The 57,671-nt window shown below is 50.8% G+C and carries 50 protein-coding genes (1 of these 50 running past the window's edge); 20 read left to right on the plus strand and 30 right to left on the minus strand.

Translation table 11 applies throughout. The features are described 5' to 3' along the window. The 3 genes from Q8K39_RS06820 to Q8K39_RS06830 all read left to right on the plus strand — a co-directional run. Positions 1-1,825: hypothetical protein (locus Q8K39_RS06820; RefSeq protein ID WP_305258924.1), on the plus strand; the 1,825-nt coding region annotated here is incomplete at its 5' end. 238 nt (positions 1,826-2,063) lie between these two features. After that, positions 2,064-2,690 carry a LuxR C-terminal-related transcriptional regulator gene (locus Q8K39_RS06825; protein ID WP_305258926.1) on the plus strand — a complete coding sequence of 209 codons (627 nt, stop codon included), beginning with the start codon at positions 2,064-2,066 and terminating at the stop codon, positions 2,688-2,690. Beyond that, positions 2,687-4,438 carry a hybrid sensor histidine kinase/response regulator gene (locus Q8K39_RS06830; RefSeq protein WP_305258928.1) on the plus strand — a complete coding sequence of 584 codons (1,752 nt, stop codon included), beginning with the start codon at positions 2,687-2,689 and terminating at the stop codon, positions 4,436-4,438. The genes Q8K39_RS06825 and Q8K39_RS06830 overlap by 4 nt, the downstream gene beginning before the upstream one ends. 181 nt (positions 4,439-4,619) lie before the next feature. Here Q8K39_RS06830 and Q8K39_RS06835 read toward each other — a convergent pair whose 3' ends face one another. The 6 genes from Q8K39_RS06835 to Q8K39_RS06860 all read right to left on the minus strand — a co-directional run bounded on the left by Q8K39_RS06835 (position 4,620) and on the right by Q8K39_RS06860 (position 9,760). After that, entirely contained in the window at positions 4,620-4,964 is a 345-nt protein-coding gene (locus Q8K39_RS06835) for a hypothetical protein (RefSeq protein ID WP_305258930.1), read from the minus strand. Positions 4,965-4,992: 28 nt separating this feature from the next. Beyond that, positions 4,993-5,781 carry a prohibitin family protein gene (locus Q8K39_RS06840; protein WP_186952209.1) on the minus strand — a complete coding sequence of 263 codons (789 nt, stop codon included), beginning with the start codon at positions 5,779-5,781 and terminating at the stop codon, positions 4,993-4,995. 89 nt (positions 5,782-5,870) lie between these two features. Continuing rightward, complete coding sequence (locus tag Q8K39_RS06845) at positions 5,871-6,863, minus strand: isoaspartyl peptidase/L-asparaginase family protein (protein ID WP_305259103.1); 993 nt, start codon at positions 6,861-6,863, stop codon at positions 5,871-5,873. Position 6,864: 1 nt separating this feature from the next. Then, positions 6,865-7,812, minus strand: a complete 948-nt coding sequence (locus tag Q8K39_RS06850; protein ID WP_186952210.1) for a MurR/RpiR family transcriptional regulator — start codon at positions 7,810-7,812, stop codon at positions 6,865-6,867. Between the two features lie 353 nt (positions 7,813-8,165). Then, the gene (gene mnmA / locus Q8K39_RS06855; protein ID WP_305258931.1) at positions 8,166-9,272 is read right to left on the minus strand and encodes a tRNA 2-thiouridine(34) synthase MnmA; all 1,107 of its coding nucleotides are present in this window, start codon (positions 9,270-9,272) and stop codon (positions 8,166-8,168) included. Further along, on the minus strand, positions 9,269-9,760 hold the full coding sequence (locus tag Q8K39_RS06860; RefSeq protein ID WP_186952212.1) for an NUDIX hydrolase: 492 nt from the start codon (positions 9,758-9,760) through the stop codon (positions 9,269-9,271). The genes mnmA and Q8K39_RS06860 overlap by 4 nt, the downstream gene beginning before the upstream one ends. Before the next feature lie 452 nt (positions 9,761-10,212). On the opposite strand from Q8K39_RS06860, the gene Q8K39_RS06865 reads away from it, so the two are divergent. From Q8K39_RS06865 to Q8K39_RS06880, 4 genes are all read left to right on the plus strand, one after another. Continuing rightward, entirely contained in the window at positions 10,213-11,328 is a 1,116-nt protein-coding gene (locus Q8K39_RS06865; protein ID WP_305258934.1) for a Re/Si-specific NAD(P)(+) transhydrogenase subunit alpha, read from the plus strand. Between the two features lie 52 nt (positions 11,329-11,380). Continuing rightward, complete coding sequence (panD, locus tag Q8K39_RS06870) at positions 11,381-11,746, plus strand: aspartate 1-decarboxylase (protein ID WP_110255112.1); 366 nt, start codon at positions 11,381-11,383, stop codon at positions 11,744-11,746. Positions 11,747-11,829: 83 nt separating this feature from the next. Continuing rightward, positions 11,830-12,153, plus strand: coding sequence for an NAD(P) transhydrogenase subunit alpha (locus Q8K39_RS06875; protein ID WP_305258937.1), 324 nt, complete (start codon positions 11,830-11,832; stop codon positions 12,151-12,153). Further along, positions 12,153-13,586, plus strand: a complete 1,434-nt coding sequence (locus Q8K39_RS06880; RefSeq protein ID WP_305258939.1) for an NAD(P)(+) transhydrogenase (Re/Si-specific) subunit beta — start codon at positions 12,153-12,155, stop codon at positions 13,584-13,586. Before Q8K39_RS06875 ends, Q8K39_RS06880 begins: the two co-directional genes overlap by 1 nt. Positions 13,587-13,678: 92 nt before the next feature. Here the strand turns inward: Q8K39_RS06880 and Q8K39_RS06885 are convergent, their stop codons facing one another. The 3 genes from Q8K39_RS06885 to Q8K39_RS06895 form a co-directional block, all read right to left on the minus strand. Beyond that, positions 13,679-14,491, minus strand: coding sequence for a hypothetical protein (locus tag Q8K39_RS06885; RefSeq protein WP_305258941.1), 813 nt, complete (start codon positions 14,489-14,491; stop codon positions 13,679-13,681). 114 nt (positions 14,492-14,605) lie between these two features. After that, positions 14,606-15,517 (minus strand): arginase, encoded by a 912-nt coding sequence (gene rocF / locus Q8K39_RS06890; protein WP_305258943.1) that lies wholly within the window; start codon positions 15,515-15,517, stop codon positions 14,606-14,608. A 35-nt stretch (positions 15,518-15,552) separates the two neighbouring features. Next, complete coding sequence (locus tag Q8K39_RS06895) at positions 15,553-16,632, minus strand: ornithine cyclodeaminase (protein WP_305258945.1); 1,080 nt, start codon at positions 16,630-16,632, stop codon at positions 15,553-15,555. Between the two features lie 359 nt (positions 16,633-16,991). Between Q8K39_RS06895 and Q8K39_RS06900 the strand changes: the two genes are divergently transcribed. Next, positions 16,992-17,447 (plus strand): Lrp/AsnC family transcriptional regulator, encoded by a 456-nt coding sequence (locus tag Q8K39_RS06900; protein ID WP_162057814.1) that lies wholly within the window; start codon positions 16,992-16,994, stop codon positions 17,445-17,447. 15 nt (positions 17,448-17,462) lie between these two features. On the opposite strand, the gene Q8K39_RS06905 is transcribed toward Q8K39_RS06900, so the two are convergent. The 12 genes from Q8K39_RS06905 to cyoA form a co-directional block, all read right to left on the minus strand. Next, on the minus strand, positions 17,463-18,287 hold the full coding sequence (locus Q8K39_RS06905) for a response regulator (RefSeq protein ID WP_305258950.1): 825 nt from the start codon (positions 18,285-18,287) through the stop codon (positions 17,463-17,465). Between the two features lie 33 nt (positions 18,288-18,320). After that, positions 18,321-19,460: an HD-GYP domain-containing protein gene (locus tag Q8K39_RS06910; RefSeq protein ID WP_230413601.1), complete on the minus strand. Its 1,140-nt coding sequence runs from the start codon at positions 19,458-19,460 to the stop codon at positions 18,321-18,323. A 231-nt stretch (positions 19,461-19,691) separates the two neighbouring features. Then, positions 19,692-20,309 carry a LysE family translocator gene (locus Q8K39_RS06915; RefSeq protein ID WP_186952219.1) on the minus strand — a complete coding sequence of 206 codons (618 nt, stop codon included), beginning with the start codon at positions 20,307-20,309 and terminating at the stop codon, positions 19,692-19,694. Positions 20,310-20,535: 226 nt separating this feature from the next. Further along, positions 20,536-22,182, minus strand: a complete 1,647-nt coding sequence (locus tag Q8K39_RS06920) for an S-layer protein (protein WP_305258951.1) — start codon at positions 22,180-22,182, stop codon at positions 20,536-20,538. A 329-nt stretch (positions 22,183-22,511) separates the two neighbouring features. Continuing rightward, positions 22,512-22,724: a hypothetical protein gene (locus Q8K39_RS06925; RefSeq protein ID WP_186952220.1), complete on the minus strand. Its 213-nt coding sequence runs from the start codon at positions 22,722-22,724 to the stop codon at positions 22,512-22,514. A gap of 94 nt (positions 22,725-22,818) precedes the next feature. After that, the gene (locus tag Q8K39_RS06930) at positions 22,819-23,355 is read right to left on the minus strand and encodes a response regulator transcription factor (protein WP_186952221.1); all 537 of its coding nucleotides are present in this window, start codon (positions 23,353-23,355) and stop codon (positions 22,819-22,821) included. Positions 23,356-23,482: 127 nt separating this feature from the next. Then, positions 23,483-24,835 carry an ATP-binding protein gene (locus Q8K39_RS06935; RefSeq protein ID WP_186952222.1) on the minus strand — a complete coding sequence of 451 codons (1,353 nt, stop codon included), beginning with the start codon at positions 24,833-24,835 and terminating at the stop codon, positions 23,483-23,485. A gap of 83 nt (positions 24,836-24,918) precedes the next feature. After that, positions 24,919-25,779, minus strand: a complete 861-nt coding sequence (locus Q8K39_RS06940; RefSeq protein ID WP_305258955.1) for an SURF1 family protein — start codon at positions 25,777-25,779, stop codon at positions 24,919-24,921. After that, on the minus strand, positions 25,776-26,249 hold the full coding sequence (cyoD, locus tag Q8K39_RS06945; RefSeq protein ID WP_186952223.1) for a cytochrome o ubiquinol oxidase subunit IV: 474 nt from the start codon (positions 26,247-26,249) through the stop codon (positions 25,776-25,778). The genes Q8K39_RS06940 and cyoD overlap by 4 nt, the downstream gene beginning before the upstream one ends. Further along, entirely contained in the window at positions 26,246-26,878 is a 633-nt protein-coding gene (gene cyoC, locus Q8K39_RS06950; protein WP_230413647.1) for a cytochrome o ubiquinol oxidase subunit III, read from the minus strand. The genes cyoD and cyoC overlap by 4 nt, the downstream gene beginning before the upstream one ends. A 25-nt stretch (positions 26,879-26,903) precedes the next feature. Further along, positions 26,904-28,910, minus strand: coding sequence for a cytochrome o ubiquinol oxidase subunit I (gene cyoB / locus Q8K39_RS06955; RefSeq protein ID WP_305259107.1), 2,007 nt, complete (start codon positions 28,908-28,910; stop codon positions 26,904-26,906). Beyond that, complete coding sequence (cyoA, locus tag Q8K39_RS06960) at positions 28,910-29,974, minus strand: ubiquinol oxidase subunit II (protein ID WP_305258957.1); 1,065 nt, start codon at positions 29,972-29,974, stop codon at positions 28,910-28,912. The genes cyoB and cyoA overlap by 1 nt, the downstream gene beginning before the upstream one ends. A 204-nt stretch (positions 29,975-30,178) precedes the next feature. Here cyoA and Q8K39_RS06965 point away from each other — a divergent pair, with 204 nt between their 5' ends. Continuing rightward, the gene (locus tag Q8K39_RS06965; RefSeq protein ID WP_230413648.1) at positions 30,179-31,483 is read left to right on the plus strand and encodes an MFS transporter; all 1,305 of its coding nucleotides are present in this window, start codon (positions 30,179-30,181) and stop codon (positions 31,481-31,483) included. Between the two features lie 29 nt (positions 31,484-31,512). Here the strand turns inward: Q8K39_RS06965 and Q8K39_RS06970 are convergent, their stop codons facing one another. Genes Q8K39_RS06970 through Q8K39_RS06985 form a run of 4 tightly spaced genes read right to left on the minus strand, consistent with a single transcriptional unit; the run spans position 31,513 to position 35,853 of the window. After that, positions 31,513-32,694 (minus strand): FAD-dependent monooxygenase, encoded by a 1,182-nt coding sequence (locus Q8K39_RS06970; RefSeq protein ID WP_305258959.1) that lies wholly within the window; start codon positions 32,692-32,694, stop codon positions 31,513-31,515. A 10-nt stretch (positions 32,695-32,704) separates the two neighbouring features. Continuing rightward, positions 32,705-34,063, minus strand: a complete 1,359-nt coding sequence (gene pepP, locus Q8K39_RS06975) for a Xaa-Pro aminopeptidase (RefSeq protein ID WP_305258961.1) — start codon at positions 34,061-34,063, stop codon at positions 32,705-32,707. A 2-nt stretch (positions 34,064-34,065) separates the two neighbouring features. Next, entirely contained in the window at positions 34,066-34,779 is a 714-nt protein-coding gene (gene murU, locus Q8K39_RS06980) for an N-acetylmuramate alpha-1-phosphate uridylyltransferase MurU (RefSeq protein WP_186952230.1), read from the minus strand. 9 nt (positions 34,780-34,788) lie between these two features. Further along, positions 34,789-35,853, minus strand: coding sequence for an aminoglycoside phosphotransferase family protein (locus tag Q8K39_RS06985; RefSeq protein ID WP_370868574.1), 1,065 nt, complete (start codon positions 35,851-35,853; stop codon positions 34,789-34,791). 132 nt (positions 35,854-35,985) lie between these two features. On the opposite strand from Q8K39_RS06985, the gene Q8K39_RS06990 reads away from it, so the two are divergent. From Q8K39_RS06990 to rsmA, 4 genes are all read left to right on the plus strand, one after another. Next, entirely contained in the window at positions 35,986-38,334 is a 2,349-nt protein-coding gene (locus tag Q8K39_RS06990; protein WP_305258962.1) for an LPS-assembly protein LptD, read from the plus strand. A gap of 166 nt (positions 38,335-38,500) precedes the next feature. After that, positions 38,501-39,877 (plus strand): peptidylprolyl isomerase, encoded by a 1,377-nt coding sequence (locus Q8K39_RS06995; RefSeq protein ID WP_305258963.1) that lies wholly within the window; start codon positions 38,501-38,503, stop codon positions 39,875-39,877. Beyond that, complete coding sequence (gene pdxA / locus Q8K39_RS07000; protein WP_305258965.1) at positions 39,877-40,920, plus strand: 4-hydroxythreonine-4-phosphate dehydrogenase PdxA; 1,044 nt, start codon at positions 39,877-39,879, stop codon at positions 40,918-40,920. The genes Q8K39_RS06995 and pdxA overlap by 1 nt, the downstream gene beginning before the upstream one ends. After that, a complete protein-coding gene (gene rsmA / locus Q8K39_RS07005; RefSeq protein ID WP_305258967.1) occupies positions 40,917-41,699 on the plus strand; it encodes a 16S rRNA (adenine(1518)-N(6)/adenine(1519)-N(6))-dimethyltransferase RsmA in 783 nt (260 codons plus the stop codon). Before pdxA ends, rsmA begins: the two co-directional genes overlap by 4 nt. Positions 41,700-41,702: 3 nt before the next feature. Here rsmA and Q8K39_RS07010 read toward each other — a convergent pair whose 3' ends face one another. Then, positions 41,703-42,149: a response regulator gene (locus tag Q8K39_RS07010; protein WP_186952236.1), complete on the minus strand. Its 447-nt coding sequence runs from the start codon at positions 42,147-42,149 to the stop codon at positions 41,703-41,705. A gap of 209 nt (positions 42,150-42,358) precedes the next feature. Here Q8K39_RS07010 and pgi point away from each other — a divergent pair, with 209 nt between their 5' ends. Then, complete coding sequence (gene pgi, locus Q8K39_RS07015; protein ID WP_305258970.1) at positions 42,359-44,005, plus strand: glucose-6-phosphate isomerase; 1,647 nt, start codon at positions 42,359-42,361, stop codon at positions 44,003-44,005. Between the two features lie 272 nt (positions 44,006-44,277). Here the strand turns inward: pgi and Q8K39_RS07020 are convergent, their stop codons facing one another. Both Q8K39_RS07020 and Q8K39_RS07025 read right to left on the minus strand, forming a co-directional pair. Next, positions 44,278-44,697 (minus strand): VOC family protein, encoded by a 420-nt coding sequence (locus Q8K39_RS07020; RefSeq protein ID WP_186952238.1) that lies wholly within the window; start codon positions 44,695-44,697, stop codon positions 44,278-44,280. An 86-nt stretch (positions 44,698-44,783) separates the two neighbouring features. Further along, on the minus strand, positions 44,784-47,153 hold the full coding sequence (locus Q8K39_RS07025) for an ATPase, T2SS/T4P/T4SS family (RefSeq protein WP_305258974.1): 2,370 nt from the start codon (positions 47,151-47,153) through the stop codon (positions 44,784-44,786). A 331-nt stretch (positions 47,154-47,484) separates the two neighbouring features. On the opposite strand from Q8K39_RS07025, the gene Q8K39_RS07030 reads away from it, so the two are divergent. The 3 genes from Q8K39_RS07030 (at position 47,485) to Q8K39_RS07040 (ending at position 52,353) form a co-directional block, all read left to right on the plus strand. Next, complete coding sequence (locus tag Q8K39_RS07030) at positions 47,485-48,249, plus strand: 3',5'-cyclic-nucleotide phosphodiesterase (protein ID WP_305258977.1); 765 nt, start codon at positions 47,485-47,487, stop codon at positions 48,247-48,249. A gap of 107 nt (positions 48,250-48,356) precedes the next feature. Next, positions 48,357-49,997 (plus strand): HD family phosphohydrolase, encoded by a 1,641-nt coding sequence (locus Q8K39_RS07035; protein WP_305258979.1) that lies wholly within the window; start codon positions 48,357-48,359, stop codon positions 49,995-49,997. 88 nt (positions 49,998-50,085) lie between these two features. Further along, a complete protein-coding gene (locus tag Q8K39_RS07040) occupies positions 50,086-52,353 on the plus strand; it encodes a CHASE2 domain-containing protein (RefSeq protein ID WP_305258981.1) in 2,268 nt (755 codons plus the stop codon). 23 nt (positions 52,354-52,376) lie between these two features. Here the strand turns inward: Q8K39_RS07040 and Q8K39_RS07045 are convergent, their stop codons facing one another. After that, complete coding sequence (locus Q8K39_RS07045; protein WP_305258983.1) at positions 52,377-53,630, minus strand: benzoate/H(+) symporter BenE family transporter; 1,254 nt, start codon at positions 53,628-53,630, stop codon at positions 52,377-52,379. Positions 53,631-53,718: 88 nt separating this feature from the next. Here Q8K39_RS07045 and Q8K39_RS07050 point away from each other — a divergent pair, with 88 nt between their 5' ends. Next, positions 53,719-55,161 (plus strand): PLP-dependent aminotransferase family protein, encoded by a 1,443-nt coding sequence (locus Q8K39_RS07050; protein ID WP_305258985.1) that lies wholly within the window; start codon positions 53,719-53,721, stop codon positions 55,159-55,161. A 15-nt stretch (positions 55,162-55,176) separates the two neighbouring features. Here Q8K39_RS07050 and Q8K39_RS07055 read toward each other — a convergent pair whose 3' ends face one another. Beyond that, positions 55,177-56,106 carry a LysR family transcriptional regulator gene (locus Q8K39_RS07055; protein WP_305258987.1) on the minus strand — a complete coding sequence of 310 codons (930 nt, stop codon included), beginning with the start codon at positions 56,104-56,106 and terminating at the stop codon, positions 55,177-55,179. Between the two features lie 152 nt (positions 56,107-56,258). On the opposite strand from Q8K39_RS07055, the gene Q8K39_RS07060 reads away from it, so the two are divergent. Both Q8K39_RS07060 and Q8K39_RS07065 read left to right on the plus strand, forming a co-directional pair. Beyond that, on the plus strand, positions 56,259-57,098 hold the full coding sequence (locus Q8K39_RS07060) for a phytanoyl-CoA dioxygenase family protein (protein ID WP_305258989.1): 840 nt from the start codon (positions 56,259-56,261) through the stop codon (positions 57,096-57,098). A 7-nt stretch (positions 57,099-57,105) separates the two neighbouring features. Then, positions 57,106-57,671 carry the 5' portion of a sugar phosphate isomerase/epimerase gene (locus Q8K39_RS07065; protein ID WP_305258990.1) on the plus strand. The gene runs 262 nt beyond the window's last position, so 566 of the gene's 828 nt are visible here — the first part of the coding sequence; it begins with the start codon at positions 57,106-57,108; the stop codon falls past the right edge of the window.

The following is a 57,671-nucleotide window of genomic DNA, read 5'->3' on the forward strand; positions in this document are numbered from 1 at the left end:
CAACTCAGCCTTGTTACCTATCGTTGTGAATGGCGGCTCCGGCACTGACACGATCGTGCTGCCGGCTGCTTATGCTGCCACAGCTTCCGGTTCCGGCACCTTTGCTGCCAATGTCAGCGGCTTTGAGAAGCTGCGCCTCACCAGTGTGACCAATCAGACCGTCGACTTGCAGGTATTGGGTAATTATAGCGACGTCACTTTCTCTGCCGCCAATGGACTGACATTGAGCAACTTGCCCAGCAATGGCAATATCACGCTCAATGGTTCGGGTACGGCCTTTACCATTTCCAATGCTGCGTTTGTCGGTGGTGTCAATGATGTCGTCAACCTGACGCTGACTGATGGCAGTACTTCTGGCATCGCCTTTGCCAACACCGGTGTTACTGCATCCGGTGTAGAGACTGCGAATATCACAACCGTTGATAGCCAGGGTACACCGACAGGCGCTTTCAACGACTCACTGACCTGGCTGGGTAATTCAGTCAAAACCATCAATGTGAGTGGCAATGCGGGCTTGACCCTGTCATCATCGAGCACCGCGTTGACGACGGTGGATGCCAGCGGCATTACCCTGGGCGACTTTAGCTGGACATCCGGTGCCCTGACAGGCGCAGCTACTGTCAAAGGCAGTGCCAGCGGTCACAATTACGTCAACATGTTCTCTACCACGGCAGGTGTTAACTACACTGGCGGTAGTGGAAGCGACAATTTGACAATCATTGGCACTGTTTCCAGCACGGCGTCCTTAGGCAACGGCAGTAATTCCCTGATCCTCGTTGGAGTGACCATCCTTGGTACTTATACTGCTGGTACAGGTACTTATGATAATCTGAAATTGATAGGATCGAGTCCGGATATCAGCAATGCCACGATCACCGGCTTTGAAGTCTTGCGTCTGGACTTGGACGCGAACATCACGGCAACAATAGCCCAGATGTCTCAATTTACCGGCAACATCTATGCTTACGGAAATGAAACACTCACGTTGACTACGGCTGGTACCTTCAGTGCCTTCGGCGCGATAGGAAACTATAAGCTCGCCAATGGCACCAACAATTTTACGTCAGGCAATTCTGTGTACAATGTGATTGGTGGATCAGGTAGCGATACTTTCAATTTTACGGACAACCAGATCACCTCCCGCCAGCCCTGGGTGAATGGCGGCAATGGTACGGATACACTCAATATCGGCGCGACCACCACCCAGAACATTAATCTGAGTACCAGAGTCTCGAATATCGAAACCATCAACGTGGCTGGCAGTACAGGTACAGCCAGCTTCACCAACGCGAATGGCGCAGGTGTCACGTTGAACTATACCAAGAGCACGGGCGACAACACCATTACCCTGGGTACTGGTGGCCAGACATTGAACCTGCTGGGTTCCAGCTCTGCGGCGACAACCATCACAGGTGGTGCGGCGGTGGATACGATTAATCTGCAGACCACTGGTTCAGGCTCGGAAACATTGATAGAAACTGGGGCCACTATGTCGAATAAGACGCAGATAGACGTGGTGAGTAATTTCAATGCGACCGGTTCGGATTATTTCAAGACTGGCGTCAATGCAACGAGAGTGACCTCCTACAACATAACTACTGCCGATACGTCCGACTATCTGAGCATGATAGACGCCATGGTCTCCGTTATCGGGGAAAATCAGACAAGTGAAGCTTTCCTGATCAAGATAGCGGGAGGTACAGCAGCAGGAACTTATCTGTTTGAGAACAACGGTTCAAATGTCTTCCAGCTTGACAATACCGACTTCTTTGTGAAATTGACAGGTACGGTTGGCACTATTACTGCGGCCAATCTGATTGCATAAAGCTTAAACGACATGCGCTAAAAAACTTCTAACCGAATACGTAGTTCAACATACCAATTAAAGGTTCCTAATGGCAAATACATCAGCAGACATCCAAAAGCTTTACATCGCTTGTTCCTTGCAGGTATTGCAACCAAACGTAAAAAGTCTCATCCAAGCAAATTCACAGACCGATATGACTAATTTCATTCTTGTGTAATCAGGCTCATATCCTTACACTTGAAGAATGAATGAATCCTTGACACCACCACTTGCAAATGAAGAGATCACCGTTGTCATTGCGGAGGACCATGCGCTGGTGCGCGATGGGCTAAAGATGCTGATCAGGGACATTCTTCCGCATGTTGAATTCGTCGATGCAAGTGATGCCATGACGCTGAGCGCGGCCATGGCAGTGCAAGCACAGCCACACCTGGCGCTGATTGACCTGAACATGCCAGGGATGGAGCGGGGTGATGCCTTGCAGGATATTCTGAGCAAGTGGCCGCAAATACCAGTTGTGGTGGTATCGGCACTCAGTTCACCCGACCTGGTGCGTCGCTGCCTGAATCTTCCTTCAGTCTGCGCGTTTGTGTCAAAGAATGCCAGCGCCGCGCAAATGAAGACAGCGATCAAGTCCAGCCTTGAAGGCGGCAGACCAGGCTTTGTCCAACTCAGCGAGCCAAAGCAGGAGGCAGTTGTAAGGCTGAGCCCGCGCCTGGAAGAGGTGCGAGAACTGTTGCGCATGGGTATGACCAACAAAAGTATTGCGCAACAGTTGAATATCAGCGAAGGCACCGTCAAGAATTATATGAGCGAGATTTTTAAACAGCTCAACGTCACTAATCGCACGCAGGCGGCGCGTTTTGATGAGGATTTGAAATGAGCGTGGAAACAGCCGCGCCAGTCATTTCACAGCCTGACCCAGAGGAAATACCGGTCGATGCATTGATCTTCCCCGGTGCCATGGCGGCACTGGCATTGACTGCTTACTATTTTTCCAACATATTACCGGCCTGGAAGCCACTCACCTGGTGGTTGCTGGTGGCTTTTACCGGGACACTGCGCCTGGCAATCATACGTCGGACCAAATTCGACCGCATGCCTGAACAGCGTCGACGCTGGCTTTTGCGCGGCCTGATCTGGGTGTATATGGCAAGCATATCAAGTGGCACTTACTTTTTATATGTGCCAGGCGATATCGCCATGCAGGCCTTGTTGACGGTCTATTTATTGGGCACGGCAACGGTGTTGATTACCCATCTGGCCGGTATGGACTGGGTGCGGATTATGGTGTCCCTGCTGATTCTTGGGACGCCGAACGCGCTTCATCTCATTATCGAAGGCTTGACACTGGGTCAAACGGCGAGCTGGGTATTGGGCTGCTGTACACTGTTCGTACCTATCCCACTGGCACAACTGACGGGCGTTCACATGCGCTTGATGCGCACGCAGTTTGAGTCACGTATGCAGGCGGAAAGTGCGGCCAGGGCAATGAGTGCTGTGGCAATCGCCAAATCACGTTTCTTTGCGGCGATCAGTCATGATCTGCGTCAACCCGTGCATGCGATTGGGCTCTACCTGGACGCGATAGAGCGCGTGGTGGCAGAGTCAGGTAACCCGCAGGCCAGACATGCGGTGGTTGGCATTACTCTGTCCTGGCAAACCTTGAACGATCTGCTTTCCAAAGTACTTGATCTGGCCCGCCTTGAAGCCAATATGGAACAACCTGATCTGCGCGCCCTGGCGCTAGCACCTTTGGTAAAGGAACTAATACTTCAACATAGCCCAGTGGCAGAGCGCAATGGTGTGCGTCTGGTTGCCCTTGTTAAACCAGACAGCCTGGTTTATGCAGACGAATTAATGCTCAAACGGGTGTTGTCCAATCTGTTGGGGAATGCGATCAAGTATTCTCCTCCTGGCCGTGCGGTAGTGATTGCCGTACGCCCGGCAGGTGATCAATGGAAGATTCAGGTGCGGGATGCTGGCTGCGGCATTGCAGAGAAAGATCAGGCACTGATCTTTTCTGAATTTGTGCAGATCAATAACCAGTCGCGTGATCCGTCACAAGGACTTGGCCTGGGTTTGGCAATTGCAAAACGTTTAAGTGAGTTGTTAAGTGGCGCAATCAGTGTGCGCTCTGAACCAGGCCGCGGGTGTTGCATGACGCTGACGCTCTCACGGCATCTCCCTGATCTTGCCCAAAAGCCAGAACCGATTCCGGGCGTTTACCCTATGTCGCAAGGCGATTTATGGGGCTCTGATTCACGTATTTTACAGAACCTGAAAGTCTTACTTGTTGAAGATGATTTGTTGGTGGGAAATGCCATGGTTCAGCTAATCCAGGCCTGGGGGGGGGATGTTTATTGGGCAAAGACAGCGGCGGCGGCGCGGCTGAATGCGTCAGAACGTGACATTGCTATCTGTGATGTGCGATTGCCAGAAAATGAGTCCGGCCTTGATTTGGCAAAATTACTACAAACTGCGGGAACGCAGGTCATACTGATTAGCGGTGAAACTGATCAGAAAGCACGTAGTGATGCAGCTCAGCATGGCATCAATCTCCTCACCAAGCCTGTTTCTCCAAAGAATCTTATGCACGCGCTAGCGTCCATCAAGACTCTCGCTGAATAAAGCGAATTTATGGAGGATTAGCATGACCTATCCGATTTTTCGTTTAGGTAAAAAGCACCTTTTGCGATTGGCAGCTTGCATCATGAAAAAGCCATTTGATGTTGGCATTATCCACTTGGCAAAAATCTTGCTTCAAGTCACACCGCAACGATTCGGATTAGCCGTAAGGCAGATCGCTTATTTATCGCGATTTCCTCTTAAAAATCCCCAGCACCACAAGCAGTAGCAACACAGGCAATAAAAACGGCGAAAAGATCATCAGCAACAAGCCGCCTATCAATATCGCAATCCCCACCAGTAATAGCGACACCCCGGCAATCACCAACCCCGCCATGACCATGGCGAAGACGATGGCGATGAGTGCCACAGCGATGCCGCCTATCGAAAAGCCATTGTCAGAAAAAATATCAAAGTCATCCGGGTTCCAGTTCAGGTTCAGATCTATTGGCGTGTCAAGCACATACCAGATGACCAGCAGAACAATACAAAATGCTGTGAAGCGGGCGGATGACTTTTGTTCGGACATACTTGGCTTTTTCCTGGCCTGGTCGCGATTATTTGTTCACATTGATAAAGGGCACAGCACCACCCACGGTCGTCGGCAAACGGCCATCCCATTTTTCTATGGCCTTGGCCTGATTCTCAGTTTCACGCAGGCGCAGCAGTTCTGGTGTGACTTGCTGTCTTTGCAGGGACAGTGCTTCTGCTTCGGCGCGGGCGCGGGCTATTTTTTGTTTGGCTTCGACTTCTATCCTTTGCAGGTCGCGCTCGGCCTTCATCTTCAATTGATCAGCCGTTGTTTTTGCTTCAATAGCTTCATTAAAGGTCTTGCTGAAGTTGAAGTTGACGATGGAAAATTCATCGACCACAAGGCCATGTCTGGCCATACGTTCCTTTAGGGCCAGGATGATTTCATCGCGTACTTGCGAGCGGCGGGAAATCAATTCTTCTGCGGTGAAGCGGGCAGTCACCGCTTTGACGGCTTCCTGCACGCTGGGGATGATGATGCGCTCACCTGGTTCGTTGCCAAGGTCGCGATAGACTGATACCACTGCATCTGGCCTGACGTGGTAGTTGATGGCGATCTTGGTGTGCACGGTTTGCAAGTCCTTGGACGCTGCATCACCATCACCTTCCCCTTTTTGTATGGCGACTGATACTCTATGCATTTTTTGGGCGACAGGCCAGACCCAGTGTATGCCTTCGCTATAGACTTCATCTGAAGGTTTGCCAAAGGTGGTCAGCACGCCACGATGACCCGCTGGGATGGTGGCGAATGGACTGAGGGCAAACAGGAATAGCAGGGCGATTACGCCAGCAGCTATTTTGAGCAGGTTTTTCATGATGTTTAATCTCAAGTGAAATGAAAACACTCGCAGTATAAGTGTTATTTGAGCAAGTACATCCGGTAATCGGTGGGAAAAAATACCGCTTAATTGCCGGGGGTGTAAATCGCAGAAACTGGGCTTTCACCAAGGCGTTGCCATGCGCGGTACATGCCTTCGGTATTGAAGGGCAGGACGATATTGCCCAGTCTGTCTACGCCTATGATGCCACCTTGGCCGTCAACTAAAGGGAGTTTATCCATGACGACGATATGGGCTGCTTTCTCAAGGCTATATCCCAGGTATTGCATTTGTGCCGCAATATCATGCAGGGCCAGGCTGCGCATGAAGGCTTCGCCAGTGCCTGTGGATGACAGTGCGGCGGTCTGATTATCCGCATAGCAACCCGCGCCCAGCATCGGTGTGTCGCCAACACGGCCCGGTAATTTATTGGTCATGCCGCCAGTAGAGGTGGCAGCGGCCAGGTTGCCTTGCAAGTCGAGTGCGACGGCACCGACCGTACCAAATTTTCTATCGGGATCAAGTGGTGCTGGTTCTGCTGCTTTTCCTGATGTACTGGTCAGCAAATTTGCTCCATCGTGATCCAGCAGCACACCAGATTCTAGCCTCGCGCGTTGCAATTGCGCGTGGCGTTCTTCAGTATAAAAATAAGCGCTGTCTTCAAACGGCAAGCCATGCTGGCGCAGGAATGTTTCTGCACCTTGGCCCACCATCAGTACATGCGGGCTGTGCTCCATGATTGCTCTTGCCGCCTGGATGGGGTTACGCACATGCTGTACACAAGCAACTGCGCCAGCACGCCGGGTATTGCCATCCATGATGGCGGCATCCATTTCTATGGTGCCAGCATTGGTGAATACAGAGCCTTTGCCGGCATTGAACATGGGGCAGTCTTCCAGCAAGCTGACAGTCAGGCTCACTGCGTCCAGAGCACTGCCACCTTTCGCCAATACCTCACTGCCTGCGCAAACGATAGCTTGCAAGGTGCTCAGGTAATGTGCCTCGCGCTCTGCACTCAGCGTGCTACGCAAGATCGTGCCAGCACCACCGTGGATGGCGATGGCAGCACGCGCGCCCATCTTAAGCTGGCCTGTCCATATCGATGATTTTGCTGGCTGCTGCTGCCTGCGATTTGCGGGCAGTGGCATTTGGTTCCTGGTACAGCCACGGCAGCATGAACTTGGTCATTTCAGATGCAGCATGTACCGGGGCTTTTGCCTGGTGGGCGACAGCACTGCAAATCGCTTCGATCAGGCACAGCGCTGCGCCTTCCGAGTTGGGAGAGAAATTGCGCCGGGTTTGCGCATACAGGGTGATATTCGCCAGCGAAGCCAATGGTGAGCTTGGCGCATCTGTCAGTGCCAGTATGGGCACATCCTTGTCGCGCAATTGCTGCAGGATGGTGACGACATCTTCTGCATAACGCGGGAAAGAAATGCCGATGACCAGATCACGCTCTGTGTACTTGAACAACTGGCGGGCAACATTCGATGGCCCGCCTGAGCCCAGCGTCGATTGCACGGTATTGCAAAACGGGTCCAGGCTATGCGCCATCAGGCCAGCCAGAAAGGCGCTGGCGCCATAGCCAACGATATATATTCTCTCTGCATTCAGGATCTGGCGCACGGCCTGATTGCACAAGTCAGGAGACAGCCCGCGACGGGTAGCTTCCAGATTGGCCATGTCTTCATTGAGCGAGCTGGAAATGATTTCTGTGCTGGTGGCAGGGCGCTGGATTTCACTGCGCAAGTTATCTATGGGCGCCAGCATGGCTTCAAAACCATACACCAGTTCTGCCCGGAATTGCGGATAACCTTCAAAGCCCAAGGCTCTGGCAAAGCGATTTGCGGTGGCAACGGAAATGCCGACGGCATTCGCCAGCTCATCGATAGACATGGTGGCTGAGCGAAAAACATTCGACAAGACATAGTCTGCTGCTTTTCTATGCGCTTTTGACAAGTTCATATAGACCTTGCCTATGCGCGCATTGACAGTACCACCCAGGGATTGCGTATCAGGACGATTCATATCGACGGGCTTTTCCGATGAAATAGAAATGTAAATATAATTTCATCGATTTAAATTGTAAAGAAATGAATCGTGTCAAATCGATGAATGTCTCTCTCCGTACATATTTTGGATAATTTGGTCTATTTGGGAGTTTTGTCAGGATAAACAAAATACATCAAATTTTGTTCTGAATTTACCCGGATTTACGCTTGCTAATGATTGTGTCAGGAGAAAGACTTGCAGCTAAAGGATGGTTAAATGATAAGCCCGGTTATGTAAATTTCAGTAGCTGAAATGAAAATGCCCACAGACTCGTGGGCATTTTTGAACCTGGCAAAGATTTTGGAAAGTCAAGTCTCAGCAGACCACTTTTAATCGGCCTTACGGCTGGCGATATCAATAATCCCACCACCCAGACAAACATCACCATCGTACAAGACGGCAGACTGCCCAGGGGTAACTGCCCATTGTGCCTGCGGGAAGTCCAGTTGAAAGCGCACGCTGTCGCCACTGAAATGGCAAGCCACATCAGGCTGGCGGTAACGGGTCTTGGCAGACAAGTCACCAGCTTGCGGCGCTTCACCAGCAACCCAACTGACTTGCCCTGCTTCGAGACCAGCAGATAATAACCAAGGGTGGTCATGGCCTTGCACTGCATACAGGGTGTTGGCTTCAACATCTTTTTTCGCCACATACCAGGCATCGCTGCTGCCGTCGGCATTCTGGTGCGACTTGATGCCGCCTATGCCTATGCCTTTGCGCTGACCCAGGGTATAAAAACTCAGGCCCACATGCTGGCCTATGATTTTACCTTCAGGCGTTTGTATGTTGCCAGGTTTGTATGACAGATAACGGTTCAAAAATTCGCGGAAAGGGCGCTCGCCGATAAAGCAGATGCCAGTCGAATCTTTTTTCTTTGCATTCGGCAATTGCAATTGTTCAGCAATCTTGCGCACTTCAGTTTTGTGGATTTCACCAAGCGGGAACAGGGTATTTGCCAGTTGCTTCTGGTTCAGCCTGTGCAGGAAGTAGCTCTGGTCCTTGCTGGCATCCATGGCCTTCATCAACTGGAACTGGCCATTCATTTCACGCACGCGTGCATAATGGCCGGTGGCGATGTAATCGGCACCCAGCTTCATGGCGTGGTCAAGAAAAGCCTTGAACTTGATTTCGGCATTGCACAGCACGTCCGGGTTGGGCGTGCGGCCAGCCTGGTATTCACGCAGGAACTCGGCAAAGACGCGGTCCTTGTATTCACTGGCGAAATTCACGGCTTCGATATCGACGCCAACGACGTCGGCAACGCTGACGGCATCTATCCAGTCTTCACGGGTAGAGCAATATTCTGAATCGTCGTCATCTTCCCAGTTTTTCATGTACAGGCCGATGACTTCATAGCCCTGTTCTTTCAGTAGCCATGCCGAGACGGAAGAATCAACGCCGCCAGACATGCCTATCACTACTTTTTTCTTGCTCATTTTTGCGGTTCCAAGTTTCCAAGTGCGCTTGGATGGGTAAACAACAGGGACAGCGGCGCGCGCTTGCCCTGCAAATAATCTTCTATGCATTGCTTGACGAGAGGGCTGCGATGGCTGTCCTGTGTTGCCACGATCTCGTCATAACTCATCCACACAGTGCGCAAGATGCCGGTATCGAGGGCACGCTCATGCGCCTTGCCCAGTTCACCGGTAAAAGCAAAACGTAGATAAGTGACTTCTTCACCGGTCTTCGGTGAAACAAAGCGCGACAGGTAAGTGCCTATCAGCGCCGTTGGTAAGAAGTCATGCGCAGTTTCTTCCAGGGTTTCACGGATGACGGCTTGAAGCAGGCTTTCATCAGGGTCCAGGTGACCTGCGGGCTGATTGATGCGCACGCCATCAATAGTTTCTTCTTCTATCATGAAAAACTGTTGGTTGCGCTCTATGATTGCGGCTACAGTGACGGATGGTTTCCAAATGGCAGACATGGCTTCTCTCAGTAAGTCCGACATTTTACTTTGCCGTCAAATTTTGTGTGGCAAACCAGCAAATTTGAAAGCGAATTAGCTAATGCGTAATTTATCTATGCCCGCTTATTTTCGAGGATTCCTGCTATTTTTATTTTGCACCAAACTGGCGCAAGTGCAGGTTTTGTTTTCAAGTGACTGTTTTTAAAGGAAATAATTTACTTCTATGTGGATATTCTGGGTATCGTCAGCTTGATTCTGTATAGGGATTTGTAGAAAACACAAAAAAGTGAACGGTTGTGCTAAAAAACATTTTGCGTGTAATATCGTTGTCGAATATCAAATGTAAGATTCGGGTAAGAAAGTGATTTACCTGTATCAGCAAAAAATAATGGAGCGGCCAGAGCTTACCCTTGACCGCAACAGCACGTAATTGTTACACCAGTATTCACACTAAAAAAGGGAGCAAATCTATGAAAATCGGCATACCCGCCGAGTCACGGCCGGGGGAGACGCGTGTTGCGGCAACTCCAGAAACGATAAAAAAATATGTTGCAGCCAAACATCAGGTGATCGTGCAGTCTGGTGCAGGCGTGGCGTCCAGTATTACTGACGAGGCTTACCAGGCTGCCGGTGCAGAAATCGGCACGGCTGCCGATGCGCTGGGCGCTGAGCTGGTCTTAAAAGTACGTGCCCCCAATGCAGAAGAACGTGCCCTGATGAAATCAGGCGCTGTGCTGGTCGGCATGCTCAATCCTTTTGACGCAGACAATATTGCGGCAATGGCCACACACGGCCTGTCCGCATTTGCACTCGAAGCTGCACCGCGCATTACCCGTGCGCAGTCGCTCGACGTCTTGTCTTCGCAAGCTAATATCGCCGGTTACAAGGCTGTCATGCTGGCCGCCAATACTTATCAACGCTTCATGCCCATGTTGATGACGGCTGCGGGCACGGTCAAGGCTGCACGCGTATTGATCATGGGGGTGGGCGTAGCTGGTTTGCAAGCCATTGCCACGGCCAAGCGCCTGGGTGCTGTGATTGAAGCATCTGACGTACGCCCCCCCGTCAAGGAGCAGGTTGAATCCCTGGGTGCAAAATTCATCGATGTGCCTTATGAAACCGATGAAGAGCGCGAGATCGCCAAAGGCGTAGGCGGCTATGCCCGTTCCATGCCAGCAGCGTGGATGGAAAGACAGGCAGCCCTGGTGCATGAACGTGCCAAGCAGGCTGACATCATCATCACCACAGCCCTGATCCCTGGCCGCAAGGCACCGATATTGATTTCGGAAGAGACAGTAAAAGCCATGAAGCCAGGCTCAGTCATCGTCGACATGGCGGTAGAGCAGGGTGGCAATTGCCCTTTGTCTGAGCTCAACAAGACTGTCACCAAGTACGGTGTACACATCATCGGTGAGCCTAATCTGGCAACTCTGGTGGCTGCTGATGCATCGGCCTTGTACTCTCGCAATGTGCTGGACTTCCTCAAGCTTATTATCGACAAGGATGCTGCGCTGGCGATTAACCGTGAAGACGAAATCATCGCTGCCACCCTGGTGTGCTCGGCTGGTGAAGTCTTGAAGAAGTAAAGAAGTAGATTAAAGTTTAAGATTTTTTTAAGTATCAGAAAGTAGAACGACCATGCAAAGAAATATGCTCCGCGCCAAAATTCATCGCGCAACTGTAACCCAGTGTGACCTGCACTACGAAGGATCGTGCGGTATCGATGAAGATCTGCTCGACGCTGCCAACATCATCGAAAACGAACAGATAGAGCTGTATAACGTCAACAACGGTGAACGCTTCTCCACTTATGCCATTAAAGGCAAACGTGGCAGCGGTGAAATTTCACTCAATGGCGCTGCAGCCCGCCGCGTACAACTGGGCGATCTGATGATTATCTGTACCTATGCGCCGATGACAGAAGAAGAAGCAAAAGCGTATAAACCAAATGTCGTTTTCGTGAATGGCAAGAATCAGATCACCAGTATCAAAGAGTATAAATAACGTAGCCGGGGCAGGCGGCATCTAAAGTTCTGCTTGCTCATGTCTCGATTTGCATGTCTCAATCCAATTAAAGAGAGGACATCATGGAAGTTAGTCATACCCTTACCAATCTCATCATCTTCGTGCTGGCAATTTATGTCGGTTACCATGTGGTGTGGACAGTAACACCAGCCCTGCACACGCCTTTGATGGCGGTGACCAATGCCATTTCTGCCATCATCATTGTCGGTGCCATGTTGGCCGCCGGTTTGACCGAAGGCCTGCTGGCCCAGGTCATGGGCACGGTAGCCGTCGCACTGGCGGCAGTGAATGTATTCGGCGGTTTTCTGGTTACCCAGAGGATGCTGGAAATGTTCAAGAAAAAAGAGCCTAAGGCCGTTGCCCATACTGACAAGGAGGGCAAATAATGAGCATGAATCTGGTAACGATGCTCTATCTGATCGCATCCGTCTGCTTTATCCAGGCACTCAAAGGCTTGTCCCACCCCTCCACGGCACGCCGTGGTAACAGCTTTGGCATGATAGGCATGGCAATCGCGGTCGCGACCACCATTGCCCTGATCGTCAAACTGAAAAGCGAAAGTAGTGGCGCAGGTTTGGGCTATGGCCTGGTTGCCATCGGCGTCATCGTCGGTGGTGGCATAGGTGCTACGCTGGCCAAGCGCGTAGAGATGACCAAGATGCCGGAACTGGTCGCAGCGATGCACTCATTGATCGGTTTGGCAGCGGTGTGTATCGCCGTGGCCGTCGTTTCCGAGCCATGGGTATTCAATATCGTCGCAAGAGACCAGCCTATACCTTTTGGTAACCGTCTGGAATTGTTTATCGGCACTTTTGTCGGTGCGATTACTTTCTCTGGTTCTGTCATCGCCTTTGGTAAATTGTCGGGCAAGTACAAGTTCCGTCTGTTCCAAGGCGCACCGGTCAGCTTCAGTGGTCAGCATCAGTTGAACCTGGTCTTGGCAATTGCGATGCTGGCTTGTGGTATAGCCTTCTGCGTCACGCAAAGCTGGACACCGTTCATCATCATGACGGCTCTGGCCTTCGTGCTGGGTGTGCTCATCATCATCCCTATCGGTGGTGCTGATATGCCGGTGGTGGTATCGATGCTGAACAGTTATTCTGGCTGGGCCGCTGCAGGTATCGGCTTTTCGCTGAATAACTCCATGCTCATCATTGCCGGTTCGCTGGTAGGTTCTTCTGGTGCCATCCTGTCTTACATCATGTGCAAGGCGATGAACCGTTCGTTCTTCAATGTAATCTTGGGTGGTTTTGGTGGCGAAGCTGCTACTGCTGCTACAGGTGACCAGGCGCAGCGTACCGTTAAATCCGGTTCTGCTGATGACGTGGCTTTCCTGCTCGGCAATGCAGAGACTGTCATCATCGTTCCTGGTTATGGCCTGGCGGTCGCACGTGCCCAGCATGCCCTGAAAGAACTGACAGAAAAACTGACGCACAAAGGTATTACCGTCAAGTATGCGATTCACCCTGTGGCAGGGCGCATGCCTGGTCACATGAACGTCTTGCTGGCAGAAGCTGAAGTACCCTACGACCAGGTATTCGAGATGGAAGACATCAACAGCGAATTTGGCCAAGCTGACGTGGTATTGGTATTGGGTGCAAATGACGTGGTTAATCCTGCGGCAAAAGACCCCAAATCACCGATTGCTGGCATGCCTATCCTGGAAGCCTACAAAGCCAAGACCGTTATCGTCAACAAGCGCTCCATGGCTTCTGGCTATGCAGGGCTGGACAATGAATTGTTCTACATGGATAAAACCATGATGGTGTTTGGCGATGCCAAGAAAGTGATTGAAGATATGGTGAAGGCAGTTGAGTAATTTTCTGTAGCTGTATTGATCTGTACAAAAAAGCCCCGCTGTGATTGACGTTGCAGCGGGGCTTTTGCTTTATACGGCTAGGGTGTAAATCATTACTCCAGGCTGGCGGGCGGCGATAAATGTTCAAGATTGATGACAGTTCTTGCTGTACCTGCGCGTATGTCATCAAGTGCGTATTTATAGAGCGAACCGGCGCATGAAAATAATAACTGCCCCAAGGCATCCCAGCATGCCCAGTCTGCTTGTTCAGGAATTAGTTTGGGAAATTCTTCTAGCCAGAACTTGAATTGCAAGCTGCTATTTTTGTAGCCTGTATTCACCATTCTTAGTGTGGGGTGTGCTGCGCTTGGCTGGTTTGTCCAGCCATCATCGCCTGTACAAATATGATTGCCAGACTGACTGGTGTTACCCCAGTTATCTCCTGCACGGCTCCATCCATCCCGGCGTAAACGCTGGTATAGGACACCGGTTTCACCAAGTTCATCTTCATAAGTCTCCAGTGTAGCTGAGAGCGTCTCTTCGACTTTTTTGCGCCCATCCCGGGCCTCGATAGTCCAGCCGTTCAGGCGCAGGTGTGTCGGGCTTTCCCAATAGCCTCCGCCACGATAAGTGCCGTTTGCTTCGGCTTCATGGATCTGTGTCAACAGCGGCGCATGAGAGATCCGGTTTAAACATGCTATCCCTTTCTCCAGCGCCAGAAAAACCAGGAAACGTCCATCAAACGACAGGTCAGCCCGGGTCGGGTAGAGTGTCCCATGGAACCAGGCACCGTTTTCTATTTCATCTGTTTCCGTATTCCAGCGCAGGACGTGAAACCAGTCTGTGGGCTTGCGTCGCAAGACCACCGTATATGAGGCTGATTTTGCCGGTAGCAGGTGCAGCCTGGCGGGAGGGGGAGTTTTCATTTGCCTGAGTCTTGGTAAAGCATCAGACATTAAGTTATCATGAATAACTGTTCGGGATGCAGCAAATCATCAGCAAATCATCAGCAAACCAGGTTTGCTGATGGTCTTCAGAACTTACATCCTGACCAGCGTAGATTTGCCAAACAGGCTTTCGATCAGGTCAACCGCCAGAACGGCGGTTTGATTGCGTACATCCAGTGCAGGGTTGAGTTCGACCACGTCCAGTGAAGCCATCAAGCCGGTATCAGCCACCATTTCCATACACAATTGTGCCTCTCGATAGCTAGGGCCACCGAGTACGGCAGTACCAACACCGGGGGCGATGCCGGGGTCCAGGCAGTCAAGGTCAAAGCTCACGTGCAAATGGGTATTGCTGTCCAGATTCGCCAGCACTGAAGACATGACATTGCGCATGCCATATTCATCGATGTAGCGCATGTCGAATACCTGCATACCCATTTCGTGGATGAACTTGCGCTCGCCATCATCGACGCTGCGTATGCCTATCAGGCGGATATCTGCAGGTTGGATGGCGGGAGTCTGGCCGCTGTAGTTGATCAGCTCTTTGGGGCCATGACCCATCAGGCAGGCGACAGGCATGCCGTGGATATTGCCGGTAGGGCTGATAGTCGACAGGTTGCTGTCAGCATGGGCATCAAACCATAAAACGCGCAGTTTCTTGCCAACACGACGGCAGTGGGCTGCCACCGCGCTGATGGAACCTATGGCCAGACAATGATCACCACCGAGCATCATGGGCATATGGCCTTCCTGTAAGGCCTTGTCGACGGCATCGTACACGGCCTGGTTCCAGTCTATCGCCTCTTTGAGGTGGCGCAGGCCATTCACTGGTTGTTCCCAGGGATTGGCCGGACCATGCAAATTGCCATGGTCGATGACTTTCAGGCCGCGTGCCGTCAAAGCCTCGTTCAGGCCCGCCACACGTAATGCGTCGGGCCCCATGCCCGCGCCTCTGACGCTTGCGCCTACATCGGTAGGCGCTCCAATTAAGGAAATGGTTTTCATTCGTTTCTAGTGTAATGCCGTGGTCAAGTTTGACTTCAAGCGTTTATTGGTACTGCACAATCTGTATTGCTACGGGCAGGGCTGGCAACATTGGTGCTTGTTACTGCCATCCCCATACCAAACAGGTCTTTCGGGTTCATCATTTCAGGGATCAGATCCAGTACCGGTGAATTGGCCTGCATGACATATTTTTCCAGATAACGCATGGCAGAAAAATCTTCCAGTGCAAATCCTACAGAATCAAATACTGTTACTTGCTCTGCATTGCTGCGACCAGTAGCATTCCCTGCCAGAATAGTCCACAGTTCGGTCACCTTGAAATCTGCCGGCATTTGCTGCAATTCACCTTCTATGCGGGATTGCGGTTCATATTCCACCACCACATAGGCGTTACTCAAAATATCTGCATGCAATTCCGTCTTTCCTGGACAATCGCCGCCTACGCCATTGATATGCATGCCGGGTTCTATCATGTCCGGGGTCAATATGATGGCATTGGTTTTATCTGCTGTCACCGTAGTCACGATGTCCGCGCCTTTGACTGCCTCGGCAGTGGAACTGGCACGTATCACGCGCAATTCAGGATACATACGCAAATTATGAATTAATTTGTCAGTTGCTGCAGGGTCTATGTCATATACACGCAACTCTTTAATGCCCAGCATGGCATGAAACGCCACTGCCTGAAACTCGCTTTGCGCACCATTGCCTATCAGTGCCATGACACGGCTGTTTGGCCTGGCCATATAAGTCGCTGCCAGGGCCGAGGTGGCGGCAGTGCGTATGGCAGTTGTCAGTGTCAATTCTGACAGCAGGCGAGGGTAGCCGGTATTCACATCAGCCAGTACGCCAAAGGCAGTCACCGTCAGCAAACCAGCCTGGGTGTTCTTCGGGTGACCATTGACATATTTGAATGAATATTGGTTGCCGTCAGAGATAGGCATCAGCTCTATGACACCTACGTCTGAGTGATTGGCTATTCGCGCAGATTTGTCAAATGATTGCCAGCGCAAATAGTCTTCCTTGATCATGCCAGCCAGACGTGTAATGGCGTCTTCCAGTCTGGTCTTCTTCAAGTGGTTTTGCAGTTCTTTCGTGCCGATGAAGGTCACCATGATGTTCTCCGTATTTACCGTATTTATATTGGACTTGCGGGAACACATTTCAGAGGCTATTGCGAAATCACCCTGGTTTTCCTGATGTTGCGAGACTTTCATCCACTCCTTCGAAGAAGAGTGCGATTTTCTGAAAATCCACCAGACCCATTTCGCATCAGGCTCTTGCGCACCTGTTGTGCTATGTATTCTGTTTACCATTGTAGCCAGCCGGGCAAAGAATTAGATTGCTAAATGAGATGTAAATTTCATGTAAATAGAAATTAAGTTTCATATATCTGTAAATAATGTGTTTAAATTTCTCATTTAACGAAAATGACAAAATATCCTGAAAATCGGGATGCAGCCGGGAGATAAAAATGGACGTATATGACCGCAGTATCTTGCGCCATTTGCAACAAGATGGACGCATGAGTAATTTAAGCCTGGCTGAGCGCATACATTTGTCAGCACCACAAACACTGCGCAGGGTCAGGACGCTGGAAGAAAAAGGGGTGATACGTGCCTATGTTGCACAGGTTGCACCTGAGGCGCTGGGCCTTGGCGTGATGGCATTCGTGAACCTGTCACTGGACCGGGAACAGTTTCGCAATGTGCGCGAGGTTGAACGACAATTGAAGGCATTTCCAGAGATCATAGAGTGCCACACGATCTCCGGCGACTTTGATTACATACTCAAGGTCGTCGCCAGCGATTTGAAAAGCCTGTCGCAATTCCTGACAGACACCCTGATGCAGGTGCCTGGGGTTGCTTCATTGCGTTCCATGATTTGCATGGAAGAAATCAAGCCCGTCAGCGGACTGCCGATAGACTGATGAATCCGCGCTTTGCTATCTCTGCTTGCGTAAATTACGATAACGTTCCGCCCTGCTGGCGATGGTCGATATCAGTTTTTCGGGGTCTATGGGTTTGCTGAGAAAGTCATCTGCCCCGGTTTCTATGGCCAGCATTTCTTTTTGAGTTTCGCTGGACAAGAAGACAATGGGTATATCCAGGTAACGATTGTTTTGCCGAATTATCTGCGCCATTTCCAGCCCATTGCAAACTGGCATGTTCAAATCGGTCAGTACCAGCTCGGGTTTGAATTTCTTCAATGCATCCAGCACCTCGACAGGGTCATTGATGGATTTAACATGCATGCCGGCACTGCTTAGGATGGCCTCATAATAACTGGCCAGCATTTCATCATCGTCAACGACCAGGATGCGGTAGGCCATGACTTCATTTCTGGCAATTTTTTCATCTATCCTGGCGCTCAGCGCATCTGCATCCAGGGGTTTAAGAAAATAACCTTCGGCACCTTCGCGCACGGCAGCCAGTCTTTGCATGAAATCATCAATGGCTGAAACATAGATAACAGGGCAATTGCCGATAATCCGGTTACCGATTTTTTTTCTTGCAATTTCTCCTGCCGGACTATCTACGTCCACGACCAGAGCCTGTGGGGCTCTGACGATGATGGCAGATTGCAATTCATCTGCGTCGTCAAAACAGATCACTTCGTGATGGTGCAATTCAAGCGTCGTCGCCAGTTGTTGAGCGGCTTCATTGTCAGCAAAATATAAATACACCAGACTCTGATAGTCCGGCTGGTTGAGGTCTTCAAAACTTTCTTCATTGCTGACTTCTTGCAGTCCTGGGAAATCGTTGTCCATGATAGGGTGACTTAGTCCTGGTAAGTGGATGATTCATAGCCGGGCGATGTCGCCCCACAAGTGGCGCATGGTGAATTTGACTGGCACCTGATCGCGGTGCAAGACTTCACGGATACCCATCAACGGCTTTTGTGTATCGCGCCTGATTGGCATCGACAAAGGTGTGCCACGCGGCCCAAGCAGTGCGTGCACCAAGGGTGTCGTGGTGGTCGCACCTTTGCCTGTCACGACCGCAGTTTCGCCGCTTTCCAGCTTGACGAAAGTCCCTATCGGGTAGGTGCCCAGTTCCTTGATAAATACCGTCACCAGCATGGGGTCTATCTTGGATTTGCCTTCCACCAGAATGTCACGCAGCGCTGCATTCGGCAGCATGGATTTGCGATAACTGCGGGCGCAGACCCGTGCGCAATAGCGGTCAGCAAGGGAAATGATCTTGGCATTCTGCGGGATATCGGCACTGCTTTTTTTTTCCGGGTAGCCACTGCCATCTTCGTTTTCATGATGATGCAAGACCCAGGAAAGCCAGTCTTCATTGTCAACGCCCGCCGCACGCAACATCCTGACAGCGGTTTCCGGATGCTCAGAAATCAGCTGCTGTTCTGATGCGCTCAATGTCTCGCTTTTTTCCTGCAATTTTTCTTGCTGCCTCAGCATGGCAACATTCATGGTCAGTGCTGCTGCCCCCAGCATGAGCATTTCATCGGCAGGTTTCTTGAGTGTACGGGCAATGAGCAAGGAAACGACGGCGGTATCGACCGAGTGTCGTGGGCCGTAATTATCATCCTGGTTCAACAGGATGCAACCTAGCGCAACATCAGGTGCCATGAAGACTGCCGCACCCATTTTTTTTGTCAGGGATATCAGTTGTGCTGGTACATCCGCTTCTGTCGCCAGGTTATAGACCAGCCTGCGTAATTCAGCACGCACAGCATTGATTGTGCGCACGACTGAGGGAGCTTCGCTGGCTTTTTCTACCGTTTTACCATCACGCAGACCCGCGTCAGACTTGCCGGTATCTGCAAACAGGCCACGCTCTATGAGCGCTGATACCTGATTCGGGCTGGTGACAATAAAGCCTTTGCGCAATAATAAGCTGCCGTCACTGCCATACACATCCCATGGCAAGGCTTGCCCTATGACAATGTCAGACATCCCTATACGTCTGGTTGACATGCCTACCTCTGCAGGTGAGTGAAGCGGGAGAAACAAGCATACTGTTTTTGCCAGCAACCTTGTTGGCTATAAGGATGCGAACTAACTAGACCGCATCTCGTTCAGTGCAGGCCTACTCTGGATGCTAGCAGAAAACATCAGTTGTACTTGTTATCAAATGTCAAGAATGGGCTTTCTGTTGCTCTGGCACACTTGTGCGGTGCACCGTAATGTAATCATTGCCTGATCGACTTATACAGTGCGCTTGGCGCCTGCCAGGGCGCAACCGAAAAATATGAAGGTGGCAGCACCAATTTTGTTCATATATGAGCCGCCTTTTTCCGAGGTCAGCCAGGTTTTGGCCCGACTGGCAAAAATTGCGTAGCCACTATGAATGACAATAATCAGACTACTATAAGTCATGACCAGTACCGCAAACTGTAAGCCAAAACTCATGGCTGGGTCGATGAATTGCGGGAATACTGACAGGAAAAAGAATATCGCCTTGGGGTTGGTCATTTGTAAAGACAGGCCTTCCAAAAAACGTTTTTTGAAGCTGGCTTCATGGGCATTGCCTTCAGTGAAGCGAAAGGCAGGTGCACGCCAGAGCTTGATGCCGAGAAAAATCAAGTAAGCAGCGCCCAGCAGCTTGAGTGCGGTAAATGCAGTAGCTGATGCTGCCAGGATGACACCCACACTGGTAGCAGAAATTGCGGCTACAATCAAAGCACCAAAGGAGATGCCCAGGATGCCGCCAAAAGTGCCGCGCATGCCATAGCGTAAAGCATTTGTCAGTGTCATGACTACACCAGGACCAGGGCTGAACACGGTGGCTGCTGCCATCAGCAGGAATAATGGATACAGTTTCATTGCGGCCCTCCCTCGTTATTTCATAGCATAAATTGTACTCCTGAATATTTATGCGAAAGGAATACAGTTTTGATCAACGATGGAGTAACAGATGTTCACTTTGATCCTTCGTCCAAGGTGAAATTTATCGAAAAGATAATTTCCCATGTGTTGGATGAGGGGTGGGGAAGTGACCTGCAATTACATTCAGCGCAAGGTACTCTCCCCACCCTTGATACGGCCAGGCTTAGTTCACGCTAACAAAGACTGGATTGGAATAGAACCACAGACTGGCGTAGTTACGGTCATTGATCTGGTTGTGGCGCGTCGGGTTGTCAGTGGTCGTGATTTTGGCATCGGCCAATGGTTCACCATTTTCTGTCATGTCTGCGACGTTGATGCCGAGGTTGGTGCCACGCAAGCGCAGGTACTGATTTTTCTGCACAACCATCTGGTACTTGATGACGTAGTAACCTTCAGCGTCTGTTCTCCAGTCGGCGCTGGTGAAGCGTTTCAAAACTTTGGTGCTAGGATTGCTTGCCACATTGTAAGCACTGGAATCCGGTGCCGCCTTCCTGCCAACATCACCCACGATCAGATCCACATGATCCACCTTCGGTGCCTTGTTGGCAGATACGCCACTACCGAGTGGAAATTCATAATTATTCCTGGCCGGGCTTTTGAAGCGTATGTTGACATCAACCGTGCTGCCGTTCGCTACCTTCAGCTCTTGTCCCATGTTTTTTACATCGCTGGCATTATTGACATTACTGACGGTAAATTCCATGGCATTGATAAGGTCGCCAAATACGCTGAACATTCTGCCTGACTGCAGGCTCTTGATCAATTCATTCACGCCTGCTTTCTTGTCGTTCATCCACACATAGTTCTTCGCGTATTCGCCCGGGAAGTAACCACTGCTATTGCCTGCGTCATCGATTTTAAAATGGGAGTCAGAATCGGCAATATTCCAGATGCGACGACCTTCACCCAGCAAGGCATCCCATACACCGCCCACTTGCGCGACGATGGAATCAACCCCACCATAAACACGATTTGGTTTGTTGGCATCGGTATAGCTGGAGGTATAACCACCTCGATCTGGTTCCATCTGGTTGCCGACCATGCCTTCTATCGAGAACATGATGTTGGGTGCCATGTCATTCATCGTGCGGAAGTCGGCAATCGTGTACTTGCCGGGATTGCGCGAAGGATGGTTGATTGTGATAAAACTGGTGTCAGGATAATTTTTCTTCAACCACGAGATGGCTTGCAAGGCATCTGCTGCCGTGCTGTTGAAACGTTGGGGATATTTCGCTTTCCACTTGCTGACATCCGCCGCATCAAATTTGCTGTCTTCCAGCGTGGTGAACAGATATTGAAATTCCTTGGCCGCTGACGTAGACGAAATCAATTTGCCATCTACTACATCAAAAATGCTGACGCCTAGATGATCATGCGTAGGCATATCCCATTCAAAACCTGAGAAAATGGTTTTGTCTGCATAGCGACCAGATGCCTGCAAGGCTTTGATCCTGGGGATTTCATAGGATGCCATGCCATACGCAAATGGTACCGGGTTTGTCAGGGGGGCACCGTTATGGTCATATTTTGAGGAGCGCAGGTGGTTCGTAATAGCCGTCCAGTCCAACCCATAGCTGGTAAATGCTTTATCTAGTACTGTATCTAGCGTTTGTGTTGTGCGGGCGTCGTCGGACTGTATGGTGTGCACATGCAAGTCACCGGTTGTCCATCCAGCAGCTGAAGTGGCAGGGAGGTCAGGTTTTTGTGCTTGGGCGGTACTGTCAGACGAGCTACCGCAGCCATGCAGCAAAAAGACAGTGGACGGAATAACAAAAGAAATAGCAATCAAACTCAAATAGCGGGGACGCATTGGAAATCCTTTTCTCTGGGGCGTATGAATCTACATACGGCAAATTAAATATATTTTCCGTATATGAGAGAATTATAGGAATTGACTGTGACGCTATAATTACAATCGATTTCATCAACGAGAAACCATCGCAATATGTCGAATGAGTTTTGGGATATACGCACATGATCGAAGCGTCATGAGCGAAAAAATGAGTCATGCCCACAATCGAGCGGAGCATTTAATTCGTGAAGAATAGTTGGGCCCGCAGGACTTTACGCGGTTTCCAACGGAAAACGAGTCGCGTGTTCAGGCGAAAGCCGTCAACAACGACTCGTCAAGGGCTGGGTTTAATGTGCCTTGGCGAAACGCAGGGCAAATTTCTTAAAGTGGCGATAGCTGGCACCCAGGTCTTGCAGCGAGTCTATGGACTCAGTAATGGATGCACCTTGTTCGCTGAAATTACTTTTGAATTCTTCAAATGCTGCTTCGAGAACGGCGGCCAGTTGGTGATTGTACATACGTCCAAAATTCAGATGGCGTCTTTTGATGCGCATTTTCATGGTGTTTCCTTTCAGTTGAAGGGCGGATTATAGAGCAATCCTTGTGAGACTGGTATTCCCTGTTTTTTGGTTAAAATAATAGCAGACGATTAATTTACTTAATCCTTTGTTTCTCCAGCTTACGCGCAAGCGTGCGTCTATGCATGCCTAGTCTGCGGGCTGTTTCGGAAATATTAAAATCGGTTTCAGCCAGAACTTCGTGAATTCTTTCCCACTCCAGATTCTTGATGGAGGTGGAGCGATTCGTGATTTCTACCTCTGCTGTGCCAGCGACATGTCCAAAAGCGGCTTCAATATCATCGGTGTTGGAGGGTTTTGACAGATATTGACAAGCGCCTAGTTTGACTGCTTCCACTGCAGTCGCAATGCTGGCGAAACCTGTGAGTACAACAATCAGCATATCGGGATTGTGTTGATGCAAAAGCTGTACGCATGCCAGTCCGGAAGAGTGTCCATTCAGCTTCAGGTCAACGACAGCATACTGCGGCCTATGATCTGATAATAATCTTTCAGCATCTTCCTTGCTGCTTGCGTGCAAGACAGTGTAATCGCGCCGCTCAAACGAGCGACCTAGTGTGCGGGCAAAAGCAGTATCGTCTTCGATAATGAGTAGCAGACGATTCTCTGGCATAGTAAAAAGATTCCTGAAGTTAAACCGGGATGTCGATGAGGTGCTGCAACGATGCAATTACGGAAATTGTGAGCTTCATCCTTGTCGGGGGTGTGCCGTTGCCGCCAATCTTAATGGAAAATCCCGGTTAAAGCATAATCGCCGACAGTGGCAGGCTCAATTGTACGATGGCGCCGCCTTCTTCGCGGTTGGATGCCGTGATATGACCACCTAGTTTGCGGGCCACGTTGACGACAAAAAATAATCCCAGGCCGCTGCCGGGGCGACCTTTGGTAGATTGGTACGGCTCACCTATGCGTGACAGGATGACGGGATCAAAACCAGGACCATGATCGACTACAGTAAATATCAGCGAATCGTCACGACGCACGGCTTCCATGCGCAGCCATTCTGGGGATGCTTCCAGGGCGTTGTCGAGCACGTTGCAGACCATTTGCTTGAGCGCGGTATCAAAGACGATGGGGATGTCTTCTTTGATTTGATTATCGAAACCAAATGAGACGATAGTTCGGGTCGCTGTAAATTCTTGGATGAGGTCATTCAAAAAAGTATTAATCGTGGTTTTGAGCGCAGACTCACCACGCGCCTCTCCCGCTGACAGCAATATACCGCTGACGATGCTTTTACAGCGTTGCAACTGTGTTTCCATTTCGCTGATCTCTTCCAGCAGATCGGGGTTTTTCTTGAATTCCGGCATGCGCCGCCAGTCACCCAGGATGACAGAGAGCGTTGCCAGTGGTGTACCCAGTTCATGCGCCGCACCAGAAGCCAGCAGACCCATGCGCACGATATGATCTTCTTCCACCGCGCGTTGATGCAGATCAGCCAGTTGAACATCCCGCGCATGCAGGTTGCGGCCTATGCGGGTGATAAAGAATACCAAAAGGGCCGCATTGAGCATGAAGCAAATAATATAGCCAGCTACGTATAAGTGTGACAGTCCGCCGTTTTCACCTGGCGGCAGGGTTAAGGGTTCAGAAAACAGTGAGAGTCCGGCCAGGCAGGCACTGGTGATGACGACGATGATCCAGGTGGACCACGCTTCCAGTAAGACTGCACTTAAAATCACTTGCAGCAGATACAGAAAAGCAAAGGGATTCGACGTACCTCCGCCGAAGTACAACTGGGCCGTCAGGCTGAATACATCAATCAGCAAGGCAAAAACAAGTTCGCCATTGGTTACGTACACGCGCTCGTGCCAGCGCAAGTGGCTGGCAATATTAAAGCCTATCAGGCAGATCAGCACAGCCAGCATTTTGACCAGGGGCAACTGTATGCCAAAGCCAAACATGACGATCAAAATAGTGGATAACTGACCAAACACGGCAAGCCAGCGCAACTGTATAAGCTGCAACATGTTCTTGTGACCTGCAGAGTTTTCGTACGCTATCGCAATAGCAGACTGGTTTTCTGGTGTTTTTGTTGCGGTTTTTGCCACTATGCCTTGCCCGATGCTATGAGGAGGTATTTTTCTTGTCATGCTTGCCATGTCCCGTTATTGTGCTTTTTAGTGCATGCTAACAGATCATGGGCTATATATTAAATTTGCAATCCCAGCCCGGTTTATGCGGTATACCCTTCATTGGAGGTGCTGGTGTTGTTTCGATGCCGGATTACATATACCCAGGCAGCTGCCGCCATTGCTGCCAGCAAGAACCAGACGATGGCGTAAATTAAATGATTATTGTGGAAATGAATCACGGTCAGGCCTGCAACCGGGGTGTTGGCTAAGGCACCATTTTTCTGAGTGCCGAGTTTGTTGTTGTCTGGGCCTGCATCGGCATCGATAAAGAAAGGGGCGGCCTTGGTTAAGCCAATTGCAGTAGCAATGGCGTTCACATCGCGTGAATACCAACGGTTGCCAGCAGGGTCATTTTTTCTTAAAAATCCTCCGCCTGGTTCTGTCATGCGCAATAGGCCAGTGACCTGAATGCTACTTGCATCCGATGTGGCGAGGCGATCTTTTCCTGACGATGCCCAGTAAGATGCGGCCATTTTTTCCGGGATGTAACCACGGTTAATCAGGATCGTAGCGCCATCTGCAATTGCCAGTGGCGTCATAACCCAAAAGCCGCCTCCTAATTCCGTGGTGGCTTGCGTCAAAACCGTTTTCTCATGCAGGAAAACACCGCTGGCCTGCACATGGCGGTACTCGTCTGCACTTGCATTGATGTTTGGCCATACTGAAAAACCTGGGATGGGTACAGGTGCTGCATGTACACGCTGCTCAACTCGCTCAATCAGATCGAGCTTCCATTGAAGGCGCAGCACCTGCCAGGTGCCGAGAGAAAAGAAGCCTGCAAAAATAACTGCCATGCAGGCCGTGAAGCCCAGTCTGAATAAGCGGGAGCGATGGGAAGGCTGACCTGTCTTTGGTGTCAGGTCAGTTTTTTTTCCAGTGCTTCCTTGTTCATGCTCGTTCATTGCATGGATGGCATGGACTTCATATTGTCCGCAGCGGGCTTGGGCATTGGTGCAGCATTGATCGATTGCGGCTTTGTTTCTGTTTCATGCATCATGCCGGGCATCATATTGTGATTCAGGTGATACATTACCCACAGTGATCCGCTCATCATGATAAATACCAGCATGCCGGTAAATAGCAAGGCCAGCATGGTCCAGCCACCTTCGGATTTGCTATTCATGTGCAGGAAATACACCATGTGCACCACGATTTGCACCGCTGCAAATACCAGCAGGACTATACCTGTGGTACTCGACTTGTTCATGACTTTGCCCATGACCAGCCAGAAAGGGATAGCGGTCAGGATCACGGCCAGGACAAATCCAGTTACATATTCTTTCAGGCTGCCATGGTTGGCGTGCGTATGTCCGTGGTGACCATCATGATGATTACCATGACCATGCGCCATGTGTTCTTGGTGTGCGCTCATGGCAAGACTCCCATCAAATAAACAAAGGTAAATACACCGATCCAGATCACGTCCAGGAAATGCCAGAACATGGACAGGCACATCAGTCGCCTGCCATTTTCTGGAGTCAGACCATGACGACCAATCTGGAACATCAGGGTGACAAGCCAGATAATACCGAAAGTCACGTGCAAGCCATGTGTGCCAACCAGCGCAAAGAAGGAGGTCAAAAAGCCACTGCGCTGCGGGCCTGCACCTTGATGTATCAGGTGTGCAAATTCATACAGTTCAAGACTGATAAAACCGGCACCCAGCAAGCCGGTAATACCTAGCCAGATCAAAGTGGCTTTAACACGCTTGCGCTGCATTTCCAGCATGGCAAAGCCATACGTGATCGATGACAACAACAGCAAGGAGGTATTGACGGCAACCAGCGGCAAGTCAAACAGTTCTGCACCGGTCGGGCCACCTGCATAGTTGCGGCCAAGTACGGCATAGGTTGCAAACAGGCAGGCGAAGATCAGGCAATCGCTCATCAGATAAAGCCAGAAACCGAGCAGGGTGCCGTTTTCCGGATGATGTTCCTTGACATAAAAATCGCTGCTGGCAAGTCTGCCTGCTTGTGAATTTGCACTGGTATTCAAGTTCATACCCTCGTTTGGAAAAGTTGCAGTATCAGACATGGGCGGCACCCAATAAACGTGTACGTTCGCCTTCTGTGCGTATGACATCGGCAACAGGAATATAGTAATCGCGTTTGTAATTGAAGGTATGGACGATGATGGCTGCCATCATGATAACGAAGCCCAGTACTGCCGGTACCCACATTTGCCAGATCAAGGCAAAACCACATACCGCACTCAGCAAGGCGATGATGAAGCCTGCGCCTGTATTCTTGGGCATGTGTATAGGTACAAAACCATCCGTAGGTCTGCTGTATTGATTGCTCTTCATATCTGCCCATGCATCGTTGTCATACACTTTTGGTGTGAAGGCAAAGTTATAGGCTGCAGGAGGTGACGAGGTTGACCATTCCAGCGTACGTCCACCCCATGGATCACCTGTAAAGTCGCGCAGCAAGTGACGGCGCTTGAAGCTGACATACAACTGGATGATAAAGGACGCGATACCCAGAGCAATCAGGAAGGCACCGAAAGCCGCGATCTGGAACCATATTTGCAGGGATTGATCTTCAAAATGGCTCAAACGTCTTGTCACTCCCATCAGGCCAAGTACATATAAAGGCATGAAGGCGAAATAGAAACCGATAGTCCAGAACCAGAAGCAGCATTTTCCCCAGAAATCATCGAGTTTGTAACCAAAAGCTTTTGGGAACCAGTAGTTAATACCAGCGAACATACCGAACAACACGCCACCGATAATGACGTTATGGAAGTGGGCAATCAGGAACAGGCTGTTATGCAAAACGAAGTCAGCAGGTGGTACTGCCAGCAATACACCTGTCATGCCACCAATAACGAAAGTGATCATGAAGCCTATGGTCCACAGCATGGGCAATTCAAAACGGATACGACCACGGTACATCGTGAACAGCCAGTTGAATATCTTCGCTCCGGTAGGAATCGAGATAATCATGGTCGTGATGCCGAAGAAGGAATTGACACTCGCGCCAGATCCCATGGTGAAGAAGTGATGCAACCATACCAGGTATGACAGAATCGTGATCACCACGGTTGCATACACCATGGAAGTGTAGCCAAACAAACGTTTGCTACAGAATGTCGAGACGATTTCAGAGAACACACCAAACGCAGGCAAGACCAGGATGTAGACCTCTGGGTGACCCCAGATCCAGATCAGGTTCACATACATCATGGAATTTCCACCCAGATCATTGGTGAAGAAATTGGTGCCGAACATACGGTCGAGTGACAACATGCCCAATACTGCAGTCAGGACAGGGAAGGCTGCCACGATCAAAATATTGGTGCACAGTGCAGTCCAGGTAAACACAGGCATCTTCATCATCGTCATGCCAGGGGCACGCATTTTAATGATGGTGGCGATCAGGTTGATCCCCGAGAGCAGAGTGCCTACACCAGCGATCTGTAGCGACCAGATATAGTAATCAACGCCAACGTCCGGGCTGGACAAGATGCCGGACAAGGGCGGGTAGGCCAGCCATCCAGTCCGGGCAAACTCACCTACGAACAGCGAGGCCATGACCAGGCCGCCGCCAAAGGCAGTCATCCAGAAACTGAAGTTATTCAGGAAAGGAAAAGCGACGTCACGTGCACCGATTTGCAACGGCACTACGTAGTTCATCAAACCTGTCACCAGCGGCATCGCTACAAAGAAGATCATGATCACGCCATGCGCGGTAAAGATCTGGTCATAGTGATGTGGCGGCAAGAAACCTGCAGAGTCACCAAAGGCCACTGCTTGCTGTATGCGCATCATGATGGCATCAGCAAAGCCGCGCAACAGCATCACCAAGGCAAAAATCACGTACATGATGCCTATCTTTTTATGGTCGATACTGGTAATCCAGTCGCGCCACAACATACCCCAAAGACGGAAATGTGTCAGTGCTGCAAGAATGGCGATGCCACCGATAGCGACGGCAATAAAGGTTGCCAGCAGGATAGGATCATGAAGGGGAATTGCATCCCAGGAGAGACGGCCGAAGATCAACTTCGTCAAATCGATATGGTCTTGCATCATTTATTTCCGATGATAAGAGGGGTTGCTTTGCAGAGGTCAGCTTCTAAACTTGCTAACAATCGCGCATTGCGTGCGGCGTTATCCTGTTCCAGGCGTTGCGTAAACAAATTGCTGAAATCCATTTTTGCATCAGATGCGGCATAGGCTCTGGCATTTGCCTTGGCATCACTCATCATCATTTTGTCCATGCAGACTTCACCGGCACTGACGCAACGGTTAAGGATGGCATGATACAAATCAGCATCGACACTGGCGTAATGGCGTACTGGTTCGCGTTCGCTTGGCTTTTCCAGTTTCAGATAAGTCGCACGGTCCAGCGTTTGTGTCTTGGCTTTGGCAGCCTGCACCCATTGTTCAAAATTCTGGGCAGTCATGCCATGAAACTTGAAGCGCATGTCGGAGAAGCCTGCGCCGCTGTAGTTTGCTGAAAAACCGTCAAACTCGCCCGGTTTGTTGATCACCGCGTTGAGCGTCGTCTGCATGCCAGGCATGGCATAGATCTGGCCTGCCAGTGCCGGGATGAAGAAGGAGTTCATGACATTCGATGCAGTAATCTTGAAGCGTACAGGTACGTCTACAGGCGCTGCGAGTTCATTAACGGTGGCAATGCCAAGGTCGGGGTAGATGAACAACCATTTCCAGTCCAACGCTACCACTTCGACATGCAATACCTTTGTATCGGCGGGAATCGGGCGATTTTCGTCCAGGCGCGATAGATTGCGATAGGGGTCAAGGGTATGCGTGCTGATCCAGGTGATCATGCCGAGGGCGATGATAATCAGCAGTGGCGCACCCCAGATCACCAGTTCAAGCTGGGTGGAATGATCCCAGTCTGGTTCGTACTTTGCCGAAGTGTTGTTTTGTCTGTAACGCCAGGCAAACAAGATGGTCAAAAAGATCACTGGCACAATGATCAGTAACATCAATAGGGTAGACACCCAGATCAGATGGCTTTGTTGAGCGGCGATATCACCTGATGGATTCATTACCACCGTGTTGCAGCCCGCCAACAAAATTGCAGAAAAAACAGCAAATCCGCGTCGTGCAAATAAGGGAATCATATTGAGATAGGTCAATGATTGTAGAAATTTGTGCTAATGTACCCTTACAAAAAGGCCTTGGCGATTGGACGTTTTGTCCTAGTTTTCAAATAAGCATTAAAATTGGAACATCGCACGGGAGCCAGACTATAATTTTTAGAGACAAATTGAGGGACGATTATGGCCAGCATCAGCACCCATGAAAATGAACTACCCCCCAGCCATATGACAGCTTCTGGAAGCAGGGATATGAAAGACCATCATTCCGACCATTCTTCTATTGCTCCAGGCGAAATCGCCATCGGCGTCGTCATCGGCAGAGCCTCGGAATATTTTGATTTCTTTGTCTATGCACTCGCTTCGGTGCTGGTCTTCCCCCAGGTTTTCTTTCCATTTGAACAAAGACTGGAAGGCACTCTGTATGCTTTCGTCATCTTTTCATTTGCTTTTTTGGCGCGCCCGTTCGGCACAGTGGCCTTTATGGAAATCCAGAAGCGACTGGGACGTGAAGCCAAGCTCACCATAGCCCTGGTTTTATTGGGCGCCTCTACCGCTGGCATTGCATTCCTGCCAACCTATTCGCATCTGGGTGCAACTTCTATTGTGTTACTGTCCTTGCTGCGCATAGGGCAGGGCGTTGCGCTGGGTGGTTCCTGGGATGGTTTGCCTTCTTTATTGGCTTTAAATGCGCCGGAAAACAAGCGCGGCTGGTATGCCATGCTGGGTCAGTTGGGTGCACCGGTAGGCTTTATGATCGCGGCTGGCTTGTTTGCTTACATGTTAGCCAATTTGTCGACTGAAGACTTTCTGGAGTGGGGATGGCGTTATCCCTTCTACGTCGCGTTTGCGATCAACGTGGTTGCCTTGTTCGCCCGTTTGCGCCTGGTTTCTACCAATGAATACAAGCATTTGCTCGATGAGCGTGAACTGGAGCCGACCAATATCGTCGAGATGACCCGTTCCCAGGGCCGCAACCTGCTCATCGGTGCGCTGGCGGCTTTGGCCAGTTACGCACTGTTCCATCTGGTTACGGTGTTCCCATTGTCATGGATTACGCTTTATTCCAAACGTTCTCTCAGCGAATTCCTGGAAATACAAATGTTTGGCGCTGTCTTCATGATCGTGGGGATCATTATTTCCGGTCTGGTCGCTGACCGCATAGGCCGTCGCAAAATGTTATTTGCGCTGGCGTTGATGATTGCCGTGCTGAGTGGCTTTGTGCCAGCCTTGCTGGGCGGCAGTGAGTTTGGGCAGGATCTCTTTATTCTGCTGGGCTTTGCCGTACTGGGATTGTCCTACGGGCAGGCATCGGGTGCTGTGACCTCTAACTTTGCTCCCAAATACCGTTATACAGGTGCTGCCTTGACTTCTGACCTGGCATGGCTGGTCGGAGCAGGCTTTGCTCCTCTGGTTGCGCTGGGCTTGTCTGCTCATTTCGGGCTGGAGTATGTCAGTCTTTACCTGTTGTCCGGCGCTGCATGTTCGGTAGCAGCGCTGAGCTTGAATCGTGCTCTGGAGATCAAAAACTAGTGGATGATTGAGCGCACCGAGGTGTGCGCTCAGCGCCAGCCAAACATCATCTGTTCTGCCAGCATACGTTTTGCTGGCTTTACCATGTCGAGCGCACCCAATCCCAGCCCCAGCAATGCCTGACTGAAAGAACCGTCAGGGCTGCTGGCAAATACGCGGGCCATGCTGTCGGTGATGCGTATGGTCAGCTTCCTGTCGGCCTGGCGCTCCGCCAAGTAGGCTTGCAGGGCGGCGGCTGTATCGCTGCTGGCAGTATCATGCAAATGCCGTGTCAGCGTACGTGCCAATACCATGCAGTCACGCAAGCCGAGGTTCAAACCTTGTCCTGCTACCGGGTGCAGGGTTTGCGCGGCGTTGCCGATGGAGACAGTGCGGGCAGTGGCGTGTGCCTGTGCGTTCAAGCCTAGCGGATAAGATACACGAGCCGAGGCCTTGATGAAATTGCCGAGGCGATGGCCAAAGGCAGTTTGCAAGGCCAGCCTGAATTGAAGATCGTCCATTGCCAGCAACTGGTCAGCCTGTTCGGGACGCACACACCAGACCAGGGCATAGCCATCTTCTTGCGGTAACAGAGCCAGCGGGCCTTGCTCTGTGAAACGCTCAAAAGCGCGTCCGGCTATCTGGGCATCCGTATTCACATGGGCGATGATGGCAGTCTGCTGGTAATCATGACGCTGGCTACGCTGTTCCTGATCACCAAAAGTGCCACCCTCTGCCTGTATGACGATGCTGGCACTGATGTGGCTGATTTCTTCCGTCCCCGCTTTACGTAAAGTGAGGCGCACATGGTCGTCGGCCTCTTCCAGGGCGGTGACGTTCATTGGCCTTTGTATATGTACTCCACTGCGGCTGATGGCTGCTTGAAGTGGCTTTATGATATCGCCATAGCGTGCGACATAACCCAGGTCAGGTACGGCATAGTCTGCAGCCCGCATCAGGCTGCGGCCAAAATGGCCACGGCGTGAAACATGGATTTCCTGGATGGCAGTTGACTTGACTGGCCATGCACCAGCGGCTTGCAGGATTTGCCTGCTGCCATAGGAAATAGCGATGGAACGGGCATCCTGTTCTGCCTGCTCAGCAGTCTTTGCATCGTAGAGTGCAATGCGCTCAGCAGCATAACCCTGCTGATACAGCAATAAAGCCAGCACCTGGCCTACCGGGCCTGCGCCACAAATCGCGATATCGACATCATTGATAGTGTGAGTCATCTTTTGCGCCCTAAGGCTTGGCCATTTCTGTTTCTATCTCTGCTACATTTTTTGGTGTATCGCGGCTGAGGTTCACATGACCATCTGCTGTGATCAGGATATCATCTTCTATGCGTATGCCTATGTTCCAGTATTCCTGCGGCACATTTTCAGCAGGGCGCACATAGATGCCGGGCTCTATGGTGATGACCATGCCAGGCTGCAGTTGGCGATATGGCCGGGTATCTTCAGTTTTTTCAGCTGCCGTGGATGCTCTATAGTCACCAACATCATGTACATCCAGCCCCAGCCAGTGGCCAGTGCCATGCATATAGAACTGGCGGAAAGCCGCGTTGGCGATAGCATCATCTAGACTGCCGACCTTGTTTCTATCGAGCAAACCGGTATCAAGCATACCTTGGGTCAGCACGCGTACCGCAGCATTGTGACCGTCCATATACACAGAACCGGGGCGCGCGCATTCCAGTGCTGCTTGCTGTGATGCCAGTACGATTTCATACAGGCGTTTTTGTGCAGGGCTGAATTTGCCATTGGCGGGGAAAGTGCGAGTGATGTCTGAAGCGTAACTATCGAATTCACAACCAGCATCGATCAACACCAGGTCACCATCCTTGATCTGTGCGTGATTGCTCTGGTAGTGCAGTATACAGGCATTGGCACCTGTGGCGACGATGGAACCATAGGCTGGTGCCTGCGCGCCATTGCGACGGAATTCATATAGCAGCTCAGCCTCCAGCTCATATTCAAATTTGCCCGGCTTGGTACTGCGCATGGCGCGTGTATGAGCTGCAGCAGAAATGCTGGCGGCACGCTGCATCAGGGCGATTTCTGTTGCATCCTTGAACAGGCGCATTTCATCGATCAGCTCGCGCACATCCACGCTAATGGAAGGTGCCTTGATGCCACTGCGGCCTTTATCACGTACGGCTTGCAGGCTTTGTTGTACCTGGCTGTCGATATGCGGTTCCTGTGCGGCGCTGTAAAACAAGGTGTGAGCATCGCTGAGCAGTTCAGGCAATTTTTCTGCCAGGCTGGCGATAGAGTAGGCGGCATCAAAAGCAAATTCTTGGGCGGCTGCCTCTGGGCCAAAACGAAAGCCATCCCAGATTTCACGCTCAGGATTTTTTTCGCGGCAAAACAGAATCGACTCTTGTTTGTCCGCAGTGGTGACCAGCACGATCACCGCTTCAGGCTCATTGAACCCAGACAAATAGTAAAAATAACTGTCGTGACGGAAGGGGAAGTGATTGTCACTATTGCGTATCCATTCGCGCGCCGTTGGTATGACAGCTACACCACCACCTCGTGCCTGCATCTGCGCCATCAATTGCTGGCGGCGCGCAAAATAGTTGGTGGTGTTGATGCTCATGCTTATCCTTTGAAGTTCAATGGCGCGTTCAGCGCTTCAATTTGATCAGGTGTGCCCAGATTATGCCATTCGCCACGGTACAGTTCGCCACCGACCCGGCCTGCATCTATGTATTCACGCAGCAAGGGCCCAAGCTTTGCGTGATCACCTGGGCGTATGGAGGAAAACATTTCCGGACGATACACGCCGATATTGCCAAAGGTGTGGCGTGGTGTGCCTTCATTCGACAGGCCCATGAGTGTCAGGGCAAAATCACCCGTCGGATGAAAGCTGGGGTTCTTCACCATATACAACCAGGCAATATCGCGCTCATGTTCTGCATGCGGATTACCCCAGGGATCATTTTCTTCCAGGGTATTGAGGCATTCAGCAAAATTGAAGTGGGGAATATAGATGTCACCAGACACGACAATGAATGGATCATCGCCCAGCAAGTGCAGGGCTTTGGCGATGCCACCGGCAGTTTCCAGCGCCTGTTCTTCGGCTGAATATTGTATCTTTGCGCCAAAGCGTGAACCGTCACCCAGAGCATCTTCTATCATATGACCAAGGTGGGCATGATTGATGACCATCTCAGTGATACCAGCCTTGACCAGGTTCAGGATATGCCAGACGATCAGCGGCCTGCCGCGTACTTTGAGTAAAGGCTTGGGACAGGCATCAGTCAGGGGACGCATACGTTCGCCGCGCCCGGCGGCAAGTAACATGGCTTTCATGACCCAGCCTTAGAAGGTATAGCCAACTTGCGGCGCATTGTCTTGCAACTCGTCCAGCAGGCGCAATAGTGGGATCAGTTCCTTGTAGCGATGTGAAGTTTTGCGCACATATTCCATGACGGTCGGGATATCGGCGATGTAATGATGCTTGCCATCACGATGCGACAGACGCGCGAAGATGCCGAGGATTTTGAGATGACGCTGCAAGCCCATCCATTCAAAATCGCGGTAAAAGCTATCGATGTCTGGAGCTACCGGCAGGCCTGCGCGTCTGGCTTTTTCCCAGTAACGTATGGCCCAGTCAAGGACGATTTCTTCATCCCATTGCACATAAGCGTCGCGCAACAACGACACCAGGTCATAGGTAATGGGGCCATACACGGCATCCTGGAAATCGATGATGCCAGGATTGCCCTTGTCCATCCACATCAGGTTGCGTGAATGATAATCGCGGTGCACATACACTTGCGGCTGTGCCAGTGCACTTGCTAGCAAATGGTCAAATACTTTGTTTAGTGTGGCCTCCTGGGCATCCGTCAGGGTTACACCCAGGTGTTGGCCGATATACCATTCCTTGAAGATATTCAATTCACGTTGCAGGAAGGCTCTATCGTATTCCGGCAAGACATCGGCCTGGCTTTGCGCTTGTAGCAAGATCAGGCTGTCTATGGCATCCATATACAGTTTGTGTGAATTATCACTATTCAAGATCTGGCCATAAGTATTCATGCCCAGATCGGTCACCAGCATGAAACCCTGCTCAAGATCGTGTGCCAGTACTTCGGGTACAGTCAGATTGATACTTTTCAACAAGTTTGCCATCTTGATAAAGGCAGCGCTATTCTCTGTTGCGGGTGGCGCATCAACGGCAATGAGGCTGTTACCGTCTTCAGTGTCAATTCTGTAATATTGGCGAAAGCTGGCGTCGGCAGAGGCAGTACGCATGCTGTCATGCTTCAGGGAGTGGCCGGTTAAGCCAGCAAGCCAGATTTGTAGCGACTGTTTGCGTTGTTCTTTTTCGGGGGAGATCGCTGCAGATGCTGCAGAATTTCCTGGGATTGCTGTAGAAGACATGTATAAATTTTAATGAAAGTTAGTTTGTCTGCATACTTCAAGTGGTTTTGCCAGCATTTAACCTATAATAGGCGACTGATTTCTGGCATATTGTCTGTATGATATCGTCCAGCATTGTTGGCAAAACGCTTAATGACCACTGAATTCATGCGCAGGAAACCCGTATTATCTCACTCACCGCTGTTGTTTCCTACTATCCCGGCGATTCTGGTGTCGGTTTTGGTGCCTGCCTACTTTTCTCAGGCGATGGCCCAGACTGTTACCAGCGATGCGCCAGATGACAATCAGGTACAAACTCAGCTAAAACAACTGCCAGATGACAAATCGACTCAAGAACCCAAAGAGGGCAAAGGAGCTAAAGAGGCTGCGCTCAGCCAGAAGCAACTGGAAAAGCTGAGCGAAAAGCAAAAGCAGGACGACAAGAATGCGCCAGTCACTATCACGGCTGAGAAATTCACAGGCAGGCCTGAGCGCTATATCAAGTTCGAACATAATGTCGAGGTTGTCAAAGGCGGCACCCGCATCAATGCAGACGAAGCCACGTACCGCAACCTGGAAGATGAAGTCGACGCCAGTGGCAAGATACGCATGCAACGCTATGGCGATTGCTATACCGGTGATGCCCTGCGTATGCAACTCGATGCCAGCGCCGGGTATGTCAGCAATCCTGTCTATAAACTCTTGCGCAATAATGCCCAGGGCCATGCTGCCCGCATTGATTTTCAGGATGAAGAGCGTTCCATCATTACACGCGGCACCTATAGCACCTGTGAAGGCTTGAACCCGGACTGGTATCTGGAATCCGACACCCTGAACCTGGACACCGGGCTGGACCGCGGCGTGGCAGGTAAGTCTGTCTTGTATTTCAAGGGTGTACCCATCCTTGCAACACCTTCGCTGACATTTCCGTTGTCGGGTGCTCGTCACTCCGGTTTTTTGCCGCCGATCTTGGGCGCTTCATCCAAAGGTGGGCCAGAGCTGACCTTACCGTACTATTTTAATATTGCCCCTAACCGTGACTTGACGGTTTACCCCAAAATGATCGCCAGACGCGGCCTGCAACTGGGTTTGGAAGGGCGTTATCTGGGTGAGACCTACTCAGGTGAAACCAGTGTAGAAGGCTTGTGGAACGACAGGGTAAGCAATAGCAACCGCTATGCGGTGGCTTCGATACATCAACAGCAACTTTTGCCACAGATGGTCTTGTCCTGGAATATCAATTCCGCTTCGGATGATGATTATCCCGCCGATTTTTCGCGCACCATCACCAAGACTGCCCAACGCTTGCTATTGCGTGAAGCCAGTCTGACTTATTATGGCTCGTTCTGGAACCTGGGCCTGAGAACGTCGAATTATCAGGTCTTGCAAGATCTGGCTGCTCCAATTGCCCGTCCTTACGACCGTTTGCCGCAATTGCAATTGCATGCAGAGCAGCATGATGTCGGCGGAGTGGACTGGTCACTGGATAGCATACTGACACGTTTCTGGCATCCTACCCTGGTGCGTGGTGATCGTATGGTCTTTAATCCCCAGGTTTCTTTGCCTCTGGTGCAGGCGGGCGCTTTTGTTATTCCTAAAGTGTCTTTACATGCTACCAATTATCATCTGGTGAACCCCGGACCTGGCAAGGAAACGGATTTTCACCGGGTGGTGCCGACATTCTCAGTCGATAGTGGTCTGGTATTCGAGCGCAAGACGACGATGTTCAATAAGGAATTGACGCAAACTCTGGAACCTAGACTGTTCTATGTGAATACACCTTACCGTGATCAGTCGCGCATGCCGAATTTTGATAGTGCGGTGGCTGACTTTAACTTTGCCCAGATTTTTAGTGAAAACCGCTTTACCGGCCAGGACAGGATAGGGGACTCAAACCAGATTACTGCCGCCTTGATTTCACGTTTTATCGAAGGCAATGGCGATGAAAGCCTGAAACTGGCGATTGGTCAGCGTTTCTATTTCAATACGCAAAAAGTGACGCTTGATAATACCGCCAGCAATAGCCGTTCTGACTTGTTATTGGCGGCGACGGGCAAACTTTCCTCTACGCTGAGTGGGGAGATGGCCTTGCAACTCAGCCAGACAGACAGGCAGTCCGTACGTGCCAACTACGGCATACACTGGCAGCCAGCACCTAAAAAAGTCTTGAATCTGGAATATCGTTACCAGCGCAATAGTCTGGAACAGATTGATGTGTCAGCACAATGGCCGATGGCAGACCGCTGGTATATGGTGGGCAGAAGCAATTACTCCATGATGGATAAAAAAATGGTGGATGGTTTGCTTGGCTTTGAATACAAGGCCGATTGCTGGTCCTTGCGCTTTCTCGCGCAACGCTTTGCCACCACCAGTATCAGTAATACATCCGGTTTCTCGGTACAACTGGAATTGAATGGCTTGGCCAGACTGGGCTTCGGTGCAAACCCACTGGATGCCTTGAGGAAAAATATTTCAGGCTACCAGTCTGGTAACGAGCGTTAGCTCGTTGCTGGTGAAAAATAATTTGCTGTATTAACAATAGCCATGTTCGCGCCCGCTGTTTGTGAAACGGGAACGAACGTGTATATTGCAACTTTTGCCCGTTTTGTAGCTCTATATCGGGAATGGCTTAACAGGATTTTGGACCAATATGCGACCTTTATTGCAAATGAAACAAAGTAACTTACTTACTAACTTACTTACCAAGTTATTCACTGCACTGGCAGTTTCCGCCGGTTTGCTCATCAGCGCAACAGCCTGGTCACAAGTCAAACTCAGCCCTGTAGTTCCGCCCAAAACGCAAAGCTCGGCACAAGTGGTGAATAGCATCATTGTGGTTGTGAATGATGAAGTCATTACACGCCAGGAATTGAATGAACAAATACGGGTAGTAGAAATGAGCCTGAAAAAGCAGGGTACGCCTTTGCCTGATCGTGCTGCCTTGCAAAAGCAATTGCTGGAACGCATGATTATTGACCGCGCCCAAATGCAACTTGCCAAAGAAAATGGCATGCGTGTAGACGATGTCATGCTGGACCGTACCATGTTGCGTCTGGCTGAGCAAAACAAAATGTCCTTGCAAGAGTTCCGTAATCAGATCGAGCGTGAAGGCACTTCCTATGCGAAGTTCCGTGAAGAGATTCGCGACGACATCCTCAAGCAGCGCATACGCGAGCGTGAAGTCGACAGCAAAATACAAGTATCTGAAACAGAAATCGATAATTACCTGGCGGCAGATGCCAGCAACAAAACTGCCAAGCAAGAGTTGAATCTGGCACATATTTTGATCAGCATTCCTGAAAAGGCCTCTGCTGAGCAAATTGCGGCACGTCGCCAGCGCGCTGAAGAAGTAATTGGTAAACTGCGCTCTGGCGCTGACTTTGGCAAAACTGCAGTAACATACTCAGATAGCTCAGAAGCCTTGAAAGGCGGCGACATAGGCTGGCGTGAACAAGACCGCTTGCCGCAATTGTTTGTTGATGCCATCAGCAAAGTCAAGGTTGGTGAATACTCTGACATCGTACGCAGCCCGAATGGTTTTCATATCGTCAAGGTCAATGGTAAACGTGCTGCCAACGACAGCAAAGCTGCCGCTGCCGAGCAGCAAAGCCGTGCGCGCCATATTTTGCTGAAGGTCAGCCAGATTGTGACCCTGGAAGAAGCACGTCAGAAATTGCTGGATTTCAAGAAAAAAATAGAAGCCAAGGAAGCCACGTTTGAAGACTTGGCGAAGGCGCATTCTGCAGACGGTTCAGCGTCCAAAGGTGGCGACCTTGGATGGTTGTATCCAAATACGACTTTGCCAGAATTTGAGCAAGCCATGGATAAACTGGCCATCAACCAGATCAGTGAGCCTGTCGTCACGCAATTTGGTGTCCATCTGATCCAGGTGACTGAGCGCAAGACTGATGAGTTGTCCAAAGACAGGCAGCGCATGGCTGCCCGCCAGGCCGTGCGCGAGCGCAAATCGGATGAAGCCTTGCAAGACTGGCTGCGCGAAATCCGTGACCGCGCCTATGTTGATTTCCGCCTGGAAGAAAAATAATGCCACAGCCCAGTTTGCCGGTCATCGCGGTAACCGTAGGCGAACCGGCCGGCATAGGGCCTGAAATTGCGATACGGGCTGCCTGGCAGTTAAGACATGAAGTCAGGTCAGTGTTGATAGGCGACACTGCCTATCTGTCCATGCTGGCAGCCGAGCTGGACCCTGCCATCAGTATGATGGGCGTGTCCCTGCAGGCCTTGCGTCATCAGGGCCTGCCTGCCTCTGGCAACGAGCGCCTGACTATCATTGATTGCCCCTTGAATGCCTTTGTCATTGCCGGTCAGCTGGACCCGCGTAATGGCCGTGCCGTTTTACAGACTCTGGATGTGGCAATTGAAAGTGTGCAGCGCAAATGGTGTGAGGCGGTTGTCACGGCACCATTGCAAAAAAGCACCATCAATGATGCCGGTGTCTCTTTCAGCGGTCATACTGAGTATTTCGCCGAAAAAACCTATACTGGCCGTGTCGTCATGATGCTCGCCAGCGAAGCCAATGCGCAACTGCCGCAAGCTTTGCGGGTAGCGCTGGCAACCACCCACCTGCCACTGCGCAAGGTCGCCGAAGCGATACAATTTGATGACTTATGGAAAACCATAGAAATCATCCATGCCGACTTGCGCAGCAAGTTTGGCATAGAAAATCCACGCATCCTGGTAGCGGGCCTGAACCCGCATGCGGGTGAGAACGGTTATCTGGGCATGGAAGAAATCGAAGTCATCACGCCCGTCATTAAAAAGGCGCAAGCGGCTGGCATGCAAGTCAGCGGTCCTTATCCTGCCGATACTTTGTTCCAGCAAAAATACCTGGAGCAGGCAGACTGTATATTGGCCATGTACCATGATCAGGGTTTGCCTGTGCTTAAGCATGCGAGTTTTGGGCTGGGTGTGAATATCACCCTTGGTCTCCCATTGATACGCACCTCGGTCGATCATGGCACTGCCCTTGACCTGGCAGCCAAGGGCACTGGTCATGCAGATATCAGCAGTATGCTGGTGGCTATACGTTGTGCCGCCAGCATGGTCAACAAGCAAGCAATACTATGAAACATATCCCTCGTAAACGATTTGGCCAGAATTTCCTGACCGATGAACTGGTCTTGAGCAATATCACGCGCGTCATCAATCCGCGCCCTGGCCAGACCATGGTGGAAATTGGCCCGGGCCTGGCAGCCATGACACGCCAGTTGCTGGACGGCTTGACGCAATTGCATGTGGTTGAGCTGGACAGGGACCTGGTGGCCCGCCTGAAGAAAAACTTCTCGCCAGAAAAACTCATCGTGCATGAGGGCGATGCTCTGCAATTTGATTTTGCCTCCATCCCCGTGCCTGAAGGTCAAAAGCTGCGTGTAGTAGGAAATTTGCCTTACAACATCTCCAGCCCTTTGTTATTCCATCTGGCCGAGATAGCGCCGCTGGTGGAAGACCAGCATTTCATGCTGCAAAAAGAAGTTGTCGAGCGCATGGTCGCTGATCCTGGCAGCAAGACCTATGGCCGTCTGTCTGTCATGCTGCAAGTACGCTATCACATGGAATTGATGTTCATTGTGCCGCCAGAAGCCTTTGACCCGCCTCCGCGGGTGGAATCTGCCATCGTGCGCATGATACCCAAGCCGGGCGCCGTGCCTTGCGATATCCGGAAACTGGAAGAAGTCGTCACCAAGGCCTTTTCCCAGAGACGCAAGGTAGTGCGTAATTGCGTTGCCGGATTGTTGTCTGAAGCCGACTTGCTGGCCTGTGGTGTCGATCCACAACTGCGGCCTGAAACCATCCCCCTGGACGCCTATGTTGCCATGGCAAACTTGTTAAGCGGACGTTCTGCCTGATGCTTAAATTAGCCCGGAGTTCTTCCAGGCTTTCCTGCGATCTATCATGGTTTTCAACTGCTTTTGGGATTTGTTGACGGCATAATGCATGGATTGCAGCAGGGTGGCGGGGTTGAAGGGCTTGACAATAAAGCCATTGGCCCCGGCCTTGATGGCCTTGACCACTGTATCCCGGTTATTGCTTCCAGTGACCATCAGGACGACGGTTTCGGGTGACACACTCTTGATATGCTCAAGAATTTCCAGACCACTGATATCAGGCATCATGACGTCCAGGCAAACAATCTCGGGTATGGTTTTTTCAAGCCAGTCTAGCGCGATGACACCGCTTGAAGCTTCGCCGATTACATTAAATGCTTCGCTGTTGAGGATATGACGCAGCATGGAACGACTGATATCGTTATCGTCCACGATCAAGATGCCTAAGTCACGTCTGTCTAACATGTTCATCGGTTTCCCCTGTTTCTCGGAGTTACGTGTGCTTCAGTGCCTTGTTGTTTTCTGTTTCAATTTTTGTTAACCATAATTCCAGATGAGTTTTTTGTCTGCAAAAATCTGAATAACGTGGTTAATGTTTATTTTAGCAATAAATATGCTGGCTGCATGCACAATTGAGTAGCCTATAATCAGCGGTAATAGAATTACCACATGGACAGAATATGAACATTACCCTAACCCCCGAATGGAGAGCTCTGCTGGCTCATCAGCAAAGATTGGAACAGCAGCACCTGCGTGATTTGTTTGCAGCCGATAGTGACAGGTTCAGGCATTTTTCGGTAGAGCTGGATGGCTTGCTGGTGGATTATTCCAAACAGCGCATAGACCAGCCAACGCTGGATAGCCTGATGTCCCTGGCGCGTCTGTCCAAAGTGGAAAGCTGGCGTGATCGCATGTTTGCTGGTGAAAAAATCAATATTAGTGAAGACCGCGCCGTCTTGCATACAGCATTGCGACATACCGATTTCACGCCCTTCCCGAACGAAGCAGAAGATGTCATGCCCAAAGTCAGGGCAGTGCGCAAACAGATGCGTGACATCGTCGAACGGGTACGCAGTGGCTTGTGGCGCGGCTTCAAGGGTGATGCGATACAGACTGTGGTCAACATAGGCATAGGTGGCTCAGACCTTGGCCCCAAGCTGGCGACGCGTGCCCTGTCGGCCTTCCAGCATCCTGGTCTGGCCTTTTACTATGTCTCGAACCTCGATAGTGCCCACCTGGCCCCCTTGCTGGAAAAGCTGGACCCGCGCACTACCTTGTTCATCGTTGCCTCAAAAACTTTTACTACGCAAGAAACCAGCATCAATGCCCAGACTGCGCGTACCTGGCTGATGGCAGCGGCGATGGAAGAGTGGGCCATCAGCAAGCATTTCATTGCAGTCACTTCCAGCCCTGGCAAAGCACATGAATTCGGCATCCCTGACGCGAATATTCTGGAAATCTGGGACTGGGTAGGCGGTCGTTATTCGCTATGGTCAGCGGTTGGTCTGTCGGTTGCCCTGGCGATAGGCATGAATGGTTTTGAGCGTCTGCTGGCCGGTGCTGAAACCATGGACAAGCATTTCTGCAACGCGCCGCTGGAAAAAAACTTGCCGGTACTGCTGGCCCTGATCTCGATCTGGAATACCAATTTTCTCGGGGCAGAAACCACGGCCATCTTGCCGTATAACGAATCGATACGCCATCTGCCTGCCTTTTTACAACAGTTGGAGATGGAATCGAATGGCAAGACTGTAGGTCGTGATGGTGAAGCCCTCACTTGCCGCGCCAATCCCATTGTCTGGGGGGAGATAGGTGTGAATGGCCAGCATGCCTTCTTTCAGCTCCTGCACCAGGGCGGCTGGCTCATCCCCTGCGATTTTGTGGTGGCAGCTTCCAGTGATTATCCCTTGCCAGGTCACCAGGCACCTCTGCTGGCAAACTGCCTGGCCCAGAGTGCGGCCCTGGCCTTTGGCAAGACTGAGGCGCAGGCGCGTGACGAATTGTCGCAAGCAGGCCTCAGTGATGTGCATATCGGCAAACTATTGCCGCACAAGGTCTTTGCGGGCAATCAGCCATCCACCACCATACTCATGCCCAGTCTGGATCCTTTTCAGTTAGGCATGTTGCTGGCTTTATATGAACACAAAGTGTTTGTACAGGGCGTGATCTGGGGTATCAACTCATTTGACCAGTGGGGTGTGGAGCTGGGCAAGCAACTGGCTAACCGCCTCTTGCCAGCGATTTTAGGTAACCAGGATTATGATTCGCATTTGGACACATCGACTAGCGGCCTGATTGCTTATTTTCGCAGGCATGGACATGTGTAAGGCTGTAAAGTGATTGAAAGAAATAGTTAAAACTCCTCGAAAGCATATTGTCAAAGTTGACGCAAAGAATCTTGCTTGATATAAAGAAACTTCTTAAATCAATTCAGGATGCGCCTATGTGGACAGGAATTTTGGGTGTTGTTTCAGTCGTCATCGTAGTGACCATGGTTGTATTGATACGTGCCATGAATAAAGAAGCGCGCCGCTCTGATCACCAGAATTGAATCAAAAAACGCAGACCAGGGTCTGCGTTTTTTTTATGCACAGGCTGATTACCAGCTACCTGTGTTTGGCATTGAGGCCCAGGGCTCAGCAGGTGCCAGCGGCTCACCCTGCTGCAGCAATTCTATCGAGACATTGTCGGGTGAACGCACGAAGGCCATGTGCCCATCGCGTGGCGGGCGGTTGATAGTGACACCGTGATCAGCCAGGCGTTGGCATAACTGGTAGATGTTTTCGACGCGGTAAGCCAGGTGGCCAAAATTGCGGCCGCCGGTATATTCTTCTGGATCCCAGTTATAGGTCAGCTCTACCTGAGCATCATGGTCGCCTGGTGCTGCCAGATACACCAGGGTAAACCGGCCTTTGGGATATTCTTTCTGGTGTACCAGTTCCAGTCCAAGTGCATCTCGGTAAAAACGCAGGGAAGCCTCAAGATCGGTGACGCGCACCATGGTGTGCAGATATTTCATGTTTGCTTTCAAAAAAATCCTGCCATGGAGTCGTATCTCCGTGACAGTACAGAAAATACCAGGATTCTAGCTGAATTTTCGAAATGCTATTTTATGCAGACTATTCTGATTTGCTTCATATCCGTAATCCCCGACAAGACTTTTTCTATGCCATCCATTTTCAGGGTCAGCATGCCATCTGCCAGCGCGGCAGTCAGCAGTTCGGAAACGCGGGCATGGTCTTGTATGAGTTTTTTGATGGTGTCATTGGCAACCATGAGTTCATGTAAACCGACCCGGCCTTTATAGCCTTTCGAGCAATGTTCACAGCCTACCGCTTTGTATAGAGTGAATTTACCAGTGTTGTCTGCGTACTGGCTTTGCCAGGTTGTGAACACTTTTTTCTTGGCTTCCACCGGGTTTTTGAGAAACAGCTCGGTATTCAGCAATTCCTGGCAGTATTCGTCCAGCAAAGCTACCATTTCTTCTTTCTCAGGATGGTAGACCAGTTTGCATTTGCCACACAGACGCTTGGTCAGGCGTTGGGCCAGGATGCCGAGCAAGGCATCCGCAAAATTGAAAGGGTCCATACCCATGTCGAGCAAGCGGACGATGGATTCTGGCGCGCTATTGGTATGCAGGGTGGCGAACACCAAGTGACCTGTCAGTGAAGCTTCCAGACCGATAGACACTGTTTCCTTGTCGCGCATTTCACCGACCATGATGATGTCAGGGTCAGCCCTCAAAAACGCCCGCATGACAGTGGCAAAGTCCATGCCAGCCTTGCGGTTGACCTGTACCTGGCGCAAACCTTTCTGGGTGATTTCCACCGGATCTTCTGCCGTCCAGATCTTGGTCTCTGGCGTGTTTAAATGGCTTAATACTGAGTGCAGGGTGGTGGTCTTGCCTGAACCAGTAGGGCCGCAGACAAAGAACAGGCCATAGGGTTTGCTGACCACATTTTTCAGGCGTTCCAGGTTGTAGGGCAACACACCCAGTTTATCGATGGGAATAGGTTCACCTGCTGCCAGAATACGCATAACGACATCTTCCATGCCGCCCGAAGAGGGGATGGTGGCAACACGCAGCTCTATATCAAAGGGCCCATATTTCTTGAACTTGATCTTGCCATCCTGGGGTTTGCGGCGTTCAGAAATATCCAGGTCACACATAATCTTGATACGTGCCAGCAGCGCGCTGCGGTAACTTGCCGGTATTTCGATGTAGGGCGACAAGGTACCATCCTTGCGGAAACGTATCAGGGTTTTCTCTTTGCCTGGTCGCGGTTCTATATGGATGTCAGAAGCACCTTGCTGATAGGCGTCGATGATGATTTTGTTGATCAGTTTGACCAACTCGTTTTCAACCGCAGCCGATACCTCGACGACGGCCTGGCCAGCATGTTCTTCATCTTCGTCTTCCATGCCAGACAGCAGTTCATCGACAGAACCGCCGTCGCTGGCACTACCAAAGAACTGATCTATGGTCTGGCGGAATTCTTTCTTGGTGGTGACCCGGTAATGGATTTTTGAAGTGGCAAAGACATGGTTGACGACATGGGTGGTATTGGTATGTTCCGGGTCTATCGCCAAGACTGTCAATCCATTCTGGTCTTCCATGATGGGCAGCCAGGAATTTTGTTCCACATATTGGCGCTTAAGTCTTTTGACCAGGTCAATCGGGATGATGCGCTCAGGCTTATATTCTTCATATGGCACATTGAAATACTTGGACAAGGCTTGTCCAAGTATGCTGCGCTGTACCTTGAATTCATCTATCAACACATCTTCCAGGTCCAGCAGATTGCGGCGTGCCGAGCGGACAGCCAGTTCCAGTTCAGGAGCAGAGAGTATGGCTTCGGAGACCAGGAAATCAAATTTGGTGCGTGGAGTGTTGGTAGGCAACACCTTGCTTTTTTGTGAAAACGCAACAGCAAGGGTTTCGCACAGGGCTTGTACACCTTCCGCAGCGATGGCATTAAAGGCATTGCCGAGGCGATGATTGATAAATTGAACGACACCCAGCAATTCCTTGCTGTGCGCATCAATGATCGGCGCTACCAGCATTTGCTTGGTGCGGTATCCAGTGCGCTGATCGACCGCCCGCTGGAACTTCAAGGTGGGGGAGTGCGAGCGCAACTCTTCATCATCATAGACGTCGTGCAGGCTGATCATGGTCTTGGTCAGGGCGACATGGCCAGCAATACTTTGGTCAGAAATCGATAAGCGCAAGTCTTTGAACGAGTTCAGACCAGTCTTGATTTTGGAAATCAGAGTGATTTTATCTTGAGCGACCACGTAGATAGTCAGGCGGTCACATTCGAACAGATTGCAAATGTCCGGCGAGACGTCCAACATGATCTGGTCCAATGCATCGGCACCATGGATTTTATTCGTCAAGGCTTGCAAGTTTTTAAAAAATTGCAGCCTGTGATCGAGGTTTTCTTTGGAAGAATTTGCGACTTGAGCAGTTACCACGATTCTTTTTCCTTGAGCCGTTGCGTGTCTCACACAGTAATTATCAGCTTATTCTCAACTAAAGCGGTGGAGTGATTGCAAGATACTGTAAATTAGTGTTCTCTTGAGTCAATTTTTACAAAAATGTATCATGGAAATTGAATGTCTGACCAGATAGTCAACTCTTTATAGCGCAAAGCTGCAATTTAGCCTATCTTCAGGAGACATGCATGCGAAGAAGGCTCGTGTTTCTGGAGAAAATGGTAAGCTAGTCCTGAGATTTATGCCTGCAAGGTATTGATCTAAAGATAACAAAGCCCTGGCTTTTCAGCGGCGCACTATTTCTGTATTTATGAACTTACAAATTCTTGGTTGTGCAGGCGGCATCGGTGGTAGCGGACCCTACACAACCAGCATGTTAATTGATGACGATGTCCTGCTGGACGCAGGCACAGGCTTGTCGCTGCTCAGCCTGGAGCAATTAGCGTCTATAGATCACGTTTTTATCAGCCATAGTCATCTCGACCATGTTGCGGGCCTGGCTTTGCTCATGGATGCAGTGTTTGGCAAGCGCAGCAAACCTGTCACGGTACATGCCACGGCAGAAGTCTTGCATGCCTTGAAGACACATGTGTTCAACTGGATCATCTGGCCAGATTTCAATACCTTGCCCAATGCAGAGCAGCCGTCCATGCAATATCATGAAATGCCAGCAGGTAGCAGCCTGACATTGGGCAGCAGAACGATTACTTCGCATGCAGTGAATCACACTCCTGGTTCTGTTGGCTACTGGGTACGGGCAGGAGGCAGGGGTTTCTTGTTCACTGGTGACATGGCAAGCACGCCAGCATTATGGCAAGACATTGGCAGGCAGCCTGGTCTGGACATGGTTATTGTTGATTGCTCCTTCCCCAATGCAGAGGCAGAGCTGGCCTTGATTTCCAAGCACTTTTGTCCGGCTTCATTGATGGATGACATAGCCACCGTGCCGGCTCATGTCGGGTTTTTCATCTATCATCTGAAACCAGGGCAAGAAGCGCAAATCATGGCGGAACTGGGGCAGAGCAAGTACAGGATTTTTAAAGCCCTGCAAACGGGTGAGCAGTTCAAATTTTGAAATTCAGCATCTGAAGTCATACACTGTTCATGTTGCGCACGCAAACTGGCGCAGTGATGAAACGAGGCGGCTTAGCATATATTTGGAACGATCTGGAGAAGGTGACTATGACTGCACTAAGCAGTAGCGAAATTGCACAAAGACTGGAAAAGCTGACCGAGCTTAGTCTGGAACTGAGCAATAATCACGACACACCTTTATTGCTGGAAAACATACTGCGTTCGGCAAAAAGTATTACTTATGCCGACGGTGGCACTTTATACCGCACTAGCCATGACAAACAAAGCCTGTGCTTCAATATCTCTTTGAATGACACCCTGAATATGTACCAGGGTGGGGTCAAGGGGCAGACAGTTGATATACCCAATATTCCCCTGATCGACACGAACGGCAATAAGAATTTGAATGCAGTGGCAGCATATGCTGCCAACTACAAACTGTCCGTGAATATCCAGGATGTATATACCGTCGGTGTATTTAATTTTTCCGGCACCCGCAATTTTGACCAGCAATTTAATTACAAGACCAAATCCCTGCTGACCGTGCCCATGCATGATCATGAAGGGGAGCTGATAGGTGTGCTGCAACTCATCAATGCTACCGACCCAGAAAATGGTGAGCCCCGCCCGTTTAGCGAAACTGACCAGCGATTCATCGAAGCACTGGCTTCACAGGCTGCCATCGCCCTGACCAACCAGCAATTGATATCGCAACTTGAAAACCTGTTCGTCTCGCTGGTACATTTGATCAATATTGGCATCGATGAAAAATCACCACACACTGGCAGGCATTGCCAGCATGTGCCAGAACTGACCATGTTGCTGGCCAATGCAGTGCATGAAACCCGTGAAGGACCGCTCGCCCATTTTTCCATGACCGACAAAGACCGCAAGGAATTGTGGATGGCTGGCATCCTGCATGACTGCGGCAAGATTTCGACCCCTGTGCATGTCGTAGAAAAATCCACCAAGCTGGAAACCATTTTTGACCGGATACAATTGCTCGATACCCGTTTTGAAGTTCTGAAGCGAGATGCAGAGATCAGGGTTTGGAAGAGTAAGTGCGCTTTATACCAGGCCAGCATCAACAATGAAAATCTGATCGCCGAACTGGAGCAAGGCTTGCAGGCAGAGTTGGCTAAAATTGAAGATGCCAGAAATTTTTTACGCAAATTGAATATAGGTTCAGAAAGAACCAGCCCGGAAGACTTGCAGCGCGTGGCCGATATCGCTACATGGCAATGGACCGATGCTGATGGTGACGTGCAGCCTTTCCTGAGTGCGAATGAGGTCGAAAACCTGTCAGTGCGCGCAGGTACTCTGAATGCGCAAGAGCGCGCTATCATCAATAACCATATTTCCACCACCATCAAGATGCTGGAAGCCTTGCCCTGGCCCAAGCATTTGCAGAATGTGCCTGAATACGCTGGCGGCCATCATGAACGTATGGACGGAAAAGGTTACCCACGTGGCCTGCGCGGTGAGCAAATGTCTGTGCAAGCCAAGATCATGGCGATAGCCGACATCTTTGAAGCGCTGACTGCAAAAGACCGCCCTTACAAGGATGGCAAGACCCTGACAGAATCACTGCACATCCTGGGCAGCTTTGCACTGAATGGCCATATTGATCCAGACTTGTTCAATATCTTCGTCAGGAAAAAAGTTTATCTGACTTATGCCGAGCGATTCATGGACAAGAGTCAGATTGATGATGTCGATCTGAGCAAGGTGCCAGGTTACAAGGCGTAGCGATACTTGAGCTAACTCGCGCTTGCTTCTGACGGGAATTAGCTTCATCAATATCTGCGCTTGATACAAAAGTCATATGGGAGGTAACTTGCGTAGGCATCTCAATAAAATGGTGCGTTGGCTGGCCTGTCTGGCCTTGACCTTTGTCGCGGTGTTGCAGGCAAATGCCATCTTCCCCGTGACCCTGGTCGACAGAGTCGATAATTTTATCTATGACATGCGCATGCGTGTGCAGCCTACCAGGCTCAACAATGACATCGTCATCGTCAATATTGATGAAAAAAGCCTCAAGGAATATGGGCAATGGCCATGGAAGCGCAACACTCTGGCAAGTTTGTTGGAAAGACTGACAGATGATTATCATGTCAGGGCCGTGGGCGTAGACGCCGTTTTTCCTGAACCTGATGGCAGTTCCGGGCTGGATGTTTTGGAAGACCTGGCAAAGAAGGAACTAAAAGATGATCAACACTTTCTGAATCAAATGGGCGGTCTTAGGACGCAACTGAATTTCGATGATCGTTTGGCGAAAACTTTGAATGGACGCCCCATCGTACTTGGTTTCGCTTTGTCAAATGAGCTTGATGATCTCTCCAAAGGCTTATTGCCCAATCCGGCCTTTACCGATGCAGAGCTTGGTGGCCGCCACCTTGAATCAGCTCTGTATACCAAGTACACAAGCAATCTTCCTGTCCTGCAAAGAGCGGCTATCGCAGGTGGCTTCTTTAATCCGTCTCCTGATTCTGATGGTGTCATTCGTCGTATACCTTTGCTGGCAAAATTCGGAACCGGCTACTACGAATCGCTTTCCCTGGCCACAGCCAGAGTCGCACTCAATGCCAGTAAAGTGAAACCAGTTTTCCTGCAGTCGGATGGTGTGAATTCCCAAAGTTATTTGAATGAATATGGCAGTATCGAAGCAATCAAACTCAATTCTTCTCCTAATCTCACCGTTCCTTTAGAGCCTCTGCTAACTGCATTGATACAGTACAAGAGCAAGGGTGGCCCGCGCGGTGGTGGCTTTGTCTATGTGTCCGCCGCCGATGTGCTAAAGAAAAATCTGCCCGAAAACAAGCTGGCGAATAAAATTATCCTGATAGGTACGACATCTGCAGGTTTGAAGGATTTGCGTACAGCACCTGTGGGCCTGGATTTTCCCGGAGTGGAGATGCATGCCAATGTGATTGCTTCGATACTCGACGGTGACTTCAAACAGCGACCGGATACCAGCCGTGCATTTGAAGTGATGCAGATTATCTTATTGGGATTGCTGTTGACATTTGCATTGACCAGATTCAAGGCGCTGGCGGCCATCTTCTTTACTTCGCTCACTTATATCGCTGTTATTAGTTTCAATTACTGGATGTACCAGTCCTTTAATCTGGTACTGCCACTCGCGTCTGCACTGTTGTTGATATCTGCCTTGTTCGTCTTTAACCTCGCATGGGGTTATCTGGTTGAATCCAGAAAACTGCGCGGTGTGGTCAGACGTTTCGGTGAATATGTCGCACCTGAACTGGTTGCCGTCATGGCAGAGGAGCCTGACAGCTATACCATGGAAGGTGAAATTCGTGAGCTGACTGTGATGTTCTCCGACGTGCGTGGTTTCACGACTATTTCCGAAAGCATGAGTGCTGCGGACTTGCGAGAATATATCAACATCTACCTGACCGCGATGTCAGAAGAAATACGCGGCAATCGCGGCACGCTCGATAAATACATAGGTGACTGCGTCATGGCTTTTTGGGGTGCACCCGTGCGTCTGGACGACCATGCAAGGCTTGCCGTGGCCAGCGCATTGAAAATGCAGACCATCGCGCAAGGCCTGAGTGCAGACTTTGTCAAGCGCGGCTGGCCAGCGCTGAAGATAGGAGTGGGCTTGAATACCGGTGAAGTGCGCGTCGGTGACATGGGTTCCAAGATCAGGCTGGCTTATACCGTTATGGGTGATGCGGTGAACCTGTCTTCACGCCTGGAAGGAATTACCAAGGCTTATGGGGTAGGCATCGTGGTTGGTGAGGCGACAAAAACTGCTGCACCAGAATTTGCTTATCGTGAACTGGACAGGGTCAGGGTCAAAGGCAAGACCAGGCCCATCTCCATTTTTGAACCTATTGCCATCGCTACGGGCTTAGACGATGCACAGTCTGCCATGCTGGAACTCTGGCACCAGGCACTCGATGATTTCCGCACGCAGCATTGGGATGTTGCCGAAAAATCTTTCCGATCATATCTTGAAGTCCGTGCAGAAGACCTGGCTGCCCAGGTCTTTCTTGAGCGAATTGCTCACTACCGGCAAAACCCGCTAGCTGCTGACTGGGATGGTGTTGCGACCTTTGTCAGTAAGTTCAGCGAATAAGTGTAGCGAATAAGTCCGGTGCCTTATTTGGACTTTACCCGCAGCAGGTAATAGCTGATAACGCCCAGGACTATGCCCCAGCAGGCAGAACCCAGGCCCAGCAAACTGATATTCGATGCCGTGACGATAAAGGTGATCAGTGCAGCTTCACGTTCCGTCGTTTCCTGCATCGCATTCACCAGTCCATTCTGAATTGCACCCAGCAGCGCCAGACCAGCCACCGTGGTGACCAGTGCATGTGGCAAATGCAGGAACAGGGCAGTCAGGGAACCTGCAAAGCTACCTATCAATAAATAAAATCCACCGCAGGCTACACCGGCAACCCAGCGTTTTTCTGGTTGCTGGTGCGCTTCTGGGCCTGTGCAAATCGCTGCAGTAATCGCCGCCAGGTTGACACCATGTGAGCCAAATGGTGCCAGCAATATACTGACAAAACCGGTAGCACTGACCAGCTTGCTGGTTGGCGCCTGTTCGTAACCCGCAGCGCGCATGACAGCCACGCCCGGTACTTGCTGGCCAGTCAGGCATAACAGCGCCAATGGCAAGCCCAGACTGATGATGGCGCTTAAAGAAAATTCAGGCGCTGTCCAGACCGGCATCGTCAAACCCAGTTGCACCGCAATAGCCTGACCCTGATTGCTGTCACCCCAGCCCAGAACACTCCAGAGCATGACACCACTCAGCAAGGTCAGGACGATGGCATAGCGGGCGCTGCGGCGCTTGAATATCAGGTAAGCCGCAAACATGGCAGTCACCAGCCAGGGTGCACCTGCCACCTCGCTGCGGGCATTGGCAAATACATCGACGCCAAAGCGAAACAGGATACCCGCCAGCATAGCCGCACACAGGCTCCTGGGTATTTTTCCCATCAGTTTTTCAAAGATTCCGGTAACGCCTATCAGCCATATCGCTGCCGCCGCGACCAGGTAGGCACCTATGGCCTGGTGATAAGGCACAGTGGCCAGACCAGTCACTAGCAAGGCGGCACCCGGCGTGTTCCAGGCACAGATCACCGGTATCTTGTGCCGCCAGCTCATCCAGACACCCACCAGACCAGACCCTATGGAAATCGCCCATATCCATGAACTGGTCTGCGCAGTCGTGAGTTTTGCGCTTTGTGCTGCCTGCAAGACCAGCAGCATGGGCCCGGCATACGAGATCAGGACGGCAATTAACCCGGCCAGCACGGTAGGAAAAAAATCAGCCGCTGTGGCGGCAAAACCCGGCTTGATGGCATTTTCCGGGGCAAGGAGAGGGGTAGAGTGTGGTGTATTCATGCGCCTAGTCTAGTTCAGTGCAGGCTGGCATTTACTTACAGTGTTGATCTGTCTTATGCTATACAGATTCACATTCAAGATATCTGTTATGCAGCACAGTTACAGGCAACTGGCCGACGCCATCGGTGCAGATATCCGGGCCAGCCGCTATCAGGTAGGGGAGCGGCTACCATCGGTGCGCCTGATTGCAGAGACGCATAATGTCAGTGTTTCAACTGCGATACGCTGTTTTCGTTATCTGGAAAGCCAGGGACTGGTAGAAGCGCGCAACAAGTCTGGCATGTACGTCGCAGACTGGAAAGCCAGGCAAGCGACATGCACAGTTACACAGAAAAAAAGCAGTCAGGCAGCACCGGCAGTTGAGTACGACAAGCTCATTTCCCTGCAGCACAGGATGACTGAACTGTATTCACTGACGGCGCAACCCCTGCACCTGGGCTTGCATTTGGCCAGTGCTGCGCCAGAATGGTATCCCTGTGAAGCCCTGGCCAAAATCGCCCAGCGCTTGCTGCGGCAAGACCCGATGCTGATAGGTGTTTATCCCGGCGGCACGGGTTTGCCAGCCCTGAAAACCAGCCTCATACACTGGCTGAAAAACGCAGGCATGGATTTGCAGGCCAACGATTTGCTCATCACCAATGGCAGTACTGAAGCTCTGAGCGTGGCCTTGCGGGCTGTAGCCCAGCCGGGCGATGCCGTCATCGTTGAATCTCCCGTGTATTTTGGCTTGCTGCAAATGCTGGAAAATCTCGGCATCAAGGCCATAGAAATTCCCTGCGTGCCAGGCCAGGGCATCAGCCTGGAAGCACTGGAATATGCGCTCGAACATCAGGGCACAGTACGCGCCGTCGTCGCCATGCCCAATTTCCAGAATCCCCTGGGTTGCGCCATGCCGGAGAAAAACAAGAAGCGCCTGCTGCGTCTGGCTGAACAATATGACCTGGCCTTGATAGAAGACGATGTTTTTGGCGACCTTTCGCATCAGCAGGAGAGACCACAAGCCATCAAGGCCTGGGATAAACAGGGCAGGGTGATTTATTGCGGCTCTTGCAGCAAAAGTCTGGCCCCGGCATTTCGCATAGGCTGGATCGCAGGAGGGCGTTATCAGGCCAGGATCAATTCTTTAAAGCTTAGCGCCTCCTTGATCACGCCCTTGTTTGAACAGGCGGTATTGGCCGAGTTTATACAGTCGGGTGCCTTGCCTTCACATTTGCGCAAATTGCGCGAACGTCTGGCGGCGAATATCCCGTTGGCGACTGCTGCCATAACACGTTATTTTCCACTGGGTACGCAAGTCATCAGCCCCGCTGGTGGCTGGTGGTTATGGCTGGAATTACCTGAACATGTGGATAGCCTGGCTTTGCTGCGTCAGGCAGTCGCCAAAGGCATAGCGTTTACACCTGGCAGCCTTTTTTCTGGTTCTGGAAAGTATGCAAATTATCTGCGCATGAATATAGGGCGACCCTGGGGGCGGGAGATGGAGCAGGGTATTAAAACTCTGGGTAAGTTGGTACAAGAGATTACTGCCTGAATCTCAGATTGAATCTCAGATCAGTTTTGCTGCTATCAACTCCTTGTCCCATTCCGGCACAGGCTGATACTCTTCCACCAGAAAATCAATCAGCGCCCTCACCTTGGCGCTGACCTTGCGGGTAGCCGGGTAAAGCGCGGTAAAGTCATTCAAAGGCAAGTTCCAGTCTGGCAAGACAGTGATCAGCCGACCTTCGAGTAAATCACGCCATGCCAGAAAAGTCGTGTCATACACTATCCCCAGCCCGCGCAGGGCTGCCTGGTGCAAGACCTTGCCATTGTTTGAGGCAAAGCCGGGTGTGATATCGACCGCCAGGGTTTCACCGTCCCGTTCAAAATGCCAGGTATTACCCTGGGTAAGATGGCTGAAGTGCAGGCAGCGGTGCCGGTTCAATTCTGTCGGGTGTGCTGGCATGTCATGCTTTGCCAGATAAGCCGGGCTGGCGCAGAGCAGGCCGCGGCAAGGGGCCAGTCTGCGTGCATGCAAGCCGGGGCTGTCAGGTATGCCACCTACCCGTATGCTGAGGTCAAAGCCATGCTTGAACGGGTCTAGCAGATTGTCATCCACATGCAGGGTAGGCTGAAGCATGGGGTGGAGCAGGGTAAAGCGTGCCAGGGCATCGGCCAGCCATTCGCTGCCAAAACTGCTGGGTGCCTGTATGCGTATGCCACCGGCCAGCTCATTGCCCGCCTGACTGACCACCAGCCGTGCCTGCCGCGCATGTTCCACACTGGCGCTGCAAGGCTCCAGGTAAGCCTGGCCAAGTTCGGTCAGGCTGACTTCGCGGGTAGATCTGTGCAACAGGCGCGCGCCCAGTTCAGCTTCCAGTTGCATGATGTGCTTGCTAACCATGGCGCGGCTGATACCCAGATGCCGTCCGGCAGCGCTAAAGCTGCGTTGCTTTGCTACTTCGACAAAAATTTCCATTGCTTTTAACTGGTCCATTCAAGCATTGTCTTCATTTTGGATACAATCTGTCAACCATTGTTGGTATTGTGCGCTACAAATAGAGTTCGCTACACTTGATGCATATCAAGCTAAAACCTCACTACAAGTGTTTGCTTTTCGCTTCCCCGTATTTACATCCAGGAGTCATCATGCTCAGCACAGAACAAATTGCACAGTTTCAGCAAGACGGTTATGTCATCGTCCCAAATTTCAAAAGCGCAGATGAAATCGCCGCCTTGCGCGAGCGTGCGGCCAAGATCGTCGATGAATTTGATCCAGCTTCCTCTAAAACCATCTTCACGACCAAAGAACAAGAAAAGAAGGTTGATCATTACTTTTTGAACTCTGCCAATAACATCAGCTGTTTTTTTGAAGAAGAAGCCTTTGATGAGCAAGGCAATCTGCGTCAGGCCAAGTCTTTGTCCATCAACAAAATAGGCCATGCCATCCATGATCTTGATCCAGTTTTCAGTACATTCTCGCGCGGTGCTGCGCTGGCAAAAGTCGCGGAACAACTGGGTTTGCAGAAGCCGCAGATTTATCAGTCCATGTACATCTTCAAGCAACCTGGCATAGGCGGCGAAGTGCGCTGGCACCAGGATGCGACTTATTTTGAAACTGATCCCGTCAGCGTCACCACCTTCTGGTTTGCGCTGGAAGATGCGACCCTGGAAAATGGTTGCCTGTGGGCAGAACCAGGTGGGCATCGCACACCCATGCGTGAACGCTTCGTGCGTGAAGGCGATCATGTAAGAGTAGAAAAACTAGACAGCATGCCCTGGCCAGATGACAGCACAGCCATTCCACTGGAAGTCAAGGCTGGTAGTCTGGTATGTTTCCATGGCCTGTTGCCACATTACAGCGCACCAAATCGCTCGGCAGTCTCTCGCCATGCCTACACCCTGCATGTGACGGATGGAACGACCAATTATTCGCCACAAAACTGGATACAGCGCGATGCCAGTTTCCCTGTCTGTGGTTTTGTTTGAGTAGCCCATGATGAAATTAGAATTATTGATCTTCGCCCCGCACTGGGGCAGTGCTCACCTGAGCCGTGAAGTTTTTATTGGCAAGGTGCTGGAAGCTGGTTTTGATGGCATAGAAATGTCTTTGCCCATGGACGTGGCTGAACGTGATGCCTGGACTAGCGCAATTGACTGTGCAGGGCTTAAGCTAATCGCCCAGCAATGGGAGACTGTTTTTCACAGTGATTTTGCCGCGCACAAGCAAGCACTGGGTGACTTGCTGCGCAATGCCTGCGCGGCAAAACCCCTGTTCGTGAATACCCATACTGGCAAAGACTTTTACAGCCAGGCGCAAAATAATGAATTGCTGGATCTGGCAGACGAGATATCCGCTGACACCGGTGTCGCCATCGTTCATGAAATCCACCGCAGTCGCTTCAGTGGGCATCCCATGTTGCTCTTGCCTTATCTTGAGCAGCGCTCGCAACTGGCCTTGAATGCAGACCTCTCACACTGGTGCTGCGCCTGTGAATCCCTGCTTGAAGACCAGGCGCATATGCTGGAAAAAGTATTCCCTCATGTACGCCACATCCATGC

Source organism: Undibacterium sp., from assembly GCF_030683615.1.
In the GTDB taxonomy this organism is placed as follows: Bacteria; Pseudomonadota; Gammaproteobacteria; order Burkholderiales; family Burkholderiaceae_D; genus Undibacterium; species Undibacterium umbellatum.

Excerpts from the sequence above, each read along its gene's own strand:
- Q8K39_RS06900 (WP_162057814.1), top strand. The coding sequence starts at position 16,992 with ATGGACGTATATGACCGCAGTATCTTGCGCCATTTGCAACAAGATGGA.
- Q8K39_RS07020 (WP_186952238.1), bottom strand. The coding sequence starts at position 44,697 with ATGAAATATCTGCACACCATGGTGCGCGTCACCGATCTTGAGGCTTCC.
- Q8K39_RS06860 (WP_186952212.1), bottom strand. The coding sequence starts at position 9,760 with ATGTCTGCCATTTGGAAACCATCCGTCACTGTAGCCGCAATCATAGAG.
- Q8K39_RS06920 (WP_305258951.1), bottom strand. The coding sequence starts at position 22,182 with ATGCGTCCCCGCTATTTGAGTTTGATTGCTATTTCTTTTGTTATTCCG.
- Q8K39_RS06845 (WP_305259103.1), bottom strand. The coding sequence starts at position 6,863 with ATGGGCGCGCGTGCTGCCATCGCCATCCACGGTGGTGCTGGCACGATC.
- Q8K39_RS06865 (WP_305258934.1), top strand. The coding sequence starts at position 10,213 with ATGAAAATCGGCATACCCGCCGAGTCACGGCCGGGGGAGACGCGTGTT.
- Q8K39_RS06910 (WP_230413601.1), bottom strand. The coding sequence starts at position 19,460 with ATGTCAACCAGACGTATAGGGATGTCTGACATTGTCATAGGGCAAGCC.
- Q8K39_RS06840 (WP_186952209.1), bottom strand. The coding sequence starts at position 5,781 with ATGAAAAACCTGCTCAAAATAGCTGCTGGCGTAATCGCCCTGCTATTC.
- Q8K39_RS06830 (WP_305258928.1), top strand. The coding sequence starts at position 2,687 with ATGAGCGTGGAAACAGCCGCGCCAGTCATTTCACAGCCTGACCCAGAG.
- Q8K39_RS06935 (WP_186952222.1), bottom strand. The coding sequence starts at position 24,835 with ATGACAAGAAAAATACCTCCTCATAGCATCGGGCAAGGCATAGTGGCA.
- Q8K39_RS06990 (WP_305258962.1), top strand. The coding sequence starts at position 35,986 with ATGACCACTGAATTCATGCGCAGGAAACCCGTATTATCTCACTCACCG.
- Q8K39_RS07035 (WP_305258979.1), top strand. The coding sequence starts at position 48,357 with ATGACTGCACTAAGCAGTAGCGAAATTGCACAAAGACTGGAAAAGCTG.
- Q8K39_RS07010 (WP_186952236.1), bottom strand. The coding sequence starts at position 42,149 with ATGAACATGTTAGACAGACGTGACTTAGGCATCTTGATCGTGGACGAT.
- Q8K39_RS06925 (WP_186952220.1), bottom strand. The coding sequence starts at position 22,724 with ATGAAAATGCGCATCAAAAGACGCCATCTGAATTTTGGACGTATGTAC.
- rsmA (WP_305258967.1), top strand. The coding sequence starts at position 40,917 with ATGAAACATATCCCTCGTAAACGATTTGGCCAGAATTTCCTGACCGAT.
- Q8K39_RS06875 (WP_305258937.1), top strand. The coding sequence starts at position 11,830 with ATGGAAGTTAGTCATACCCTTACCAATCTCATCATCTTCGTGCTGGCA.
- pgi (WP_305258970.1), top strand. The coding sequence starts at position 42,359 with ATGAACATTACCCTAACCCCCGAATGGAGAGCTCTGCTGGCTCATCAG.
- cyoC (WP_230413647.1), bottom strand. The coding sequence starts at position 26,878 with ATGAACTTGAATACCAGTGCAAATTCACAAGCAGGCAGACTTGCCAGC.
- Q8K39_RS06880 (WP_305258939.1), top strand. The coding sequence starts at position 12,153 with ATGAGCATGAATCTGGTAACGATGCTCTATCTGATCGCATCCGTCTGC.
- murU (WP_186952230.1), bottom strand. The coding sequence starts at position 34,779 with ATGAAAGCCATGTTACTTGCCGCCGGGCGCGGCGAACGTATGCGTCCC.
- cyoB (WP_305259107.1), bottom strand. The coding sequence starts at position 28,910 with ATGCAAGACCATATCGATTTGACGAAGTTGATCTTCGGCCGTCTCTCC.
- Q8K39_RS06985 (WP_370868574.1), bottom strand. The coding sequence starts at position 35,853 with ATGTCTTCTACAGCAATCCCAGGAAATTCTGCAGCATCTGCAGCGATC.
- rocF (WP_305258943.1), bottom strand. The coding sequence starts at position 15,517 with ATGAAAACCATTTCCTTAATTGGAGCGCCTACCGATGTAGGCGCAAGC.
- mnmA (WP_305258931.1), bottom strand. The coding sequence starts at position 9,272 with ATGAGCAAGAAAAAAGTAGTGATAGGCATGTCTGGCGGCGTTGATTCT.
- Q8K39_RS06930 (WP_186952221.1), bottom strand. The coding sequence starts at position 23,355 with ATGCCAGAGAATCGTCTGCTACTCATTATCGAAGACGATACTGCTTTT.
- panD (WP_110255112.1), top strand. The coding sequence starts at position 11,381 with ATGCAAAGAAATATGCTCCGCGCCAAAATTCATCGCGCAACTGTAACC.
- Q8K39_RS06940 (WP_305258955.1), bottom strand. The coding sequence starts at position 25,779 with ATGAACGAGCATGAACAAGGAAGCACTGGAAAAAAAACTGACCTGACA.
- Q8K39_RS06970 (WP_305258959.1), bottom strand. The coding sequence starts at position 32,694 with ATGACTCACACTATCAATGATGTCGATATCGCGATTTGTGGCGCAGGC.
- Q8K39_RS07045 (WP_305258983.1), bottom strand. The coding sequence starts at position 53,630 with ATGAATACACCACACTCTACCCCTCTCCTTGCCCCGGAAAATGCCATC.
- Q8K39_RS06895 (WP_305258945.1), bottom strand. The coding sequence starts at position 16,632 with ATGGTGACCTTCATCGGCACGAAAGAACTGCAAAACCACTTGAAGAAG.
- cyoD (WP_186952223.1), bottom strand. The coding sequence starts at position 26,249 with ATGAGCGCACACCAAGAACACATGGCGCATGGTCATGGTAATCATCAT.
- pepP (WP_305258961.1), bottom strand. The coding sequence starts at position 34,063 with ATGAGCATCAACACCACCAACTATTTTGCGCGCCGCCAGCAATTGATG.
- Q8K39_RS06850 (WP_186952210.1), bottom strand. The coding sequence starts at position 7,812 with ATGAATCGTCCTGATACGCAATCCCTGGGTGGTACTGTCAATGCGCGC.
- cyoA (WP_305258957.1), bottom strand. The coding sequence starts at position 29,974 with ATGATTCCCTTATTTGCACGACGCGGATTTGCTGTTTTTTCTGCAATT.
- Q8K39_RS07055 (WP_305258987.1), bottom strand. The coding sequence starts at position 56,106 with ATGGACCAGTTAAAAGCAATGGAAATTTTTGTCGAAGTAGCAAAGCAA.
- Q8K39_RS06885 (WP_305258941.1), bottom strand. The coding sequence starts at position 14,491 with ATGAAAACTCCCCCTCCCGCCAGGCTGCACCTGCTACCGGCAAAATCA.
- Q8K39_RS06995 (WP_305258963.1), top strand. The coding sequence starts at position 38,501 with ATGAAACAAAGTAACTTACTTACTAACTTACTTACCAAGTTATTCACT.
- Q8K39_RS06835 (WP_305258930.1), bottom strand. The coding sequence starts at position 4,964 with ATGTCCGAACAAAAGTCATCCGCCCGCTTCACAGCATTTTGTATTGTT.
- Q8K39_RS06915 (WP_186952219.1), bottom strand. The coding sequence starts at position 20,309 with ATGAAACTGTATCCATTATTCCTGCTGATGGCAGCAGCCACCGTGTTC.
- Q8K39_RS07050 (WP_305258985.1), top strand. The coding sequence starts at position 53,719 with ATGCAGCACAGTTACAGGCAACTGGCCGACGCCATCGGTGCAGATATC.
- Q8K39_RS06905 (WP_305258950.1), bottom strand. The coding sequence starts at position 18,287 with ATGGACAACGATTTCCCAGGACTGCAAGAAGTCAGCAATGAAGAAAGT.
- Q8K39_RS07030 (WP_305258977.1), top strand. The coding sequence starts at position 47,485 with ATGAACTTACAAATTCTTGGTTGTGCAGGCGGCATCGGTGGTAGCGGA.
- pdxA (WP_305258965.1), top strand. The coding sequence starts at position 39,877 with ATGCCACAGCCCAGTTTGCCGGTCATCGCGGTAACCGTAGGCGAACCG.
- Q8K39_RS06965 (WP_230413648.1), top strand. The coding sequence starts at position 30,179 with ATGACAGCTTCTGGAAGCAGGGATATGAAAGACCATCATTCCGACCAT.
- Q8K39_RS07060 (WP_305258989.1), top strand. The coding sequence starts at position 56,259 with ATGCTCAGCACAGAACAAATTGCACAGTTTCAGCAAGACGGTTATGTC.